Annotated in this window: 61 protein-coding genes and 5 pseudogenes (2 of these 66 running past the window's edge); 48 read left to right on the top strand and 18 right to left on the bottom strand. The window is 71.2% G+C overall.

The genetic code is table 11. The annotated features are described in order from the left end of the window. The 8 genes from JK361_RS02585 to JK361_RS02550 form a co-directional block, all read left to right on the top strand. Window positions 1-66: the 3' portion of a class I SAM-dependent methyltransferase gene (locus JK361_RS02585; protein ID WP_201813942.1), read on the top strand. Its footprint begins 792 nt before the window's first position; only the last 66 of its 858 coding nucleotides appear in the window; its start codon lies beyond the left edge, outside the window; its stop codon occupies window positions 64-66. A 1-nt stretch (window position 67) separates the two neighbouring features. Further along, entirely contained in the window at window positions 68-1,519 is a 1,452-nt protein-coding gene (locus JK361_RS02580) for an NAD(P)/FAD-dependent oxidoreductase (RefSeq protein WP_201813941.1), read from the top strand. Beyond that, window positions 1,516-2,664, top strand: coding sequence for a hypothetical protein (locus JK361_RS02575; protein ID WP_201813940.1), 1,149 nt, complete (start codon window positions 1,516-1,518; stop codon window positions 2,662-2,664). The genes JK361_RS02580 and JK361_RS02575 overlap by 4 nt, the downstream gene beginning before the upstream one ends. Then, window positions 2,661-3,401: a DUF6182 family protein gene (locus JK361_RS02570; protein WP_201813939.1), complete on the top strand. Its 741-nt coding sequence runs from the start codon at window positions 2,661-2,663 to the stop codon at window positions 3,399-3,401. Before JK361_RS02575 ends, JK361_RS02570 begins: the two co-directional genes overlap by 4 nt. A 243-nt stretch (window positions 3,402-3,644) precedes the next feature. Beyond that, on the top strand, window positions 3,645-4,283 hold the full coding sequence (locus tag JK361_RS02565; protein WP_201813938.1) for a LysR substrate-binding domain-containing protein: 639 nt from the start codon (window positions 3,645-3,647) through the stop codon (window positions 4,281-4,283). Continuing rightward, window positions 4,280-5,044, top strand: a complete 765-nt coding sequence (locus tag JK361_RS02560) for an alpha/beta fold hydrolase (RefSeq protein WP_307787131.1) — start codon at window positions 4,280-4,282, stop codon at window positions 5,042-5,044. Before JK361_RS02565 ends, JK361_RS02560 begins: the two co-directional genes overlap by 4 nt. Continuing rightward, window positions 5,038-5,877, top strand: coding sequence for a class I SAM-dependent methyltransferase (locus JK361_RS02555; RefSeq protein ID WP_201813937.1), 840 nt, complete (start codon window positions 5,038-5,040; stop codon window positions 5,875-5,877). The genes JK361_RS02560 and JK361_RS02555 overlap by 7 nt, the downstream gene beginning before the upstream one ends. 187 nt (window positions 5,878-6,064) lie before the next feature. Further along, window positions 6,065-7,102 (top strand): adenosine kinase, encoded by a 1,038-nt coding sequence (locus JK361_RS02550; RefSeq protein WP_201813936.1) that lies wholly within the window; start codon window positions 6,065-6,067, stop codon window positions 7,100-7,102. Between the two features lie 4 nt (window positions 7,103-7,106). On the opposite strand, the pseudogene JK361_RS02545 reads toward JK361_RS02550, so the two are convergent. Then, a pseudogene (locus JK361_RS02545) lies at window positions 7,107-7,856 on the bottom strand (YhjD/YihY/BrkB family envelope integrity protein); the annotation flags it as partial. A 501-nt stretch (window positions 7,857-8,357) separates the two neighbouring features. On the opposite strand from JK361_RS02545, the gene JK361_RS02540 reads away from it, so the two are divergent. Next, window positions 8,358-9,671, top strand: a complete 1,314-nt coding sequence (locus tag JK361_RS02540) for a hypothetical protein (RefSeq protein ID WP_201813935.1) — start codon at window positions 8,358-8,360, stop codon at window positions 9,669-9,671. A gap of 194 nt (window positions 9,672-9,865) precedes the next feature. Here JK361_RS02540 and JK361_RS02535 read toward each other — a convergent pair whose 3' ends face one another. After that, the gene (locus JK361_RS02535; RefSeq protein WP_201813934.1) at window positions 9,866-10,360 is read right to left on the bottom strand and encodes a hypothetical protein; all 495 of its coding nucleotides are present in this window, start codon (window positions 10,358-10,360) and stop codon (window positions 9,866-9,868) included. A 264-nt stretch (window positions 10,361-10,624) separates the two neighbouring features. On the opposite strand from JK361_RS02535, the gene JK361_RS02530 reads away from it, so the two are divergent. The 3 genes from JK361_RS02530 (at window position 10,625) to JK361_RS02520 (ending at window position 13,873) form a co-directional block, all read left to right on the top strand. Beyond that, window positions 10,625-11,065, top strand: a complete 441-nt coding sequence (locus JK361_RS02530) for a DUF7144 family membrane protein (RefSeq protein ID WP_201813933.1) — start codon at window positions 10,625-10,627, stop codon at window positions 11,063-11,065. 270 nt (window positions 11,066-11,335) lie between these two features. After that, on the top strand, window positions 11,336-13,255 hold the full coding sequence (locus tag JK361_RS02525; protein ID WP_201813932.1) for an ABC transporter ATP-binding protein: 1,920 nt from the start codon (window positions 11,336-11,338) through the stop codon (window positions 13,253-13,255). Window positions 13,256-13,384: 129 nt separating this feature from the next. Then, window positions 13,385-13,873: a GNAT family N-acetyltransferase gene (locus JK361_RS02520; RefSeq protein WP_201813931.1), complete on the top strand. Its 489-nt coding sequence runs from the start codon at window positions 13,385-13,387 to the stop codon at window positions 13,871-13,873. A gap of 58 nt (window positions 13,874-13,931) precedes the next feature. Here JK361_RS02520 and JK361_RS02515 read toward each other — a convergent pair whose 3' ends face one another. After that, a complete protein-coding gene (locus JK361_RS02515) occupies window positions 13,932-14,180 on the bottom strand; it encodes an XRE family transcriptional regulator (protein ID WP_201813930.1) in 249 nt (82 codons plus the stop codon). Window positions 14,181-14,414: 234 nt separating this feature from the next. On the opposite strand from JK361_RS02515, the gene JK361_RS02510 reads away from it, so the two are divergent. Beyond that, the gene (locus JK361_RS02510; protein WP_201813929.1) at window positions 14,415-14,606 is read left to right on the top strand and encodes a hypothetical protein; all 192 of its coding nucleotides are present in this window, start codon (window positions 14,415-14,417) and stop codon (window positions 14,604-14,606) included. Window positions 14,607-14,811: 205 nt separating this feature from the next. Further along, window positions 14,812-15,141: an ANTAR domain-containing protein gene (locus JK361_RS02505; RefSeq protein ID WP_201813928.1), complete on the top strand. Its 330-nt coding sequence runs from the start codon at window positions 14,812-14,814 to the stop codon at window positions 15,139-15,141. Between the two features lie 187 nt (window positions 15,142-15,328). Here JK361_RS02505 and JK361_RS02500 read toward each other — a convergent pair whose 3' ends face one another. Then, window positions 15,329-15,724: a winged helix-turn-helix transcriptional regulator gene (locus tag JK361_RS02500; RefSeq protein ID WP_201813927.1), complete on the bottom strand. Its 396-nt coding sequence runs from the start codon at window positions 15,722-15,724 to the stop codon at window positions 15,329-15,331. Window positions 15,725-15,778: 54 nt separating this feature from the next. Here JK361_RS02500 and JK361_RS02495 point away from each other — a divergent pair, with 54 nt between their 5' ends. The 3 genes and pseudogenes from JK361_RS02495 to JK361_RS40960 all read left to right on the top strand — a co-directional run. Beyond that, entirely contained in the window at window positions 15,779-16,411 is a 633-nt protein-coding gene (locus JK361_RS02495) for an NAD(P)-dependent oxidoreductase (RefSeq protein WP_201813926.1), read from the top strand. Beyond that, a pseudogene (locus JK361_RS42320) lies at window positions 16,408-16,518 on the top strand (IS481 family transposase); the annotation flags it as partial. The gene JK361_RS02495 and the pseudogene JK361_RS42320, both read left to right, overlap by 4 nt. Before the next feature lie 19 nt (window positions 16,519-16,537). Continuing rightward, window positions 16,538-16,684, top strand: a pseudogene (locus tag JK361_RS40960) (IS481 family transposase); the annotation flags it as partial. Here JK361_RS40960 and JK361_RS02485 read toward each other — a convergent pair. Continuing rightward, on the bottom strand, window positions 16,681-17,238 hold the full coding sequence (locus JK361_RS02485) for an HdeD family acid-resistance protein (RefSeq protein WP_201813925.1): 558 nt from the start codon (window positions 17,236-17,238) through the stop codon (window positions 16,681-16,683). The pseudogene JK361_RS40960 and the gene JK361_RS02485 overlap by 4 nt on opposite strands. A 188-nt stretch (window positions 17,239-17,426) precedes the next feature. Here JK361_RS02485 and JK361_RS02480 point away from each other — a divergent pair, with 188 nt between their 5' ends. From JK361_RS02480 to JK361_RS02445, 8 genes are all read left to right on the top strand, one after another. After that, the gene (locus JK361_RS02480; protein ID WP_201813924.1) at window positions 17,427-18,488 is read left to right on the top strand and encodes a YihY/virulence factor BrkB family protein; all 1,062 of its coding nucleotides are present in this window, start codon (window positions 17,427-17,429) and stop codon (window positions 18,486-18,488) included. A gap of 51 nt (window positions 18,489-18,539) precedes the next feature. Continuing rightward, a complete protein-coding gene (locus JK361_RS02475) occupies window positions 18,540-19,079 on the top strand; it encodes a phosphatase PAP2 family protein (protein WP_201813923.1) in 540 nt (179 codons plus the stop codon). 236 nt (window positions 19,080-19,315) lie between these two features. Beyond that, window positions 19,316-19,687, top strand: a complete 372-nt coding sequence (locus JK361_RS02470; protein ID WP_307787127.1) for a phage holin family protein — start codon at window positions 19,316-19,318, stop codon at window positions 19,685-19,687. Continuing rightward, the gene (locus JK361_RS02465; protein WP_201813921.1) at window positions 19,684-20,163 is read left to right on the top strand and encodes a DUF3618 domain-containing protein; all 480 of its coding nucleotides are present in this window, start codon (window positions 19,684-19,686) and stop codon (window positions 20,161-20,163) included. Before JK361_RS02470 ends, JK361_RS02465 begins: the two co-directional genes overlap by 4 nt. Before the next feature lie 367 nt (window positions 20,164-20,530). Next, entirely contained in the window at window positions 20,531-20,905 is a 375-nt protein-coding gene (locus tag JK361_RS02460) for a DUF2231 domain-containing protein (protein ID WP_372448673.1), read from the top strand. Continuing rightward, window positions 20,889-21,431: a DUF1360 domain-containing protein gene (locus JK361_RS02455; RefSeq protein WP_201813920.1), complete on the top strand. Its 543-nt coding sequence runs from the start codon at window positions 20,889-20,891 to the stop codon at window positions 21,429-21,431. Before JK361_RS02460 ends, JK361_RS02455 begins: the two co-directional genes overlap by 17 nt. A gap of 61 nt (window positions 21,432-21,492) precedes the next feature. Next, the gene (locus tag JK361_RS02450) at window positions 21,493-22,065 is read left to right on the top strand and encodes a Chromate resistance protein ChrB (protein ID WP_201813919.1); all 573 of its coding nucleotides are present in this window, start codon (window positions 21,493-21,495) and stop codon (window positions 22,063-22,065) included. Window positions 22,066-22,091: 26 nt separating this feature from the next. After that, entirely contained in the window at window positions 22,092-23,252 is a 1,161-nt protein-coding gene (locus JK361_RS02445) for an MFS transporter (RefSeq protein WP_201814238.1), read from the top strand. A gap of 17 nt (window positions 23,253-23,269) precedes the next feature. Here JK361_RS02445 and JK361_RS41965 read toward each other — a convergent pair whose 3' ends face one another. Continuing rightward, complete coding sequence (locus tag JK361_RS41965; RefSeq protein ID WP_262418101.1) at window positions 23,270-23,401, bottom strand: hypothetical protein; 132 nt, start codon at window positions 23,399-23,401, stop codon at window positions 23,270-23,272. A gap of 65 nt (window positions 23,402-23,466) precedes the next feature. Here JK361_RS41965 and JK361_RS02440 point away from each other — a divergent pair, with 65 nt between their 5' ends. The 4 genes from JK361_RS02440 (at window position 23,467) to JK361_RS41960 (ending at window position 25,380) form a co-directional block, all read left to right on the top strand. Then, on the top strand, window positions 23,467-23,685 hold the full coding sequence (locus JK361_RS02440) for a phosphatase PAP2 family protein (protein WP_201813918.1): 219 nt from the start codon (window positions 23,467-23,469) through the stop codon (window positions 23,683-23,685). Between the two features lie 224 nt (window positions 23,686-23,909). Further along, window positions 23,910-24,350, top strand: a complete 441-nt coding sequence (locus JK361_RS02435) for a hypothetical protein (RefSeq protein WP_201813917.1) — start codon at window positions 23,910-23,912, stop codon at window positions 24,348-24,350. Further along, window positions 24,347-25,249, top strand: coding sequence for a DUF8832 domain-containing protein (locus JK361_RS02430; RefSeq protein ID WP_236052322.1), 903 nt, complete (start codon window positions 24,347-24,349; stop codon window positions 25,247-25,249). The genes JK361_RS02435 and JK361_RS02430 overlap by 4 nt, the downstream gene beginning before the upstream one ends. After that, window positions 25,246-25,380 (top strand): DUF8832 domain-containing protein, encoded by a 135-nt coding sequence (locus JK361_RS41960; protein WP_268983109.1) that lies wholly within the window; start codon window positions 25,246-25,248, stop codon window positions 25,378-25,380. The genes JK361_RS02430 and JK361_RS41960 overlap by 4 nt, the downstream gene beginning before the upstream one ends. A 57-nt stretch (window positions 25,381-25,437) precedes the next feature. Here the strand turns inward: JK361_RS41960 and JK361_RS02425 are convergent, their stop codons facing one another. Continuing rightward, window positions 25,438-25,824: an ArsR/SmtB family transcription factor gene (locus JK361_RS02425; protein ID WP_201813916.1), complete on the bottom strand. Its 387-nt coding sequence runs from the start codon at window positions 25,822-25,824 to the stop codon at window positions 25,438-25,440. 131 nt (window positions 25,825-25,955) lie between these two features. Between JK361_RS02425 and JK361_RS02420 the strand changes: the two genes are divergently transcribed. Continuing rightward, the gene (locus JK361_RS02420; RefSeq protein WP_201813915.1) at window positions 25,956-27,935 is read left to right on the top strand and encodes a heavy metal translocating P-type ATPase; all 1,980 of its coding nucleotides are present in this window, start codon (window positions 25,956-25,958) and stop codon (window positions 27,933-27,935) included. Next, entirely contained in the window at window positions 27,932-28,330 is a 399-nt protein-coding gene (locus JK361_RS02415; protein ID WP_201813914.1) for a (2Fe-2S) ferredoxin domain-containing protein, read from the top strand. The genes JK361_RS02420 and JK361_RS02415 overlap by 4 nt, the downstream gene beginning before the upstream one ends. Window positions 28,331-28,705: 375 nt before the next feature. Here the strand turns inward: JK361_RS02415 and JK361_RS02410 are convergent, their stop codons facing one another. The 3 genes from JK361_RS02410 to JK361_RS42315 are packed head-to-tail and all read right to left on the bottom strand — an operon-like array spanning window position 28,706 to window position 31,606. Further along, window positions 28,706-30,205: a sensor histidine kinase gene (locus JK361_RS02410; RefSeq protein WP_201813913.1), complete on the bottom strand. Its 1,500-nt coding sequence runs from the start codon at window positions 30,203-30,205 to the stop codon at window positions 28,706-28,708. After that, entirely contained in the window at window positions 30,202-30,918 is a 717-nt protein-coding gene (locus tag JK361_RS02405) for a response regulator transcription factor (protein WP_201813912.1), read from the bottom strand. The genes JK361_RS02410 and JK361_RS02405 overlap by 4 nt, the downstream gene beginning before the upstream one ends. 49 nt (window positions 30,919-30,967) lie before the next feature. Further along, window positions 30,968-31,606: a helix-turn-helix domain-containing protein gene (locus JK361_RS42315; protein ID WP_201813911.1), complete on the bottom strand. Its 639-nt coding sequence runs from the start codon at window positions 31,604-31,606 to the stop codon at window positions 30,968-30,970. 420 nt (window positions 31,607-32,026) lie between these two features. On the opposite strand from JK361_RS42315, the gene JK361_RS02395 reads away from it, so the two are divergent. The 6 genes from JK361_RS02395 to JK361_RS02370 all read left to right on the top strand — a co-directional run bounded on the left by JK361_RS02395 (window position 32,027) and on the right by JK361_RS02370 (window position 38,018). Further along, window positions 32,027-33,538 carry a sulfatase family protein gene (locus JK361_RS02395; protein ID WP_201813910.1) on the top strand — a complete coding sequence of 504 codons (1,512 nt, stop codon included), beginning with the start codon at window positions 32,027-32,029 and terminating at the stop codon, window positions 33,536-33,538. A 122-nt stretch (window positions 33,539-33,660) separates the two neighbouring features. After that, window positions 33,661-34,863 carry a beta-1,3-glucanase family protein gene (locus tag JK361_RS02390; RefSeq protein WP_201813909.1) on the top strand — a complete coding sequence of 401 codons (1,203 nt, stop codon included), beginning with the start codon at window positions 33,661-33,663 and terminating at the stop codon, window positions 34,861-34,863. A 10-nt stretch (window positions 34,864-34,873) separates the two neighbouring features. Next, a complete protein-coding gene (locus JK361_RS02385; RefSeq protein ID WP_201813908.1) occupies window positions 34,874-35,530 on the top strand; it encodes a thaumatin family protein in 657 nt (218 codons plus the stop codon). Between the two features lie 423 nt (window positions 35,531-35,953). Continuing rightward, window positions 35,954-36,673 (top strand): chitinase, encoded by a 720-nt coding sequence (locus JK361_RS02380; RefSeq protein WP_201813907.1) that lies wholly within the window; start codon window positions 35,954-35,956, stop codon window positions 36,671-36,673. A gap of 10 nt (window positions 36,674-36,683) precedes the next feature. Beyond that, on the top strand, window positions 36,684-37,538 hold the full coding sequence (locus JK361_RS02375; RefSeq protein ID WP_201813906.1) for a glycoside hydrolase family protein: 855 nt from the start codon (window positions 36,684-36,686) through the stop codon (window positions 37,536-37,538). 45 nt (window positions 37,539-37,583) lie between these two features. Continuing rightward, window positions 37,584-38,018, top strand: a complete 435-nt coding sequence (locus JK361_RS02370) for a septal ring lytic transglycosylase RlpA family protein (protein WP_201813905.1) — start codon at window positions 37,584-37,586, stop codon at window positions 38,016-38,018. 52 nt (window positions 38,019-38,070) lie between these two features. Here JK361_RS02370 and JK361_RS02365 read toward each other — a convergent pair whose 3' ends face one another. Then, complete coding sequence (locus tag JK361_RS02365) at window positions 38,071-39,255, bottom strand: ROK family transcriptional regulator (RefSeq protein WP_201813904.1); 1,185 nt, start codon at window positions 39,253-39,255, stop codon at window positions 38,071-38,073. 548 nt (window positions 39,256-39,803) lie between these two features. Here JK361_RS02365 and JK361_RS02360 point away from each other — a divergent pair. Further along, a complete protein-coding gene (locus tag JK361_RS02360; RefSeq protein WP_201813903.1) occupies window positions 39,804-40,046 on the top strand; it encodes a hypothetical protein in 243 nt (80 codons plus the stop codon). An 18-nt stretch (window positions 40,047-40,064) separates the two neighbouring features. Here JK361_RS02360 and JK361_RS42570 read toward each other — a convergent pair. Both JK361_RS42570 and JK361_RS02355 read right to left on the bottom strand, forming a co-directional pair. Further along, a pseudogene (locus JK361_RS42570) lies at window positions 40,065-40,148 on the bottom strand (integrase); the annotation flags it as partial. A gap of 162 nt (window positions 40,149-40,310) precedes the next feature. Beyond that, on the bottom strand, window positions 40,311-41,249 hold the full coding sequence (locus tag JK361_RS02355) for an AraC family transcriptional regulator (protein ID WP_201813902.1): 939 nt from the start codon (window positions 41,247-41,249) through the stop codon (window positions 40,311-40,313). A 106-nt stretch (window positions 41,250-41,355) separates the two neighbouring features. On the opposite strand from JK361_RS02355, the gene JK361_RS02350 reads away from it, so the two are divergent. Next, window positions 41,356-42,384, top strand: a complete 1,029-nt coding sequence (locus JK361_RS02350; protein WP_201813901.1) for an aldo/keto reductase — start codon at window positions 41,356-41,358, stop codon at window positions 42,382-42,384. Between the two features lie 175 nt (window positions 42,385-42,559). On the opposite strand, the gene JK361_RS02345 is transcribed toward JK361_RS02350, so the two are convergent. From JK361_RS02345 to JK361_RS02330, 4 genes are all read right to left on the bottom strand, one after another. After that, the gene (locus JK361_RS02345; protein WP_201813900.1) at window positions 42,560-43,237 is read right to left on the bottom strand and encodes a TetR/AcrR family transcriptional regulator; all 678 of its coding nucleotides are present in this window, start codon (window positions 43,235-43,237) and stop codon (window positions 42,560-42,562) included. After that, window positions 43,230-43,634: a PaaI family thioesterase gene (locus JK361_RS02340; protein ID WP_201813899.1), complete on the bottom strand. Its 405-nt coding sequence runs from the start codon at window positions 43,632-43,634 to the stop codon at window positions 43,230-43,232. Before JK361_RS02340 ends, JK361_RS02345 begins: the two co-directional genes overlap by 8 nt. A 655-nt stretch (window positions 43,635-44,289) precedes the next feature. Beyond that, entirely contained in the window at window positions 44,290-44,886 is a 597-nt protein-coding gene (locus JK361_RS02335) for an NADPH-dependent F420 reductase (protein ID WP_201813898.1), read from the bottom strand. A gap of 41 nt (window positions 44,887-44,927) precedes the next feature. Further along, window positions 44,928-45,746, bottom strand: coding sequence for an inositol monophosphatase family protein (locus tag JK361_RS02330; RefSeq protein ID WP_201813897.1), 819 nt, complete (start codon window positions 45,744-45,746; stop codon window positions 44,928-44,930). Between the two features lie 194 nt (window positions 45,747-45,940). Here JK361_RS02330 and JK361_RS40945 point away from each other — a divergent pair. From JK361_RS40945 to JK361_RS02290, 9 genes and pseudogenes are all read left to right on the top strand, one after another. Beyond that, a pseudogene (locus tag JK361_RS40945) lies at window positions 45,941-46,132 on the top strand (LysR family transcriptional regulator); the annotation flags it as partial. 346 nt (window positions 46,133-46,478) lie between these two features. Beyond that, a complete protein-coding gene (gene pcaDC, locus JK361_RS02325; RefSeq protein ID WP_201813896.1) occupies window positions 46,479-47,774 on the top strand; it encodes a bifunctional 3-oxoadipate enol-lactonase/4-carboxymuconolactone decarboxylase PcaDC in 1,296 nt (431 codons plus the stop codon). A gap of 40 nt (window positions 47,775-47,814) precedes the next feature. Next, window positions 47,815-48,450 carry an MBL fold metallo-hydrolase gene (locus JK361_RS02320; RefSeq protein ID WP_201813895.1) on the top strand — a complete coding sequence of 212 codons (636 nt, stop codon included), beginning with the start codon at window positions 47,815-47,817 and terminating at the stop codon, window positions 48,448-48,450. A gap of 45 nt (window positions 48,451-48,495) precedes the next feature. Continuing rightward, a complete protein-coding gene (locus JK361_RS02315) occupies window positions 48,496-49,275 on the top strand; it encodes an exodeoxyribonuclease III (protein ID WP_201813894.1) in 780 nt (259 codons plus the stop codon). A 15-nt stretch (window positions 49,276-49,290) separates the two neighbouring features. After that, a complete protein-coding gene (locus tag JK361_RS02310; RefSeq protein WP_201813893.1) occupies window positions 49,291-49,746 on the top strand; it encodes a DUF6278 family protein in 456 nt (151 codons plus the stop codon). A gap of 135 nt (window positions 49,747-49,881) precedes the next feature. Further along, entirely contained in the window at window positions 49,882-50,625 is a 744-nt protein-coding gene (locus tag JK361_RS02305; RefSeq protein WP_201813892.1) for an amino acid ABC transporter ATP-binding protein, read from the top strand. A 19-nt stretch (window positions 50,626-50,644) separates the two neighbouring features. After that, on the top strand, window positions 50,645-51,556 hold the full coding sequence (locus JK361_RS02300) for a glutamate ABC transporter substrate-binding protein (protein WP_201813891.1): 912 nt from the start codon (window positions 50,645-50,647) through the stop codon (window positions 51,554-51,556). 11 nt (window positions 51,557-51,567) lie between these two features. Next, window positions 51,568-52,212 (top strand): amino acid ABC transporter permease, encoded by a 645-nt coding sequence (locus JK361_RS02295; protein WP_201813890.1) that lies wholly within the window; start codon window positions 51,568-51,570, stop codon window positions 52,210-52,212. Further along, window positions 52,209-53,087, top strand: a complete 879-nt coding sequence (locus JK361_RS02290; RefSeq protein WP_201813889.1) for an amino acid ABC transporter permease — start codon at window positions 52,209-52,211, stop codon at window positions 53,085-53,087. The genes JK361_RS02295 and JK361_RS02290 overlap by 4 nt, the downstream gene beginning before the upstream one ends. A 48-nt stretch (window positions 53,088-53,135) precedes the next feature. On the opposite strand, the gene JK361_RS02285 is transcribed toward JK361_RS02290, so the two are convergent. Beyond that, a protein-coding gene (locus tag JK361_RS02285) for an alpha/beta fold hydrolase (protein ID WP_201813888.1) crosses the window boundary here: on the bottom strand, window positions 53,136-54,247 show its 3' portion. It continues 454 nt past the right edge of the window; 1,112 of the gene's 1,566 nt are visible here — the last part of the coding sequence; its start codon lies off the right edge, out of view; it ends in the stop codon at window positions 53,136-53,138.

Here is a 54,247-nt window from a genome sequence, read left to right as displayed (position 1 = left end):
CCGGTGCCGCCGCGCACCGAACGCGACGTACGCCGGGTGTTCTTCGTGCACGGCAGGCGTCGCTGACATGCCGACCGCAGTCGTCACCGGGGGCAGCGTCGCGGGACTGGCCGCCGCCCTCGCGCTCAACCGCCTCGACCTGACCGTCCTGGTCCTCGACCGCGCCCCCGCCCCGCCGGACGGCCCGCTCGGCGAGGCGGTGGACCGCTGGCAGCACCGCCCCACCGTGCCGCAGACCCATCACTCGCACACGCTCACCTCACTCGGCGTACGCCTCCTGCGCACGCACGCCCCCCGCATCCTGGCCGAGGCACAGGCGGCCGGCGCCCCGCTGCTCCGCCTGACCGAGGCCCTGCCCGCGTCCGGCACCGACAGCACACCCCGGCCCGGGGACGACGACCTGGTGGGCCTCGGCTGCCGCCGCGCCACCCTCGAACTCCTGCTGTACCGCGCGGTCCGCGAACTGCCCGGCGTCACCGTCCGGCACGGCACCACCGTCACCGGCCTGGAACTGGACCGGCGCACACCCCGCGTGCGCGCCGTCGTCACCACCGACGGCGAGCGCATCCCCGCCGACCTCGTACTGGACGCGACGGGCCGCCGCGCCCAGTCCCGCGTCTGGCTGGCCAACGCCGGCATCCCGGTCGCCCGGGACCTGACCAGCCCCTCGGAGATGACCGGCCACACCCGCTTCTACCGACTGCGCACCGCCACCCGGCCGGGGCCCCTGAACCGCGGCAACGCGGCCGGCGACATCTTCGCCCACTACGCCGGCGTACTGCACCTCGGCGACCACGGCACCTTCTCCATCGCCCTCGGCACCCTGCCCGGCGACCGCGCCCTCCAGGCACTGCGCACCCCCGCGGGCTTCACCGCGGCCGCCCGCGCCACACCCGGACTGGCGCCCTGGCTCGACGACGCGGTCAGCACGCCCCTCTCGCCGGTCCGCGCGATGACGTTCCCGGCCAACACACTGCGCGGCGTGGCCGGTCCGCTCCAGGAACCGGTGGCGGGCCTCTTCTCCGTCGGGGACGCGGCCTGCGTCACCGACCCGCTGTTCGGACGCGGCATCTCCCTCGCCCTCGACCACGCCTTCCGCCTCGCCGACCTGCTGGCCGGCATGCCCGACATCACCGTCGAACAGCGGCGGGCCGCCGCCCGGATGACGCATGAGCTGTTCACCCCCTGGTACGAACACAGCGTCACCGCCGACCGGGCGCGCACCGCCCGCTGGCGGGCCGCCGTCGAAGGCGTCGAGCCGCCGCCCGCCCCGCCGCCGGCCCCGGACGGCCGGCCCGGCGCCGAACAGGTCGCCGCCGCGGCCCGCACCGACGGCACCGTGTGGCGCGGACTGACCCGCATGCTGATGACGCTCACCACACCCGCCGAGCTGTTCGGCGACGCCGGGTTCCTGGACCGGGTCCGCCGGGCACCGGCCCCGGACCCGGCACACCCGGCGGGGCCGAGCCGTGCCGACCTGGTGCGTTGCGTGACGGCGGCGGAAGGAGCCCGGGTATGACGGCGCTCGCCACCGAGCCGGCGGCCCCGGGCGCGGCGACGGGCGCCGCCCGCCGAGTCCTGCTCGCCCCGATCACCATCACCCCCTCCAAACCCCTCACTCCCAGCCACCTCAAGGGACTGCTGTGGACGGACGTGATGCACCGGGCCACACAATCCCTCGCGCACGTCACCCACCGCTCCAGCCACACCACCTACCACCCCACGGAACAGACCCTGGGTTTCTGGGAGTTCCTCGACCGCACGGAGGGCGACACCGACTACGGCGACCTCACCGAGGAGGACATCGGCGCCCTGTACGTCGCCTTCCGCGCCGCCGCGCGCCCCTCGGCCCGGGACCTGCGACCGTACGCGGAGGCGGCCGAACACGGCTGGGTGCACCCGGCGAGCACGCGCGTGCTGACCCTGTGGAGCGGGCACTACGCCCGCCTCGGCCTGCACGATCCCGGGCTGCTGCGGTACCAGCCGCCGGGCCTCGGCCTGGACGCCGCGCTGGACCGGCTAGCCGGCCTCGGCATGTGCCTGGACCAGCGGGCCGTCGGCGGCCCCGTCTTCCTCGACCTCACCCGTCACGGACTGCCGCTGCGCCAACTGGTCACCGCCGACGGGCGCCCCAACTACCTGGCCTGCGCGCTGCGCGAACTGCTCCCGCTCGCCCCCGGCTTCGACGAGATCGTGCTCCTGTACGACACCGAACTCGACTCCGACCACCAGCAGTTGGCACGCGTACTGGCCGAACTGGGTCCCAGTGTCCGACGCGTGCCCATCGGCCGGGTGCCGATCGACGGACGGATCCGCTCGGCCCGGCAGGGCGGCTGGCGGGACGTGCACGCCGGAGCGCTCCTGGACGCCGCCGCCGGCCACGACCCGGCCGTCGTACGCCTCGGCATGCGGCTGTACTTCATCGCCGTCCTCGGACCGGGCCAACAGCAGTCGTTCCGGCCGGAACTGCTCGCCCAGAGCCTCAAGCGCGCCGAACGCCTCCTGGAGTCGGCCGGGCAGCCACAGCCCGAGCCGCTGACCGACCGCCTCGCGCGCCACCGCAAGGACCACACGTACGTCGACCCGTACCGGCTCACCTCCGGCCTGCTCGGCAGGCGCCGGGCCGCGCCCGGGCTCGACCTCCTGACCTCGGTGTACCTATGACCCGGACCCAGCAGCTCCTGCGGGAGCGCACCGCCGTCCGCATCCGGGCGGCCCGCCCCGACCTCGCCGACCGGCACGACCTCGCCACCCCCGACGGCCTCCTCGACGCCCACCGCCACATCGCGCAGGAGGCGGGCGCGGCCGACGACGGACAGATCCTGGCCGCCGTCGTGGTCCGGGACGTCGACCTCGCCCGCTGGGTGCGCGACACCTGCGTGTTCGCCCTCGGTGTGCCGCCCGAGGACGCGGCCGCCTGGCGTGCCTCCTTCACCCGCACCGTGTTCCTCGCGGGCAATCCGGACCACCTGCGCGACCGCTTCGTCTTCGCGCACCTCGCCGACGACGGCTCCGCGGCGTGGACCGCACCCGGCCCCGCCGCCGGTACCACGACCCTGCGCAGGCTGCTGAAGCTGTTCGACGCACCGGCCGAGGTCCCGCCCGCCCCCGCCCGGCACCTCACCGTCCCCGGTGAGCCGCCGCCCGGTCGCGTCCCCGTCACGCGCGGCCTGCATCTCGCCACGGCCGGATGCACGGTCGCCGAGGCCCTCGTCCATCTCAACCACGTCATCGCCGAAGCCGTCCTCGACGGCCTCATCGCCCCAGGCGACCGGCTCACACTGCACCGGGTGCCGCGCATCAACCCGCTGCCCGGGCACGCCGTCCGCGTACGTGCCGTCCCCGACCCCCGTCTGCCCGGCCGGCTGAGGGCCGCCGCCGCACTGACCGACGGGGACTGACCGATCACCGACCAACGATCACCGACCAACGATCACCGACCAACGATCACCGACCAACGATCACCGACCAACGATCACCGACCAACGATCGCCGCCCCTCGATCGCAGACCACCGATCGCAGACCACTGATCGCCGACCACCGATCGAGAACGGCCGGCCGCAGACCACCGATCGAGAACGGCCGGCCGGAGACAACCGGCCGCAGACAACCGGCTCAAGCAGACCGACCGAGGAAGCCTGCCATGCCCGAAGCATCCCAGACCGTCACCGACAGCCGGCTCGTCCGGCTCGGCTACCACGGCTCCACGACGGTGGTGTCCGACATCATCCGGCTCGCCGGCCGGGACGAGGCCGCCGTGCGCCTGTCCGAGTACGACATCGGCGACCCGTTCGCCGAGGTGCGTGCCGGCCGGCAGGACGTGATGATCGCCAAGTTCGCCGTCCGGGAACCCGACCTGTTCACCACCCGCACCCTGACCGAGGACGCCCGTGCCGTCGTCGTCGCGGCCGACCACCCGCTCGCCGCCCGCGACCACGTCTCCGTGGAGGACGTCGCCGCCTACGACTGCTTCGACCGGCCCGGCGACTTCCCGGCCTACGTCTGGGACGAGGTGGTCCCGCCGCACACCCCCGCGGGCCGCCCCCTCCACCGCCGCCACCGGGTCTCGACCGTCCCCGAGATGATGCGCCTCGTGGCCACGGGCGCGGGCGTGCACCTGTCGGTCATCTCCCTCGCCGACCTCGCCCCGGCCGGCGTACGGGTCGTCCCCGTCCACGACCTGCCGCCCGCCCCGGTCACCCTCGCCTGGCCGCGCGAGCGGGAACTGCCCTCGCACATACGGGACTTCATCGCGGCGGCGGAGCAGGAGGCCGCCCGGTGACCGGCGTCCCCGTCGTCCTCCTGCACGCGCTGTCCCTGCACGCCGGCATGTGGCGGGAGCCCGCCGACGCCCTGCGCGCCCGGGGCCACTCGGTGCTCGCCGTCGACCAGCGGGGCTTCGGCACCACCGCCCTCGGCACCGCCGACCCCTCGCTCGACGTCGTGGCCGACGACCTGGCCCGCACCCTCGACGACAACGGCGTCGACCGGGCCGTCCTGGTGGGATCCTCCATGGGCGGCTACACGGCCATGGCGTTCCTGCGCCGCCACCCCGACCGGGTCGCCGGCCTGGCCCTGCTCGCCGCCCGCGCCACCGCCGACAGCCCCGAAGCAGCCGCCCGGCGCCACCGCTTCGCCGACCTCGTACAGCAGGAGGAACCCCGGCGGCAGCTCCTGGCGCAGACCACCCCGATGCTGGTGGGCGCGACCACCCGGGCCACGCGCCCCGAAGTGCTGGCCCGCGTCCTCGCCGACGTCGAGGCGGCCGACCCCGCCGCACTGGCCTGGGCCCAGCGGGCGATCGCGGCCCGCCCCGACTCCACCGACGTGCTGCGCACCGCCCGGGTGCCCGCCCTCGTCATCGCCGGGACCGAGGACGAACTGGTGGCCGCACCCGAATCCAGGCACGTCGCCGACACCCTGCCGTACGGGCGCCTCGTGACCGTGCCCGACGCCGGTCATCTGCCACCCCTGGAGACGCCCGGCGCCGTCACCGACGCCCTGCACGCCTTCCTCACCGAGATCGGAGCCCCGGCATGGTGACCCGCGACCACGCCGAGTGGGGCTACACGACCTCCACCGGGCTCGGCTTCACCCACCACACCGTCGTCGACGCCCACTTCCGCGCCTGCGAGGACACCTACCTGGCCCTGCTCCACGAGGCCGGTCTGCCGCCCGGCGGGCACATCCTCGACGCGGGCTGCGGCTCCGGCGACTATCTGCCGCACCTCGCCGCCCTCGCCGGGCCGGGCGGCCGGATCACCGCCGTCGACCTCGCCGAGGAGAACGCCCGGCTCGCCGCCGCCCGCACCGCCGAATGGCGGCCGCCCTGCCCGGTGGACGTCCGCCAGGCCGACCTGCGCGCGCTGCCGTACCCGGACGACACCTTCGACGCCGCCTGGTGCGCCAACACCACCCAGTACCTCGACGACGACGAACTCGGCACCGTACTCGCCGAGTTGCGGCGCGTGGTGCGCCCCGGCGGCATCGTCGCCGTCAAGGACCTGGACGCCCACCTGATCACCGCCCGGCCCGGCGACCCCTACCTGTTCACCGACTTCTTCCGCACCGCCGGCGCCACGCCCGGCTACGCCCGCCAACTCCTGCGCTCCCGCGAGCTGTACCGCCACCTGAAGAGCGCCGGACTCACCGGTGTGCGCCAGCGGACCGTCCTCATCGAGCACCACGCGCCGCTGACGGACGCGGCCCGCACGTTCTACTCGATGGCCTGCGCGCAACTCGCCGGCCAGGCCCTCGATCTGGGCCTGAGCGCCGACTGGCGGCACTTCGCCGACCCCGCCGGCTCCGGCCACCCGCTCGACGACGCCGACGCCTATATCAGCGAGGGCAACGTCCTCGCAGTCGGCGCGGTGTGACGCGGGGCGCGGAGCCGGCACGGCCCCGCCGGGACGCACCGGCGGGGCCGAGGCGTTCGGCTCCGCCGCGAGCGTCACGACCGTCGCGCCCGGGCCGGATCAACTTGCCGTAATTTTCAGCAAGTTCTTGCTGCGGCGGGGAGCTGCTGGTTGACTCGGCTGATCGCGACGGCCCGAGAGGAAAACGATGACCACCGACACCGACGTCCTGGTCCTGGGCGGCGCGGGCGTGGACACGATCGTCCATGTCCCCGAACTGCCGCTCCCCTTCGCCGACAGCTACATGATCCGCCCCGGTATCACGGCCCGCGCGGGACAGAGCGGCGACTTCGTCGCCCTCGGCCTCACCGCGCTGGGGCTGCGCACCCACCACCTCGACATGATCGGCGACGACGTCGAGGGCGGCCTGGTCCGCGCCCTGCACCGGGACAACGGCATCCCGCTCACCGCGATCCCGCAGCCCGCGGGCACCAAGCGCGCGGTCAACCTCGTCGGCCCCGACGGGCGACGGCTGTCCCTCTACGACGACACCCGTTCGGGCGCCGCGGACCGGTTCCCGGAGGCGACGGTGCGCGAACTGGCCGCCACCAGCCGCCACGCCCACGTCGTCATCACCCCTCCCTGCGCGCAGGCGCTGCCCCTGCTCCGCGAGGCCGGCCTCACCGTCTCGACCGACCTGCACGACTGGGACGGCGCGAACCCGTACCACGAGCCGTTCGCCCTGGAGGCGGACGTCGTCTTCCTGTCCACCACCGCCCTGGCCGACCCGGAGCGCACCATGCGCGACATCGCCGCCCGCGGCCGGGCCAGGATCGTCGTGGCCACCGCCGGTGCGCAGGGCGCCCGTCTGCTGGCCGACGGCGAGCTGACCCACGTACCGGCGGTGGCACCTCCCGCCCCGGTGGTGGACTCCAACGGGGCGGGCGACGCCTTCGCCGCCGGCTTCCTGCTCGGCTGGCTGAACGGTGAGGACCCGCGACGCTGCGCCGGGTACGGGGCGATCGCCGGCGCCCACGCCTGCACCGTCCCGGCCACCCGCACCGAGGCCATCACACGGGCCGAACTCCTCGCCCGGGCCGGGGGGCGCCCCGGCGCTACGGTTTCCTCGCCCTCGCCCTCGCCCTCGCCCTCGCCCTCGCTCTCAACCTCGCTCTCGCCCTCGCCAGATGCCGGCGCAACGGCGGCTCCTCCGCCAGCACCGCCCCGATGGTCACCCCGAAGGTGATCGCGGCGGCCACCACGATCAGCCAGGACAGCAGGACGAGGACCAGACCGAGGGAGCCGTACTCCGCGAGGGACCGGTTGAGCGCGCCCGGCATGTACAGCCGTGCGGTCAGGCTGAGCGCGGTCATGGCGGCCGAGACCAGCAGCGCGCCCGGCAGGAGCGGCAGCCAGTGGACGCGGCCCGCGAGCAGCAGGTGCTGCGTCCACAGCCAGACCCCGATGCCCATCAGGAAGACGAGCGGGGTACCGAGCCAGAGGCCGGCACCGAAGCCGTCGCGTACCGGGCCCGACACCAGGACGACCACCACCAGTGCGAGCAGCCACACCACCCAGCGCCAGGCGGCGATCCGTGTGCCGGCCTTCGGCAGCCGCCAGGCGCGGGTACAGACTCGGGCCATGGCACGGCTGAAACTGGTCGCGGAGAGCAGGATGATCACCAGGCTGACGGCTCCGCTCGTCTGCTTGAGGCTGCCGTCGGTGGCCGGCGTGAGGACCTGCTGCACCTGCTGCTCGGCGGGACCCGTCAGGCCGAACAGGCTGCGCAGTGAGTCGGAGAGCTGGTCGCGGACGGCGCGCGGCGCGAACGCGGCGACGGCGAACAGCAGGGGGATACAGGCCAGGAACGCCTGAGCCGCCAGTCTGGTGGCCGCGTCCAGGACGTTCACGGACAGCAGGCGGCCGGTCAGCGCGGTGAGCACGGGAAGCCGCCGTTCGGCGTCGGCGCGCAGCCGTTTGAGCCGCGCCGTCCACGCCATACCGCCTCCCGACCGGCGCGCTGCCCCGCCGCAGGACAGTCCTCGTCGTACGCCAGTCAAAGCGGCCCGCCCGGCGGAGGGCCAGCGGGGCTGGACCGATCGGGCGCCCGGACGCCACCGCGTCCGGGGCGCGCCCGGCGACGGGCTGCCGGACCGGTCCCGTCCGGCGCCTCCCCCTGTGCGCGGCAAAGGATCCAGGGGCGCACGCCCGGTACCTGCCGCAGGTTCGTGCCGACGGCGATCCGAACGGCCCCCTCCCGCCCGCGCATCCGAACGGCCTCCTCCCGCCCGCGCATCCCAACGGCTCCCTCTCTCGCCTGCGCATCCCGAACGGCCCCCTCCCGCTCGCGCATCCGAATGGGCCTCTTCCCGTCCGCGCATCCGAACGGCTCCCTCTCTCGCCCGCGCATCCGAACGGCCCCCTCCCGCTCGCGCATCCGCCCCGCTGCGGTTCGGCTTGCAGAAGAAGGGACGGATCGATCTGGAGGCCTGGAGGTACGGGTGGCGGACGGCGGAGCACGCGCGGACGAGCCTGCGGAACGGGCCACGATCCAGGAACTGCGGGCACGGATCGCGGCCCTGGAGAGCCAACGCGCCCGGCCGCCCCGGCATCACGTCAGGTCCTTCGTCGCCGCGGTGCTCATCGTCGTCGGCTGCCTCCTCGCCCCGCTCTCCGTGGTCGCCGCCTGGGCCGCCGACGAGCTGGGCGACACCGACCGCTACGTGGCCACGGTCGCCCCGCTCGCCTCGAACCCCGACGTGCAGAACGCCGTCGCGAACCGGGCCACCGACGCGCTCATGAGCCACATCGACCTGCCCGCCCTGCTCGCGGACGTGGCCCCGCAGGACCGGCCCCGGCTCCAGCAGGCTCTCGGCGGCCGGCTCGGCGACGCGCTCGAGAACGCGGTACGCAGCTTCGTCCACGACCAGGCGCGCAAGATCGCCGCGTCGGACGCCTTCAAGACCGTCTGGACCGACGCCAACCGCGACATCCACAGCGCCCTCGACAAAGCCATCACCGGAAGCGGCGGCGGCGCGGTGCAACTCCACAACGACTCCGTCACGCTCGACCTGGCTCCCGTGCTGGACCGGCTAAAGCAGCGACTCGTCGACGCGGGGATCGGCGCCGCCGCACACATCCCCGAGGTGCACACCGACCTGACCCTGGTCAGATCCGACCAGATCGGCAAGATCAAGACATACGTCCGGATCCTCCAAATCGCCGGGAACTGGCTGCCGGTGCTCGCCGTCGTCCTGGTGGCCGCCGGTGTGCTGCTCTCGGTACGGCGCCGCCGGGCCCTGGTCGCCGGCTGCCTCGGTGTCGCCGTAACCACCGGGATCCTCGGCATCGGACTGCGGATCTTCCGCGTGCTCTACCTCGACCGCTTGCCGGCCGGCGTCTCCCCGGGGGCGGCCGGCGCCGTGTACGACGCGCTGACCCACTTCCTCCAGACCACCGTGCGCATGGTCGTGGCCCTCGGTGTGATCATCGCCCTGGCCGCCTGGCTCTCCGGTCCCGGCAGGCACGCCGGGCTCGTGCGCCGGCTGTGGACCTCGGGCATCGGCGCGGTGCGCGCCACCGCCGACCGTGGCGGGCTGCGCACCGGCCCGGTGGGTCCCTTCGTGCGCCGGTACCGCACGTGGATCACCTGGATCCTGGTCGTGGCGGCACTGCTGGTCTACCTGCTGTGGTCGTACCCCACCGGCTGGGTGGTGGTCGGTATCGCCCTGTGCCTGCTGTTCCTGCTGGCCGTCGTCGAGTTCCTGGCGGCGGCGCCGTCCGACGCGGAGAAGGGCGCGAAGGCGCCCGCCTGACGCCCCCGGGCCGCGGTGCCCCGCGGCCCGGCCCGTTCAGAGCGGTCTCGTTCAGAACCGGCCGGTCCCCGTGCAGAGCGGTCTCGTTCAGAACCGGCCCGGGTCCGTCCAGAACAGTCTCGTTCAGAACCGGCCGGGCCCGTGCAGAGCGGTCCCGTTCAGAGCCGGCCCGGGCCCGTGCAGAGCGAGCCCGTTCAGAACCGTACGGCCCTGGCGACCTCGGTCTTCACGGTTCCGGAGAGCTTGCGGTTGCTCTGTGCCTTCGCTTCGCCGGACGATCCGGCCGCGACGTCACGGACCGTCACCACGACCACGTCCAGCAGATTCCCTCCGGTGTCCCGGAAATCGACCTGCACGGCGAACGACTTCTCCTTGTCCGCGGTGTTGTCGGCCGTCACGGTGACGGTGCTGTGCCCGCCGTCCGTCCCGGTGGCACCGAGCCGCACGTCGTCCTTGGCGTCGATGCCGCCCTTGACCTCGTCGAGTCTGCGCCCGGCCTCGGCGGTGGCCGAGGCCAGGGCCTCGGCGGCCTTGTTGCCCGCGGACGCGGCGGCGGAGGCCGCCTTGCTCGCCGCCTTGCTCGCGGCGTCCGACCCGGAGCCGCCGCCGTCCGAGCAGCCGCCCGCGCCGGCCGCGAGCAGCGTCGTCAGCAGGGCGGCCGTCGCGCCCCGCACCCTGTGTCCGGTCATGCCGCAGTCTCCCTGCTCGCCCTCGGTCGGGCGTCTCCTCAGAGTGAAAGGCAGCCGGACGGCACACGCACGTCCAGGCCCGCCCGCACGGGGTGGCGAAGCACGCCACCGCCCCCGCGACGGCCGCGGTGCGGGCGGGGCGCCCGTCGTCACCCGTCACCCGTTCGGCCTAGTGCCGGTGGCCGGTCACCCGTCCGGCCCTGAGGGTCGAAGCAGTCAGGCGGACGTCCCGTACGCCGTCTGCGGTGAGAAGGGAGCGCCACCATGGCCGCACAGCCCCGTGCCGGAGCACCCTCCGGCGGCAGTCGTCCCCCCGCCCCGAGCACTTCCCTGGCCACCGGCGGTGTCGCCTTCGCCGGTGTGCTGTTGCTGCTGAACGGCATCATGGCGATCTTCCAGGGCATCTCCGCGATCGCCGTGGACGACGTCTACGCCCGCTTCGGCAGCTACATCTACAAGATCAACCTGACCGGCTGGGGCTGGATCCTGCTGGTCCTCGGCGTCATAGCCGCCGCAGCCGGCTGGGGCGTCCTCGTCGGCGCCGCATGGGCCCGCGTGGCCGGCATCGTGATGGCGTCCCTGAGCCTGCTGGCGCAGTTCCTCTTCCTGCCGTACTCGCCGGTGTGGTCCGTGATCATGGTGGCCCTCGACGTGTTCGTCATCTGGGCGCTCACGACCTACGAGCCGGGGACCCCCGCAACCTGACAAGCGGTATCGGTTCCCGACTCCGAAGCCGACTCCGACTCCGATGCCGACGGCGACTCCGATGCCGACGGCGGCTCCGATGCCGACGGCGAGACCCTCCCCGGCGACTCGACGGCGACGGCGAGACCCCTCCCCGGCGACTCGACGGCGACGGCGAGACCCCTCCCCGGCGACTCGGCGGTGTCCGGTTCTCGCCGGTCCGCGGTAAATGCCTGGACTGAGTGCCTCCCCTGACGGGAAACTTCCGACTTCCGAACCTCCGGGAGTGTGATGGGGACGACAGAGTCGCGAGGGCCGACGCCGGGCAGGAGCGCGGTCGTTCTGGCACTGCGCCGCTACGGCCGAGAACTACTGCGACTACGACGGCTGGCCCTGCCCGCGCTGCTGCTGCCGGCCGTGGGCAACATCGGCATCCGCTACGTCGCCCCCCTGCTGATCGCCAAACTGGCGGGACAGGCCGCCGACGAAGGCGGTCTCACCCTCGGCTCGGCGCTGCCGTACGTGCTCGGTTTCGGAGTGACGCTGCTGCTCGCCGAGGCCGTGTGGCGGGTCGGGCAGCACTGCCTGAACCGCGTGGACGCCCTCGGCATGGAGCGCCTGTACGTGAGCGGCATGGACGAACTCCTCGCCAAGGACGCGGCGTTCTTCCACGACAACTTCGCCGGTTCCCTGACCAAACGGGTGCTGAGCTTCGGCAAGCGCTTCGAGGATTTCGTCGACACGGTGACGTACCGGATCGTGGGCAGTCTCGTCCCCCTGGTGTTCGGTGCCGTGGTGCTGTGGAGCTACGAACCGATGCTCGTCGCCGGCCTCCTGGTGATGATCACGCTGACCGTGGTGGCCGCGACCCCTCTGATTCGCCGCCGGCAGAGACTCGTCAACGAGCGTGAGGCGGCGATCGCCCGGGTCTCCGGTCATGTCGCCGACAGCCTCGTGAACATGGAGACCATCCGGGCGTTCGCGGCCGAGGGGAGGGAGGCCGACGAACACCGCGGCCGCGTCGCCGATTCCCGGCGCCTGACGCTCAGGTCGTGGGACTACGGCAATCTGCGCGTCGACACGCTGATCGCCCCCATGTCCGTGCTGACCAACGTGCTGGGTCTGTTGGTCGCCGTCGCCTTCGGTGGCCCGGGCCGGGGAGTGGAGGAGGTTGTCGTCGCCTTCACCTACTACTCCAACGCGACCGAGATCATGTTCGAGTTCAACCAGATCTACCGGCGTCTGGAAAGCTCGATGACCGAGGCCGCGCAGTTCACCGAGCTGCTGCTGGATCCGCCCACCGTGCTCGACCCGACGGAACCCGAACCGCTCGCACCGCGCGACACCGGCATCCGCTTCGAGGCGGTGACCTTCGCTTACACGGGGGCGAAGCCGATCTTCCTGGGGCTTGACCTGGACGTGCCCGCGGGCGCACGTGTCGGTCTGGTCGGCAGGTCCGGCGGCGGCAAGACCACACTCACCCGGCTCCTGCTGCGGATGTCGGACATCGACGACGGACGCATCCTGATCGGTGGGCAGGACATCAGCCGGCTGCGCCAGAGCGACCTGCGCTCGCTGATCGCCTACGTCCCGCAGGAACCCGCCATGTTCCACCGCAGCCTGCGGGACAACATCGCCTTCGCCCGGTCCGGCGCCACCGACGAGGAGATCCACGCCGCGGCCGCCGCCGCGCACGTCACGGAGTTCGCCGACCAGCTCCCCGACGGCTTCGGCACCCTGGTGGGGGAGCGCGGGGTGAAACTCTCGGGCGGCCAGCGCCAGCGCGTCGCTCTCGCCAGGGCCATCCTGCGTGACGCCCCGATCCTGCTGCTCGACGAGGCGACCAGCGCACTGGACTCGGAGAGCGAACTCCTCGTCCAGGACGCCCTGTGGCGGTTGATGGACGGGCGTACCGCCCTCGTGGTCGCCCACCGCCTGAGCACCGTCGCCGGCATGGACCGTCTCGTCGTCCTCGACCGCGGAAGCGTCGTCGAGCAGGGCACCCACGAAGAACTGCTCGCGGCGGACGGCGCCTACGCCAAGCTGTGGCAGCACCAGTCGGGCGGCTTCCTCGGCGAGAGCTCCGTGCCGGCCCTCGGACGCCGGGCCTCGGAAGCCGGTCCCCGCGGGCTGCCCGGCCCGGCCGGCCCGGCGCCGGACGGGGACCGCGGGACGCCGTCGCACGCTCCCGCGAACACCGGGCCCACGTGATCCACGACGCGGTGGAGACGTGATCGGTCGGGGCCTGGGCGAGTGTTTCCCGGGAGCGGTGCGGGAGCGCGCGCCCGGGCGGCCGGCCCGCCGCACGAAGGCGCTTCCCGGTGCGGCATACTCGGCCCGATGAGTTCACGTACCACCCCGATCAGCCGGCCGGTCACGATACGGAGGGCCGTCGGGCGGGATGCCAAACGGCTCACGCGGCTCGTGCGCACCTCGGGCGCCTACGAGGGCAAGTACGCGGCGGCGGTCGCGGGCTACCGGGTCGGTCCCGATTACATCGAGGCCCACCGCGCCTTCGTCGCCGTCGGCGCCGACGACCATGGAGGCCGGGTGCTCGGGTTCTACTCGCTCGTCCTCGCCCCACCGGAGCTCGACCTGCTGTTCGTCGCCGACGAAGCGCAGGGACGGGGTATCGGACGACTCCTCGTCGAGCACATGCAGTCCGAGGCCCGTGCCGCCGGGCTCGACCGCGTCAAGGTCGTGTCGCATCTGCCCGCCCAGGGCTTCTACCACCGCACCGGCGCAGTGCGGACCGGGACCGCGCGCGCGAACCCGCCCGCCGTGCCGTGGGACCGTCCCGAATTCGAGTTTCGCATTCCTCCTGAATGACGCGGGTGTGCCGCCACCTGGCACGATATCCGTGTGGCCCTTGCGCCTGGCTGCTGCGTCACACTTGCTGCCCGGCGTGGGCCACGGCCCGACGGTCCCTGTTCACCCCGAGCACCGCGGGCAACGGCAGCGACAGCGCCCGTGCCAGTTCGGTGAGTTCTTCCCGCGTCGGACGGATCGGCCCTTCGGCTCCGTCCTCGGCGAACGCTTTGATGCGAGGGGCGCGGATACCGGTCGCATAGGCGAGCGCCTCGGCACTCAGGTGCTGCCGACGCATCGCATCCGCAAGCAGTTCAGCCAGGTCCATAGCAATCTCCTCTGGCACCGTGGCCGCGGCGCACCGGGACGTGCCCCGCGCGTCGGCCGACCGATTGGACACATGGGTCCCGTATGCCCGGAGTGCCGTGGCATGAACTGCCAAGGCCCCCTGCCGTGAACCATCCCCGCTCCGGTGGTCACCAGACCTTCACACGGGCCGGCTGCTGGCTGGGGAGCGGGTGGACACCCGTTGAGGTGTTGCCGGCCGGAGGGATGTTCCACCGTGATCGCCGTCGCTGTGTTGCTGCTGCCTGTACTGGGCCTGCTGCTCTACGGAATGGACCGCATCGAGGACTGGCTGCCGGGCCGGCCGAGGGCGGCCCGGCACGCCCGTGGGCGTCATCTGCGTCTGGTCCACAGCACCCGCCGCCCGCGGGACGCTGATCGGACACCGCGCTACCGCGACGTGGCCTGATCACGCCCGTTGCTGCAGCCGCCCGAGCGGCTGCTCGTCGGCGAGCGGGTTCGGCAGCCGGCCCCGTCGACTCTCCGGGCCCGGGTTCGGAGAGGTCACCTTCCCGGCCATAGTGCTGTGACGTCCTGCCGCAGAAGGGATGCCGTGGAAGGGTGAGGGCAGGCGACTATGCGTCCCAGCTCCGCCGACACCCACGGTGATACCTATGGCCTCACCCACGCCTCCTGGCCGAGAACCCGCTGCTGGTCCCCGCGTCGACGACCTCGTGCACGAGGTTGAGCGGTTGCGGGTGGAGGTCGAGCAGTTGCAGCGGGCGGTCGCCTCTCACGCCGTGGTGGATCAAGCGATCGGGGTGCTCGTGACGATGGCGAAGATCAGTCCCCAGGACGGGTTCACGGTGCTGCGCGAGGTATCGCAGCACACCAACACCAAGCTCTCCTCGATCGCCGAGCAGATCATCGAGCACGCGCGGGGCGCCGCCCTGCCCGAGACGGTCCTGGCCGAACTCCACAGAGCCCTCGCCCGCCGGAGGTGACCGACGCGGCCATGAAGAGGGTTCATTTCGCCGAGGGCGGATCCACGGGCTGCCGCCGAGGAAGACGCCACGCGCGGCCCGCCGACAACGACTTCACGCTGCTGTCGGGGCAGCAGATGCAGCCCGGCCGTCCACCGCGTCGACGCGGACCGGGCTGCCTCCGTGCGAGCAAGGTGGCGCACGCCGGCTAGGTGTTGCGGGTCAGGACGTTATTGACAGGTGGATCGTCCTCTGGATGGTCTGCGCGCTCGCGGGCATCGACGAGTTCGTCCCAGTGCTCGGCGGTCCAGGCGTAGACGTCCAGGAGGATGGAGAGGAGGCTTTGCCCGAGTGGGGTGAGGCTGTAGCCAGGGGATTCCGCGTCGGCGTCGCGGGTGATGAATCCGTCGCGGTCGAGTGACCGCAGTGCTCGGGTGAGCTCTTTCGGGCTTGTCCTCGGCAGCGCCCTGCGCAGCTCGCTGAAGGGCTGCGCTCCCTCGCCGAGCAGACGCATGATCAAGGGTGCCCACTTGTTCTGCATCCGAATGGGCAGCATTGAAGAGGGGCATAGTTCGTCAAACGTCTCGGGCGAGAGCCGGCTCATAGTCCAAGGGTAGGTACCCGATCGGTAACCGGTGGCTCGCCTAGCGTCGAGCCCATGATGACGATCGTGATCTTCGGGGCAGGCGGAATGACCGGCAGCAGCGCAGTGGCCGAGGCGGCCTCACGCGGGCACCACGTGAGGCCGTTGAGGAGTGCGGACGCGGACATCACCGACCCGCAAGCCGTGGCACGTGCCGCAGCTGGGCACGATGCCGCGATCGCAGGCGTGGCACCCGCTGAGGCTGACCCGGGAGACTTCTTCCCAGCGGTGGCAGACGGCCTGGTGACCGGGCTGCAGAAAGCGGGGGTCTCTCGGCTGGTCTGGGTGAGCATCGCCTCGCTGCTGCCCGATGCCGCCGGGGTCCCGCCCGTCGACACCGGCAGCTTTCCCACGGAGTACCGACCCTTCTCGCTGGGCCACCGCACTGCGCTGGAGACGTTCAAGGCGTCTGGTCTGCAGTGGACAGCGGTGAGCCCCGCAGGAGACTTCGCCACGGACACGCCGGCCATCGGCGGATACACCCTCACCGAGGTAGGCGACCTGACCACTCGAATCACCCATGCTGACCATGCCCGCGCGCTGGTCGACTTGGCTGAGCGGTCTGGCTTGCGCGGAGCGCATCTCGGGGTGGCCCCGCAATCTCCCGGCGCGGCAGGATCCGTTGCCGGCAGGGCGGAACATCGGTGACCCACCGCAACGCGCCCCTGTCGCCCGAGGGCCGACGTCGTCTGATCGAACGCTGCGCGAGTCGGCCGATCGCCCACGTGGCAGCCGAGATGGGGATCTCACGGGCGTGCGTCGACGTGACACTCCTGGACCTCCGAAGACCAGCGTCGCGGAGCCCTCGCCATCTGGAACATCCACTACGACTACCACCGGCCCCACAGCGGAGCAGCCAGCCAACCGTCGGCCACTCGACTACCCCGGAGCGTCACCAACGTCCTGGCCTCGTACAGCTAGGCGTGCCGGGCGTGGTGGGCCGAATGCGCTGCGATGGTGCCGTTCAGTCGCCAGGCGGTGCCCAGAACCAGCGCGCCCGAGATCAGCGCGTAGAGGCCGATGACCTGGGCGACGGTGATCGCCCCCACGTCGGGCCGGGTCCAGATCAGCACTCCGGCGATCACGGATGCGGCGCCGGCCAGGAACAGCAACCACTCATGGTGCAGCTCCCGGCGGAAGCGCACAGCCGCCCAGACCTCCACGATGCCGGTGATCACGGCCCACGCGCCGACCAGGGTGACCAGCGCCAGCGCGGTCACGCCGGGCCAGGCGATGGTGATCACCCCGGCCGCGATGCCCAGGAAGCCGCCCACCGCGTGGGCCAGCCGGTGTCCGTTGTCGCCTTCTTTGCGGAAGGCGCTCGTCAGCAGCGCCAGGCCGTCGACGAGCGCGTACGCGCCGAACAACAGCGCCAGTGCCAGTACCGTCACCCCCGGCCACACCAGTGCCGCGATCCCGAACAACAACGCCGCGCTACCTCGCAGTACCAGTGTCCACATCAGCTGCCGACGCACTCGTTCATCCCTTCGCTCGACCGACTGGTCTGTCACGCGTACCCCAAGTTCCCTGCCGTACGGCCGGGGTGGCGAGGCCGCGGGAAGTGCGGGTACCCACGCAGTGCGCATCGTTCGCACGCGTGAGGTTGCACGCATGGGGCGCCTGTGGTGGCGTGAGCGGGGCCGCTGGGGGTTACCCGACGCGTATGGCGAAGTTGCATCTTCCAGGGCGGAAAGCGCACGACAGCGGCGACGAGGCGCAGGCTCGCCGGGCGGTGACCGAGGAGGCTGGGCCCGGGCCCGAGGTGGAGCGCCGGGCACCCGATACGCCGGCGAAGCTGCCGAAGGGGGCCTGGCGCGGTGTACTCAAGGGGGCGCTGAGGGAGTTCAAGGACGACGAGCTGACCGACCGCGCCGCCGCCTTGACGTACTACGGGGTGCTGTCGTTGTTCCCGGCACTGCTGGTGCTGGTCTCGCTGCTGGGCATCACCGGCAAGTCGGCGACCGACGCGGTGCTGGCCAACATCAGGAAACTGGCTCCCGGTTCGGCCAGGGACATCATCACCCGGGCCGTGGAGCAGCTGCAGAGCAACGCAGGGACCGGCTCCGTCATGGCGGTTGTCGGCATCCTGCTGGCGGTGTGGTCGGCTTCCGGCTATGTGGCCGCGTTCATCCGGGCGGCGAACGCCGTCTACGACATGCCGGAAGGCCGGCCCGTGTGGAAGATCCTTCCCGTACGCCTGGCTGTGACCGTCGTACTGATGGTGCTGGCCGTGGCCAGTGCGCTGATCGTGGTGTTCACCGGCGGTCTGGCCCGCCACGCAGGGGCCGCGCTGGGTATGGGTGACATAGCGCTGACGGTGTGGTCGATCGCCAAGTGGCCCGTCCTGATCGTCCTGGTCACCGTCATGATTGCCATCCTGTTCTGGGCGAGCCCGAACGCGAAGGTGAAGGGCTTCGAATGGATCACGCCGGGCAGCTTCCTCGCCCTGCTCATCTGGATGATCGCCTCGGCCGGGTTCGCGTTCTACGTCGCGAACTTCGCCTCCTACAACAAGACGTACGGCACCATGGCCGGCGTCATCGTCTTCCTCGTCTGGCTGTGGATCACCAACCTCGCCATCCTGCTGGGCCTGGAGTTCGACGCGGAGACCGTACGCCAGCGGGCCATCGCGGGTGGCCTGCCGCCTGACACCGAGCCCTACACCCAGCCCCGCGACACCCGGAAGTGGGACGAGGACGACCGACGGCGCCTGGACGGCGGGTGACCCTTGACGATCTCGGGAATAGGTCCTTGACCTGCGGGATATCCGCCCTTCATGAGGCTTATGGCGCAGTTGCGCGACATCGACCGGGCACTGACCAAGCAGGCGGCCCGCATGCCACCGGGCGTCGGCCGGGTGCTGTCGGCGGTTGAGGAAATGGCCGAGAGCACAAAACTGTGGTGCGGCGCCGCGGCCGCGATGGCGTGGCTGGGCGGGTGGCGCGGCCGCAAGGCGGCGGCCACCGGTCTGGCCGCCTTGGTCGTCGCGCAACTGGTCTCGAACGGCCTGTGCAAGCAGCTGGCCGACCGGCCCAGGCCGCCCAAGGAGTGGTTCCCGCACGACGAGGCCGATGACCGCCCCGACTCCTCCTCCTTCCCCTCCGGGCACACCGCCGCGGCGGTGGCTTTCACCGCGGCCGTCGCCCCCACGTGGCCGGCCGCAGGTGCCGTGTGCGCGGTGCCCGCCGCGATGGTGGCCCTCGAGCGGGTGCAGAGCGGCGCCCACTACCCGAGCGACGTCGCTACCGGCGCCGCCATCGGCCTGAGCAGCACCTGGCTCATCCGACGTGCGCCCCGCCTGATCCTGCGTCACTGACCGGAGCGGCCGGCGGCCGGCTGCGGCTCGCGGAGCCGGGCAGGGTCCGCCGCCGCACCGTCTACCTGAACTCGCCTGTTCGGGGTACTCGATCGGTCGTCGGACATGGCCGGGCGCAGCCTGCGCCCGGCGTGCAGCAACCACAGAGGGACAAAGGGGAGGTGACCGCCGTGTCGAGCACGGAGGCCCACCGTGCGGGACCCGGGCCGAGCGCGGACGGCTCCGGTGAGGAGCCGGTGAGCGAGCTGGTGCAGCGGGCCTCGCAGCAGCTGACCGAGCTGGTGCGCGGTGAAATGAGGCTGGCGCAGGCGGAGATGAAGGAGAAGGGCAAGCACTACGGCAAGGGAGGCGGACTGTTCGGTGGTGCCGGCGTCGTCGGTTTCCTGATGCTGCAAGCGCTGGTCGCCACGGCGATTGCCGCGGTAGCGGTGGCGGTGCCGGTGTGGGCCGCCGGGCTCATCGTCACCGCGGTGCTGGGTGTGATCGCCGCAGTGCTGGCCATGAGGGGAAAGAAGCAGGTCGACCAGGCCGCGCCGCCCACGCCCGAGCAGATGGTCGAGAACGTGAAGGCCGATGTGGCCGAGATCAAGGAGAGTGCACACCGATGACCCAGCCGCCTCACGACAAGCCCACCGCCACCAGCCCCGACGAACTGCGCGAGCAGGTCGAGCAGACGCGTGCCGAACTCGGGCAGACGGTCCAGGCGCTCGCCGCTAAGACCGATGTGAAAGCGCGCGCCCAGGACAAGGCCGCCGAAGTCAAGGAACAGGTTGCCGCGAAGGCCGGCGAGCTGAAGGAGAACGCCGTCCTCAAGGCCGGGGAACTGAAGGAGAAGGCCACACACCTGGCCCACCAGGCACAGGACCGGGTGCCCGAGCCGGTCAAGGACAAGGCCACCCAGGTTGCCGAGCAGACCCGGGCGAAGGCGGCCCAGGCCGGTCAGCAGTGGCAGGACAGGGCGCCCGAGCCGCTACGGCAGCGGACCGCCCGTGGTGCGCGGCTGGCACGGGACAACCGGAAGGCGCTGCTGACAGCATCGGGCCTGGCCGTCCTCGCGTGGATGGCCTGCCGCCGGAGGCGGTGACCCTGGGTGAAGGCACGGAGATCGCCTGAGTTCGGGCGCCCGCAACGCCGAGTCGGTGGCACGGCTCGGCGCCTTCCCACCGTTTGCCCCGCTGCGCAGGTGTACTGACCTGACCTGCGCGATGGTGATGGCGGCCGGGCGCGTCCAGAGCAGCACCCCGGCGATGATCGGCCGGAGAGTTCAGCACCTCCCGACCTGGCGACCCGCACCGTGCCCCTCGACGAGGCGGCGCGGGCCTGCGAGATGTTCAAGAGGAGAACGAACGGCTGCGCACGCGTGGTGAACCGGCCGGGCGACTGACGGGATGGTCCGTCGCGGGTGCCCCGGCTCCTGTTTGCCGTCCGCCCAGGTGGGGACCCAGCCGACCATGAGGATGATGCCAGGCCGGCGACAGCTGCGGCAGAGCCGCGTCCTGCGGCTGCTGGACCGCCTGGAGCGGGAGCCGAGGGCCGATGCGGTGATCGACGCGGTCCGCAAGGGGGTGCGGGCCCTGCCGCTCGGCGACGGGCGGGACCTCCTGCACGGCAGGTGGCTGGGGCACCCGGTGCATCCGCTGATGGTGCAGGTGCCGATCGGCAGCTGGCTGTCGGCGGCGGTATCGGACCTGTACCGTGGCCGCTCCCGCGAGGCGGGTCTGCTGGTCGGCGTCGGCCTGGCCTCCGCCGCTCCCGCCGCCCTGGCGAACGGGGCTGAAGCGGAGCAGCGACGCATGGAGACGGGAGCCCATGGACACGGCAGCTGACGGCCGCCTCGCGCGACGTCTGCAGGGGCTGGTGCAGCGGACCGGGAAGCGGTACGCGGCGGAGCACGACCGGCCGCTGGGCGGCTACGTCGCGGCCATGGCGGGCTTTGCCGCGTACACGACCGCGTGGGCCACCGCCGTACGGGTGCGCGGTCGGCCGCTGCCCGACCGGCCTGAGCCGTGGGACGTGGTCCTGACCTCGGTCGCCACGTTCCGGCTCAGCCGGCTGCTGACCAAGGCATCGGTCACCAGCCCCTTGCGTGCGCCCTTCACCAGGTACGTCGCCGCGCAGGGCCCGGCCGAGCTGCACGAGGAGGCACAGTCCGAGGATGCCAGGCACAGCGTCGGAGAGCTGGCGACCTGCCCCTTCTGCATGAGCGTCTGGGTGGCGTCCACCCTGACCGCCGGCCAACTCCTGTGGCCGCGCGCGACACGCACCGCGATGGGCGCGCTGGCCGCTCTGGCCGGGGCGGACACGCTGCAACTGGCATACAGCGCGCTGATCGAGAAGACAGCCGGCGAGTGACCCGGCAGCGGAAGGCGGTGCCACGAGTCAGGGAGGCGGACGGACGCGCCACGGGCAGGGCATGGTGAGCCCGAGCGCAGAACCGGGCAGTCGCTGGCCCATTCTCGTGATCAAGCCGGCCGCCGAGCCGTCCCGGCACCGGGTGGCGGTCTGGCGGGAGCTGCGCAGGATCGGTGCGCTCTCGCTCGGCCAGGGCGTGTGGGCCGTTCCGGACGTACCCGTCTTCGCCGACGGCATCGCCCGGGCGATCGCGCTCACAGAGCAGGCCGGCGGACAGGCGGTGACCCTGAACGCGTCCGGACGCGGGCCCGAGGACGCTGCCCGCTTCCAGGCGCTGTTCACGGCCGCCAGGTCCGCCGACTGGGCGGAGTTCCTGGCAGACTGCGGCAAGTTCGGGGCGGAGCTGGCCAAGGAGATCCGCATCGCCGAGTTCACCCTCGCCGAGCTGGAGGAACAGGAGCAGTCGCTGGAGCGGCTGCGGCGCCGGCACCGCGACCTGACCGCCCGCGCTGTGTACGGCGCCCCGGAGGCGGCCGAGGCGGGCAAGCGGCTCAAGGAGTGCACCGCAGCCTGCGAGGACCACGCCGAGCGCGTCTTCCGCGCACTGCACCAGGCCCCCGAGGGGGAGCAGTGACGGCGCGGCCGGCGTCGGCCCGGCAGATGTGGCCGCTGTACGCGGCCGGGTTCACCACGGCCTTCGGCGCGCACGGCATCGCCGCCAACCTCGGCGGTCACGCGGCGGGCGCGGTCACCTCGTTGCTGGTGCTGGGCGGGCTGCTCGCCCTCTACGACGGCGCCGAGGTGCTCCTCAAGCCGCTCTTCGGCACCCTCGCGGACCGGGTCGGTGCCCGCCCCGTGCTGCTCGGAGGGCTCACCGCCTTCGCGGCGGCGTCCGCGTTGTACGCCGTGGCGGACAGCCCGGGCTGGCTGTGGGCGGCCCGGCTGGGGCAGGGCGCGGCGGCCTCCGCGTTCTCGCCGTCCGCCTCCGCCCTGGTCGCCCGGCTCAACCCGGCCGCCAAGCACGGACGTGCCTTCGGCAGCTACGGCTTCTACAAGTCCATCGGTTACACGCTCGGCCCGCTGCTCGGCGGTGTCCTGGTCTGGGCCGGTGGTCTGCGGCTGCTGTTTGTGGTGCTGGCGGTGCTGGGCGGGGCGGTGGCGGTGTGGGCGGCGGTCGCCGTCCCCGTCGTACCGCCCCTGCCCAAGGCCCGGCAGACGGTGCTGGACCTGGCCCGTCGCCTGGCCGATCCGGCCTTCCTCGCTCCGACGTCCGCGCTGGCCGCGGCGACCGCGGCCCTGTCGGTGGGTGTGGGCTTCCTGCCCGTCTCGGGCAGAGCCGCCGGGCTGGGCACGATCGCCACCGGGGCCGCAGTGTCGGTGCTGGCCGCCTGCGCGGCCGTCGTCCAGCCGAGGGCCGGACGGGCACTGGACGACGGACGGCTCACGACGCGTGGCGGGCTGGCCATGGGGCTGCTGGTCACCGCCGGCGGCCTGGCCTGCGCGATGCTGCCGGGCCTCGCCGGGATCCTCGTCGGCGCCGCTCTGATCGGTGTCGGTACGGGACTGATCACCCCGCTGGGCTTCGCCGCGCTGGCCGCGAGCACCCCCGCGGAGCGTCTCGGGCAGACCATGGGCGCCGCCGAACTCGGCCGCGAACTCGGTGATGCGGGCGGGCCCCTGCTGGTAGCCGTCGTCGCCTCGTTCGCCACGCTCACGTACGGATTCGGGGTGCTCGCGGCTCTGATCGGGATCGGCGCGGTGGTCGCGTTTGTGCGCCGTCGCGCGATGTCGGCCGTACCCGAGCCCGGCACGGAGAAGTGAGGGTTTCTCCACGCTGGTCAGTCCGGGTGTCTGCAGCGCAGCAGATGCCGGAGCGCGAGTGCGGCGCCGAGGGCGCCGAGGGCGATGACTGCGCAGAGCTGGTAGTGGGTGATCTCGTCGTGGACGGCGGTGATGTGGGTGCCCGCCATGTGGGCGAGGGTTGCCCACAGGCCGACCCACAGCGCGGCCCCGAGGGCGTTGAAGGGGCGGGGCCATGCCCTCCTACCCCTCCCGGCACGCCGCCCGTTCCGCCGCAGCTGTCACCTTCCTCAGCGTCCTCTCCCCGCACCGCGCCGAGGACTACCAGTGGATGCAGGACGAGGTCCTCTACTCCCGCCTCTACATGGCCGGCCACGTCACCAGCGACCTCACCGCCGGCACTCTCCTCGGCGACCTGATCGGCGACTACGAACTCGCCGTCAGCGGACACTGACCCCCCTGAAGCCCTGGCGATCTGCCCGCCCCGCGACTCACGTGGGGCGGGCAGGGCCTGTGCGGACGGCACCTGCCCGACGCCTGCGTACGCGGCACCGCCTGGGTGCGCGGGGGGACGTCCGGGGATGTCATGGGGCACACCTCGGACCCGACTCGCGCAGTCGATACCCGGCCGGGGTATGGTCGTACGGCGACATGAACGAAACGGGAAGAGGCATGGCCATGGACAGCGCACAGGCAGGCGGGCGGGGCGTCCGCCGGCTGCTGGCGGTGTGCGCGGTGCTGTTCGGGCTCTTCTTCATGCACGGAGCCCCGGCCACGGCCGCCGAGGGCTGCCACGGCGCCATGACTGCGGCCTCCCCGATGACCAGTGGCCACGACACCGCCGCACTGCTCAGGGCCCACCCACCGAGCGGGCGCGGTCCCGGCTCCGCCGTCCGGGCCGCCGACCACTCCGGGATGCCCGGAGTGCTGTGCGTGTCGACCCCCGCCCACGAGCGCATCCCCCTGCCCGCGCCCGGCCTGCTCGCCGTGGCATGTGCCGCCGTGCTCGCCCTGCTGACGCTGACCCGACTGCGGGCAGTGGCCGGCGCCCAGGGGCGGCGCGGACCACCGGGTGGCGGACGAGATCTCCTGCTCCAGGTGTGCATCGCGCGGACGTGACAGGCGCACGCCGGGCCCGGCCCCAGGCCGGAACCGGCACCGTGTCCTGCTCGTATCCGCGCACCACCGGTGTGGTGCGCCCACCCGGAAAGATCCCCGCTTCGATGGTCACCTCGTACCGTTTCACCGCGCGCCACCGCGGCCTCGCAGCGGTCGGCGCCGCAGCCGCTCTCGCGCTGACGCTGGCCGCCTGCGGTTCCTCCAGCAACTCCTCGTCCATGCCGGGCATGGCCCACGGCGGCACGTCCTCCGCGTCCTCCTCGCCCAGCACGTCGCCCTCGATGGATGACATGCCCGGCATGGATCACATGGCTTCCGGCAACGGCCTGTCCGACACCCAGGACGGCTACCGCCTCACCTCCAAGGACACGACTCCGCCGCCCGGCAAGCAGAACGCCTACCGGTTCACGGTCACGGGCCCGGACGGCAGGCCGGTCACCGGCTTCGCCCTCGACCAGACCAAGCGGATGCACTTCTACGCGATCCGCTCCGATCTGACCGGATTCCAGCACGTCCACCCGGCCATGGCCGCCGACGGCACATGGACGGCTGCTCTGTCCTCCCTCACACCGGGCTCCTGGCGCCTGTTCGCCTCCTTCACTCCCGACGCCGGGCCTGGTAAGGGCAAGGACTTCGTGCTCTCACGCACCGTCACCGTGCCCGGAAACGCCACCAGGACCCCGCTGCCCGCACCGGCCGCCGGCACGCAAGCCGACGGGTACACCGTGACCGTCAAGGGCGAGCCCATGGCCGGCATGGCGCACCCGCTGACCGTCTCCATCGCCAAGGACGGCAAGCCGGTCACCGACCTGCAGCCCTACCTGGACACCTACGCCCACCTGACCGCCTTCCACGAAGGCGACGCCGCGTTCGCCCACCTCCCCCGACCACCAAGGTGAGCGGCGACCACGGCGGCCCCCATCTGGCCTTCCACGCCGAACTGCCCACCTCCGGCAACTGGCGGCTGTTCCTGCAGTTCCGGACCGGCGGCACGCTCCACACCGCCGCCCTGACCCTGCGCGTCGGCTGAGCCCCCCGGGGGCGCCGCCCGCCCGGCGGCGCCCCCGCGCCCCGTCCCGGGTGAGGCTCAGCGAACCCCGGCTGCCACCTCGGTGGTGGCCGGGGTGTCGCGCAGGCCCAGCCGCAGGTGCTCGACATGGTGGAGGGCCTGCTCCAGCAGGTCGGCCACGTGGTTGTCGTAGAGCGCGTAGATGACCGAGCGGCCCCGGCGTTCGGTCGTGACCAGGCCGAGATTGCGCAGCAGGCGCAGCTGGTGGGAGCAAGCGGACTGTTCCATGTCGACGGCGTCGGCGAGTTCCGTCGCCGCGCACGGGCCCTCCTGTAGGTGGGCCAGGATCCGCAGGCGGGACGGTGTGGCGAGCGCCTGAAGAGTGGCGGCCACGTCGGCGGCGCCCACGGCCTCCAGGCGCTCGCGCGCGGTGGCGGTGGTCTTTCCGTCAGCTCCATGCCCCATGGCCTTCATCCTACGGAGAAGCATCCATGAACACATGAATGAGTCTTCATATCTTCCTGTACGGTGGGAGGAGCGGCGCCGGGTTTCCGGCTGTCCGCGAGAACGCCATGCCCTCGTGAAGGACTTCCCCGATGACCTCCACTCTCGCCCCGGCCTCCGCCGACCGGGCCGCCCGCGCGCGTGACACCGCCGGGCCCAGGCGCCGTACCCGTGTCCTGGCGCTGCCCGAGGCCCGCTGGGCGGCCGCCGCCCTTGTCCTGTTCCTGATCGCGCTGCCCTTGCAGCTGACCGGCGCCCCGGCGTGGACGTGGGGTCCGCTGTACGCCCTGACCTATGCGGCGGGCGGCTGGGAGCCGGGTTGGGCGGGGCTCCAGGCGCTGCGCGAGAGGATGCTCGATGTTGACCTGCTGATGGTCGTGGCTGCGCTCGGGGCGGCGGCGATCGGGCAGGTGATGGACGGTGCGCTGCTGATCGTCATCTTCGCCACCTCCGGTGGGCTGGAAGCCCTCGCTACGGCGCGCACGGCTGACTCCGTGCGGGGGCTGCTTGGTCTCGCGCCGGCCACGGCGACCCGTGTCGAAGCCGACGGCCGTGAGGAGAGCGTCGCCGTCGAGGAGTTGACCGTCGGCGACACGATTCTCGTCCGGCCCGGCGAGCGCGTCGGTGCCGACGGCCGGGTCCTCGACGGGGCGAGCGACGTCGACCAGGCCACCATCACCGGCGAGCCTCTGCCCGTCGCGAAGGAGAAGGGTGACGAGGTGTTCGCCGGCACCCTCAACGGCACCGGTGCGTTGCGGGTGCGCGTCGAGCGGGACGCCTCCGACACGGTGATCGCCCGGATCGTGCGCATGGTGGAGGAGGCGTCCGAGACCAAGGCACCGACCCAGCTGTTCATCGAGAAGGTCGAACAGCGCTACTCGCTGGGTATGGTGGCGGCGACGCTGGCCGTCTTCCTCGTCCCGCTCGCCTTCGGTGCCGCTCTGACCGGTTCGCTGCTGCGGGCGATGACCTTCATGATCGTGGCCTCGCCGTGCGCGGTCGTGCTGGCGACCATGCCGCCGCTGCTGTCGGCGATCGCCAATTCCGGCCGCCATGGCGTGCTGGTGAAGTCCGCGGTGGTCATGGAGCGGCTCGGTGAGGTCGACGCGGTGGCGCTCGACAAGACCGGCACGCTGACCGAGGGCACCCCGCGCGTCACCGACGTGAGGCTGCTCGCCGGAGCCGGGCTGGAGGAGGACGAACTGCTGACGCTCGCCGCGGCGGCGGAACACCCGAGCGAGCACCCGCTGGCGCGGGCGGTGGTCGACGCGGCGCGCGAGCGATGCCTGGACCTGCCGGTGGCCGAGGACTTCGGCTCCACGCCCGGCGTCGGAGTCACCGCGACCGTCGACGGACGCAAGATCGCCGTCGGAGCGCCGGCGCGGCTGCTCGACGGGGTCGCCGACCCGGGATCCGCGCGGGCGTCGGTGGTCGCCGGTGAGCTGGCGGACGGCGGCCGGACCGCCGTCCTGGTCACCGTCGACGGCACCCCTGCCGGTCTGCTGGGCATCGCCGACCGGCTGCGCGGCGACGCGGCCGCGACCGTGTCCTCCCTGGCCACGCTGACCGCAACCGCGCCCGTGCTGCTGACCGGTGACAATCTGCGCGCCGCCGCCCGCCTGGCCGCCGAGGTCGGCATCGAGGACGTGCGGGCGGGCCTGCTGCCGCAGGACAAGGTGGGCGCGGTCAAGGCACTGGAGGGCGCCGGCCGCAAGGTGATGGTCGTCGGCGACGGTGTCAACGACGCCCCGGCGCTCGCCGCCGCCCACACTGGTGTGGCGATGGGACGGGCAGGCTCCGACCTGGCCCTGGAGACCGCCGACGCGGTGATCGTCCGCGACGAGCTCGCCACCGTGCCCGCCGTGATCTCCCTGTCCCGGCGCGCCCGGAAGCTCGTCGTGCAGAACCTGGTCATCGCCGGTGTCTGCATCGCCGGCCTGGTGGTCTGGGACCTGGCCGGCACGCTGCCGCTCCCGCTCGGAGTCGCCGGCCACGAGGGCTCCACCGTCATCGTCGGCCTCAACGGCCTTCGGCTGCTGCGCGAGGCGGCCTGGCGGCGGGCGGCCCAGTGAGCCGGCGGAAGGCGCCCGCCGCGCAGGCGGCGTCCCGGTGCACGGTGACGGTGTGCCGGGGCTGCTGCTGCGGCACCGCCAAGGTCCCCGGCGTCGACCATGCCGGCCAAGTGACCACTCTGAGAGCCGAACTGGGGGCGGCCGCCCAAGTCCGCGTGGTGAACTGCCTCGACGCCTGCGAGCGGGCCAACGTCATCGTCGTACAGCCGTCCTCGACCGGCCGGGCGGCAGGCGGTCGGCCGGTCTGGCTCGGGCTGGTGAACGACCCCGACGCGACCGCTGATATCGCCACCTGGGTCCGAGACGGCGGCCCCGGTCTCGCCGAACCCCCCGACATCCTCGACCTGTACGAGTTCAGCCCGTCGCGCCGCGTGCGCCGGGCCGTCGAAGACTGAGCGAGGCCGTCCGCCTGCGGTGAGCTTGCGGTGTGTCCGCCAGCGGCTTGGGGAGAGGAAGGCGACGACGTTGAGTTGCCCTCTCGCCCGCACTCCCAAGGGATCATGACGATGTCCTTCGGAGGACCGCAATGATCCAAAGCCACCTACATAGGTTCTCGCAATTCAGTACTCATGCCAGATCCTTTGCATTCGCTTCGCTGAGAGTTGATTGCATGCGAGGTCGCTGCAGAGTTCGGAAGGAGACGGGGACGCCAGTCAGAATGCCGGCGTACCGGCGACAGCCGCAAGGCGACCGCCGTCGGATTAATTGGCACTGGCGGGGAATAATTCGACAGGGAGGAAAGCGGATATCGACCCTAGCGGAACGTAAACCTAGGTGCGCTTGGTGAACGGGCCCGGCGGGGCCTGTTCGGGGGTTCGGGTCAGCCAGTCGCGGTGCAGCAGCGGCAGGGTGTACTCCATGTCCTGGACGCCCGTGGCCGGCAGGTGGAGCTCGAAGCGTGTGCCGGGCCGGCCGTCAGGGCGGTCCGACACGGTGATGTGGCCGCCGTGGAGGGCGGCTTGCTGGGCGACCAGGGTAAGGCCCAGGCCGGAGCCGGGGCTGTCGGGGCCGCGGTGGAAACGCTGGAAGATCTCCTCGCGGCTTTCGGGAGGGATGCCGCGGCCGTGGTCGTCCACCACGAGCACCGCGGTCGCCTCACGCCCACCGAGCGGCGGGCGCAGGGTCACCTCGATGCGGGCGACGCCGTCTTCGGCGCGGCCATGGGTCCAGGCGTTGGTCAGCAGGTTGTCCACCGCCGAGCGCAGCCCCTGCTCCCAGCCGTCGACACGCACCCCCGCGGTGGTGCGTACGGACACTTCGGCGTCGGGGCGGGTGCGCCGCAGGTCGGAGACCGACGCCTCCACGAGCTCCCCGAGGTCCAGTGGCGAGAACGCGTCCGCCTCGATCAGGTCGCCCTGCGCGAGCGCCTTCAGCATCACAAGCAGCCCGAGCAGCCGGGCGTGTTCGCGCCCGAGGTCCCCGAGCACCTCCGCCCGGTCCTCGGGGTCGAGGCCGGGGTGGTCGGTGAGGATGTCGAGGTTGGTGCGCATGCTCATCAGCGGGGTGCGCAGCTCGTGGGAGGCGGTCGCGGCGAACGCGCGGGCGGTGGCCAGCGCCTCCCCGGTGCGCGCGACCTGCTCGTCGTAGCGGGCGAGCACGGTCTGCACCGTGTACGCCAGGTCGTCCACCTCGGTGACCCGGGTCGGCGTGTGCTCCAGGCGTACGGTGCTGGTCCTGGGGTCCAGTCCACTGGTACGCCGCTGAAGCCGCCGTAGCGGAAGAACCGCCCGGGCGGCGACGGCCCAGGCGGTGGCACCGGCCAGTGCGGCGGCCACCAGCGCACCGGTCAGTACCCGTTGGCGCACCAGCGCGAGTTCGTCCTCGGCCGTGTCCGGTGACAGCAGCCACAGATTCGGGGTGTTGCTCTCTTTCGCCGCGGCACCGACGGGCAGTGACAGGACGAGCCAGTCCTTGCCGCCGGAGGTCACGGTGACGGGCGTCGGGGCGTTGCGGGGCAGCGTGGGGTCCGGGTCGGGCTGCGGGCCGGCCGAGATCGTTTCCTGCGGCCCCTTCAGCCGGACGCCCACATCCCGGGCGGAGTTGATCAGCCGGCGTCGGCGGACCTGCTTCAGGAGCGGGTGGTCGGTCCCGGCCACGTCCAGATACGCCTTGGCGTTCTGGGCGACGACCGTCGCGCGGGCGCGCAGTTGGTCGTTCTGGTGCGTGCGCAGGTCGCTGCTGACCAGGTGCAGCAGCAGCCAGCCGGAAGCGAGGACCAGCACGGGCACGCTCACGCCGACCGCGAGCGCGATACGGGTGGACAGTTTCACGGCGTGCCCTCGATGTGCGGGGTCCGGCGGTCCGCGCGCAGGACGAAACCGACCCCGCGCACGGTGTGCACCATCCGGGGCCGGCCGCCTGCCTCCAGCTTGCGCCGCAGATAGCTGACGAAGGTGTCGACGGCGTCACTGCGGACCTGGAAGTCGTATCCCCAGACCCAGTCCAGCAGTTGCTCGCGGGTGAGCACGATGCCCGCGTTGCGGGCCAGGATCTCCAGCAGCGCGAACTCGCGCCGGGTCAGTCGCAGTGGCCGGTCGTCCAGAACGGCCTGGTGGGCGGCCGGGTCGAGGACGAGGCCGCCGACGCGGAGGGGGGCGGTGGCGGCCGGCGGGCGGCGGCGCAGCAGGGCGTGCAGCCGCAGGACCAACTCCTGGAGTGCGAACGGCTTGACCAGGTAGTCGTCCCCGCCCGCCTGTAGGCCCGCCACCCGGTCGGCCGTCTCGTCCAGCGCGGAGAGCATCAGCACGGGTACGTCGTCGCCGTCGTCACGCAGGGCCCGGCACACGTCGATGCCGCTGAGATCGGGCATGCCGACGTCCAGGACGACGATGTCGGGGCGGCCGACGCGGGCCTCCGCCAGACCGGTGTGACCGCCGTCCGCGACCGTCACCGTGAATCCGCTCAGCCTCAGCCCCCGTGCCAGTGACCGCCGTATCGCCGCGTCGTCGTCGACCACCAGGACCCGCCCGGCCTTGCCTGCCATGCACACCTCGGTTTCACCGCGTCGAACGAACTTGCCCGGAGGAGACCGATCAAAGCACGGGCAGGCTCTGCCCGAGAGCGCAGGAGCGCCTCGTCCGGTACTGCGACGGCGTGCATCCCATGACGCGGCGGAAGCTCCGCGAGAAGTGCTCGGAACCGGAGAATCCGCAGCGCCGTCCTATGCGGGCGATGGTGTCGTCGCCGGTCTCGAGATACTTGCGGGCCAGGTCGATCCGGAGTTCGGTGAGATAGCGGTACGGGGTGAATCCGGTGGTGGCCTTGAAACAGCGTACGAAGTGGAAACGGCTGAGGGAGACCAGGGACGCCAGGTCGCCGACCGAGACCGGTTGATCGAGGTTGGCCCGCATATAGGACAGAATCGTCTCGAGCTGCCCTGAGTTCAGCAGACCGGCTGTCCTGCCCGAACCGGACGAGTGCGGCGCGAGCAGGTGGGCGGCGATGAACTGCGCCGCCGACTGCGCGTACAGGTCGTCGGCGCCGACCTCGCTCGCGGCCGCCACCGCCTTCACCATGGCCGCGAGGAGCGGGTCGAACCGCGTCACCGGGTGCGGATCCCACAGATATGGGACGCGTGACCGCAGGTCCTCCTCGGTGATGAACCGGCGCAGCGTGTCGACCGGGAGGGTGAGGGTGGCGATCGTCACGGGCTCGTCACCGGTCGGTGCCACGACCAGCGTCCGGCTCAGCCCCGGGGGAATGATGCACACGTCGTCGGGAAGTGGGAACGCCTCCTTCGCTGTCCGTGTGCCGTGACCTTCGCGAATTTCCATAAGCCCGCTCAGATGGGCATTCAGTTTGATTCCCGAAGACGACGGCAGATGGAACGTGTGGACGCCCTTCTTGAACGTTTGCTTCCATACGTGCAGGGAGTTCCATGCTTTGCTCCCCACCCCGCTGGTTACCTCCAACGCCCGGTTTCCTCTCGTCCGGCTCCACGGCTCTCGATGCAGGTGCCGTGTACAGAGTGCAGGGGAATCAGAGGCTGCCGCAAGGCGACCGGTCCGGATTAATTGGCCTGAGCACGGAATAATTCGGTGGGAGGCGATCTGATATTGACCGGGGCGGATTCCCGCTGCCACGCTCCCAGCATGATTCGCACTCGTCAATTGCTGACACTTACAGCCGGCTTGGCGGCGATGGTGTTCGCCGCTCAGAGCGGAATGAGCGCGGCGACAGCCCACACCACCGCCCCCACCGTGAAGCCGGCCGTGGCCACGGCAGCGGCCAAACCGAACATCGTCTTCGTACTCACCGACGACATGTCCACAAACCTGCTCCCGTACATGCCCGAGGTGCACAAGCTCCAGTCACAGGGCACGTCGTTCAGCGACTTCGTGGTCAGCAACTCGCTCTGCTGCCCGTCCCGTTCGTCCATCTACACCGGTGAGTACCCGCACAACACCGGCGTCCTCAGCAACACGGCAGGGCCCAACGGCGGCTTCAAGGCCTTCCACGACAACGGCCTGGAGAAGGACACCTTCGCCGCCGCCCTGAAGGCCAAGGGCTACCGCACCGCGATGATGGGCAAGTACCTCAACGGTTACGACCCCAAGTCCACGGTCGACGGCCAGCAGCCGTACGTGCCGCAGGGCTGGAGCCAGTGGGACGTCGTCGGCAACGGCTACCCGGAGTACGACTACAAGCTCGCCCACAACCACAAGATGGAACCCCACGGCGACAAGAACAAGGACTATCTGACCGACGTCCTGAGCGAGAAGGGCCAGTCGTTCATCAAGAAGTCCGCGGCGGCGAACAAGCCGTTCATGCTGGAGGTCGCCCTCTTCACACCGCACGGTCCGTCCACGCCGGCCCGCCGGGACAAGAAGGACTTCCCCGGCCTGAAGGCGCCGCAGGGCCCCGCCTTCGACAAGCTCCCGACCAACGCGCCGCCGTGGCTGGCCCGGCAGATCCCGTTGACCCAGAGCGAGAAGACCGCGATCGACAAGAAGTTCCGCAAGCGCGCACAGTCGCTCCAGGCGGTCGACAAGATGCTCGGCAAGCTGCGCCAGAGCCTGACCAGCGCCCACGTCGCCGACAACACCTACGTCGTCTTCAGCTCCGACAACGGCTTCCACCTCGGTGAGTACCGGCTCAAGGCGGGCAAGCAGACGGCCTTCGACACCGACGTCCGCGTGCCGCTGGTGATCGCAGGACCCGGTGTCGCGGCCGGACGGACGAGCCACGCCCAGGTGTCGAACATCGACCTCGCGCCCACCTTCGAGAAGATCGGCGGCGCCGCGGTGTCGTCCAAGGTGGACGGGCACAGCATGCTCCCCCTCCTGGACGGCGGCTCGGACGCGGGCTGGCGCACGGCCAACCTGATCGAGCACCGCCACGCCAAGCCGGCTCATGACGACCCGGACAACCACGGCACCGAGAGCGTCAGCCCGCCGAACTACCACGCCATGCGCACCAACTCCTACACCTACGTCGAGTACGACAGCGGCGCGAAGGAGTACTACGACCTGAGCACCGACCCCGACGAGCTGCACAACATCGCCGGACAGCTGACCCGGGCCCGCCTGGCGAAGCTGCACGACGCGCTGACCGGGCTGAAGAACTGCCACGGCGACGGCTGCTGGAGCGCCGGACACCCGTAGCAGGGCTCCCATGGGTGCCCTGGCCGCCCGCCGCGGCCAGGGCACCGCGTGGGCGGGCGTCCGCGCGCCCGTTTCCCCACCCGTGTTCCGTCACGCACAGCACTGGAGAGAGGAATTTCCGCATGTTCCCGTCCGACGCCCACCCGCCCACCCGCCGCAGAGCGCTCGCCTCGATGGCGGGTGCCCTGGCCGGATCCGCGATCGTCTCCGCCGCCCCGCGCGCCTTCGCCGACTCCGGCGGCGCCGGCCCGGCCGCCGAGGCCGCGCGAGGGGGGCTGCCGCTCACGGTCGTCAACAGCAGCGGCAGGTTCGCCAACGGCAAGGTCCACCTGTACGTCGTGGGCAGCAGGGGAGACCGGCAGGTACGGCTCACCCGGCGGGGCACCCTGGCCCCCGTCAAGCTCTCCGACAACCACGCGGGCGGCTTCGCCGACTACTCCATCCCGCTGACCGCCCACGGCGCGACCAAGCTGCGACTGCCGCAGATGTCCGGACGCATCTACGTGGCCCTCGGCGACAAGCTGAAGTTCAAGGCCGTCAGGGGCGCCGACGGCAAGATCGGTCTTCAGCAGCCGGCCGGCTGGGTGGAGTCCGACCCCAACTTCTCCGTGCTGCACGACTTCGTGGAGTTCACCCACGACGCGTCCGGCATGCACTGCAACACCACCATGGTGGACATGTTCAGCGTTCCGCTGATGATCGGGCTGAATGGAGCGGAGAGCCACAGCACCGGCCGGCTGCCCGCCGGCGGCCGCGTGAAGGTCTTCAACGCCCTGAGGAACCACCCGGACTTCAAGCACCTCGTCATAGCCGACCGGCGCGTCATCGCCCCGAGCCACGGCCTCGACGCCGGCCGGTTCCCCCAGCACTACTTCGACGACTACATCGACAAGGTCTGGCACACCTACCAGAACAAGAACCTCGTCGTCAGGACGAACGCGGGCACATTCACCGGCCGGGTCAGGAACCAGCAGATCACCTTCAGCGGCCCCGCGCAGGTCTCCTTCGCCAAGCCCTCCACCCGTGACGTGCTCTTCTGCGACGGGGCGCTCGCCGCCCCCAACGACGGGATCACCGGCCCCGTCGCCGCCGCCCTGGGCGCCGCGTTCAACCGCTCGACGCTGCTGAGCCACAGCAAGCAGCCCACCACCCGCGCGGCCACCTTCTACGACACCGCCGTCACCAACCACTACGCCAAGGCCATCCACGCCGCGACCAGCAACGGCAAGGCCTACGGCTTCGCCTTCGACGACGTCGCCGACTGGGCCTCCTACATCGAGGACCCCCGCCCCCAGCACATGCACCTGACGCTGACCCCGTTCTGAGACACCCGCCGTGACGTTCGTCAACCGGTCCGGGAAGAAGCTGTGGATCGGCGGCACCGTCAACAAGGACGAGCTCGACGGAGATTCGAAGAACCTGAAGTCGCTGCCCGTGCTCAAGCCCGGGCAGTCGGCGACCGTGACCATCCCGGAGGTCAAGGCCCCCCATCACTGGCGCGGCAAGTTCTTCGCCCGCCAGGGATGTTCGGGCAAGCCGGGAAGCACGTTCCACTGCGCCATCGGCGACTGCGGAGTATTCGCCCAGCGCTGCAAGACGGGCGAACAACCGGTCAGCCTGGCCGAGTTCAACTTCGACAAGAAGGAAACGAAGGCGCCCTGGTACGACGTCAGCTACGTCAACGCCTTCTCGCTCCCCATCACCATCGCGCCCAAGGGAGCCGAGAAGGTCACCAAGAACGGCTCGTGCTCGCAGCAGGGCTGCCGGAAGAACCTGCTGCGTTGCTGCCCGAAGGGCGACCGGCAGCACAACTCCGCCGGGAAGACCGTGCTGTGCGTGAACCCGAACCGGGATGCCACCTCCGCCTACAGCGATGCCGTCAAGAAGCACTGCCCGAAGGCCTACGCCTGGTCCAAGCAGGACCAGGAGACCGGCAACAGGACGATGCGGCAGTGCGCCAAGTGCAAGGGCTTCGTCGTGACGTTCTGGTGATCCCATGACCCCATGACCCCCTGCTCCACGAGCCGGCCGCCCCGCGAATACTCCCGCGGGGCGGCCGGCTCGTATTCGGTTCGGACGCGTCGGCTCAGGCACGTCGGTTCAGAGGCATGGGTTCAGAACTTCGCGCCGAAGTCCTGCGTCCAGTACGGGCCCCCGCCGACGGTTGATGACCGGTCGCATGAATCCCCTCCAGAAGAACGCCGGCGCCCGATCGCGAGGATGGCGACAGCTACTCCGGATCATATGCTCGCCCGTTCCGCACGCGGTTGTCGCGCGCGAACTCCCCGAGCAACAACTGCGAGCAACAACTGCCGTTCCCAAAGCAATTTATGAGCCCTTTCTCCGGGCGGCGGCAGGTAGCTTCGTATCCGGGTTCCGATGGGCAACCCGCCTTTACTCCAAGGAGTTTCCCGTATGCGAAGGCTACGTGCCGTCCACGCCGTGCTCACCGCCGCATTGATAGCGATCTCCGCGGTCAATCTGAGCACCAACACGGCGTCCGCCGCAGGGCAAAGCGGTGGTTTCGTCGTCAGCAAGGCTCAGTACAACAAGATGTTCCCGCACCACAAGAAGCTCTACACCTACGAGGGCCTGGTCAAGGCGATGAAGGCATTCCCGGCCTTCGCGCACACCGGCGACGCCAAGACCAAGAGGCGTGAGGTCGCGGCCTTCCTCGCGAACGTCAGCCACGAGACCAGCGGGCTGATCTACATCAACGAGCAGAACAAGGCCAACTGGCCGACCTACTGCCAGCAAGAGCCCTACGGCTGCCCGGCCGGCCAGTCCGCGTACCACGGCCGCGGCCCGCTCCAGATCAGCTGGAACTACAACTACAAGGCGGCCGGCGACGCGGTCCACATCGACCTGCTGAACCACCCGAACCTCGCGGCGACGAACCCCGTCGTGACCTGGAAGCTCGCGCTCTGGTACTGGATGACCCAGTCCGGCCCCGGCACCATGACGCCCCACCACGCGATGGTCAGGAGCGGCGGCTTCGGCGAGACCATCCGCAGCATCAACGGCGCCATCGAGTGCAACGGCGGCAACCCGGCCGAGATGAAGGACCGGGTCGCCAAGTACAAGAAGTTCACCAAGATGCTCCACGTCGGTGCCGGCGCGCACCTCAGCTGCTGAGGGAGGCGCCATGCGGAAGGTACGCGTCCTCGCCCTGCCGTTCCTGCTCTCGGCCTTGCTCGTGGCCGGCAGCCAGAGCGCCGCGCCCACTGCGTTCGCGGCCGGCGGCCATTCCGTTGCCGCCACCTCCGCGGCGAAGAAGAAGGGCATCAGCGCCTGGAAGTTCGACGGCGTCACCAAGGCGCTCGCCGACTCGAACTCCGGCTGGTTCTACACCTGGTCGTCGGGCAAGGGAGGAATCAAGCCGCCGCGCGGTGTCGAGTTCGTGCCCATGATCCATGACGCGGGCTCGGTGACGAACAAGGAGCTCGGCCTGGCCGAGAAGCAGGGCAAGAGCCTGCTCGGCTTCAACGAGCCCGACAGGTCGGATCAGGCCCACATGAGCGTGAAGCAGGCACTCGACCTGTGGCCCCGGCTCCAGTCGACCGGTCTGCGGCTCGGCGCCCCCGCCGTGGCCACCGGCGGCGATGTCGCCGGCGGTTGGCTGGACCGGTTCATGAAGGGCGCCGCCGCCCGCCACTACCAGGTCGACTTCATCCCCCTGCACTGGTACGGCGCGGACTTCGACGCCCAGCGCGCGACGGGGCAGTTGCGCAGCTATCTCGAGGCCGTGCACAAGCGCTACAAGAAGCCGATCTGGCTCACCGAATACGCCCTGATCGACTTCTCGTCCGGCACCCCGCGCTATCCGTCCAAGGCGCAACAGGCCGCTTTCGTGAAGAAGTCGACGGCCATGCTCCAGCACCTGGACTACGTCCGGCGCTACGCGTGGTTCACCCTCTCCACCGACCACGGCGACGGCACCGGCCTTTACCACGGTGCGACGGCCAACCGGGTGGGCGTCGCCTATCGCTCCGCGGGCTGAACACAAGATCAATCAGTCGAAATCACGAGAAACGAGGGAAAGAACATGAGCAAGCGGACCCTGCACGCCTCCATCGCGGCCGGTGCGGCCGTACTGACCGCGATGGTCGCCCTGGCTCCGGCGAGTTCCGCCGCGACCGCCTCCGCGCAGGCTCATAGGCCGAAGTGCTGGGCGACGCACTACGGCCCGATACCCGCCGGCAGCACCACCGCCAACGGCGACATCTTCGACAACAGCAAGAACACCGCGGCGACTTCGCTCACCCGCAATCCCCAGCTGCCCTTCGGCACGAGGGTGCGGGTCACCAACGTGGCGAACGGCAAGTCCCTGGTCGTGCGCATCAACGACCGCGGCACGTTCAAGCACACGAAGGCGGAACCCAAGTGCCTGGACCTGACCGACGGCGCCTTCAGGCGGCTCGGCGGGAGCCTCAGCCCCGACGCCGGTCACATCGTCGTCCGGCAGAAGGTGCTGAAGTGACCCTCTGAGAAAGACGGGGTGACCGGCGGCCGGAGCGGCTGACGTCTCCGTGTCACGGTGTGAGCGCCCGGGTTGCCTCCCGCAGCCCGGGCGCTTCGTGATCCGGGTGCCGCCGGAGCAGGGCGAGGGCGCCGAGGGCGGTGCCGGTATCGCCGAGTCCGGCCGGAATCACTCGGGGCGCCCCGTACGAACAGCGCGCGACATGCGTGTCGAGCATGTGCTCGATCGGTGCCATCAGGGCTCGACCGGCGTCGACCAGCTCGCCGCCGATGACGATCACGTCGGGTCCGACGGCATGGCTCACATCGGCCAGCACCCTGCCGACATGCGTGCCCACCCGTGCCAGGACCGCGTGCGCGGCCGCGTCGCCGGACTCCAGCGCGCTCACCAGTTCCGGCAGGTCCGCTGCCGCGGTTCCCGCGGTGCGGCAGGCGTCGAGTACGGCCCCGATCGACGCCACTGTCTCCAGGCATCCGATCGCACCGCACTCGCAGGGCGCGCCGCCCGGGTCCACGGTGATGTGGCCGAACATCCCGGAGCGGCCGTGGGCGCCGCGGTGCAGTGTGCCGGCCATCACGAGTCCGCCGCCGACGCCGTGCGACAACCGCAGGCACAGCACGTTCTGTTCACCCGCGGCGGCACCCCAGACCGTCTCGGCCAGGGTGGCCAGCCGGGTGTCGTTGTCGATCAGTGCCGGTGCGCCGAAGCGTTCGCGCACGCGTGCCGCCACGATGTCGTGCCGAGGCGCCCACAGCGGGCCCTGCTCCGGCGTGCCGACCGGTCCGACCACCCCGACGCCGATGCCGTTCAGGGCGCCCGGTCGCAGCGTCCCGTGCGTCAGCTTGTCCGCCAGTCGCCACGCGAGGTCGATGCGGGTCTGCCACGGGGTGTCGGGGTCGTGCGGTTCGCCGGTGGTGCCGACGATCTCGTGCGCCGCGTTCATCGCGGCCACCCGCACCGCCCGTCGCGCGAACTCGATGCCGAGCAGCCGGCCGGCCCCGGGGTTCACGGTCAGTACCTCCGCCGGGCGGCCCCGCTTGCGCCGGGCCGCCTCCGGAACCGAGGCGAGGACGCTGCCGTTGTCCATCAGCGCCCCGACGGCGTCGTAGAGCGTGGTGCGGGACAGGCCGCTCAGGATCAGTAAGTCTCCCCGGGTGAGCGGACCGTGCTCGCGCAGCAGGCTCAGTACCAGGGCCTCGTGCGCGCTGGAGGCCCGTGTCGTCGTCTCAGTCAGCATGGCGGAAGGCGTCCCCCTCTTTGAGCACAACTGTTGCGTGGGGGGACGGAGATCAGTCGTCCGTCCCCCGCGGCGCAAGAAGCTAGAGGGCGTCTTTGTGGGAATTCTGTGGAGCCACTCAGAGGGAGGACACCTGGGCGTAGGCGGTGTTGCCGCGCGCCGGAGGGGGCTGACGCCGCCCGGGTCAGGGGTGAGGCGTGACGTGCACCTGCACGGTCAGCGTGCCGCTGTTGTCCTGGGATCAGGCACCGGAGGCGTCGCTCATGCCCAGTTGCAGGCGGGCGTCGCCGGTCGCCCGGAAAGTCAGCTTCCGCCCGACGATGTGCATCGGATATCACGCGCTCTCACGTTTCCTTTGGGAGCGGTGTCCGCCGGAGCGCTCCAGCCGCCCGCGGAGCGATCCGCGCGCTTGTCCGCCGAGGTTGATGCTGGGATCTCCCGGTTGCGACGCCGGTCTGCCCGGTGGGGCGCCCGCTGTATCTCCCCGAACATGCGGGTCTCGGCGAGTGGTCGGACGGGCCGCCACGGGCGAGAGTCGGCGCGGGACCGTGTGGCCACATCGTCGTAGGTCCGCGGGGCTGCCGGTCGATCGTGACGAGGTCGAGGAGGCTCTGGAGGCGGCGTTCGAGCTCGACGGCGAGGTCACCGGCGCGGTCAGCGGCATGGGTCGCTGCCATCTGGACCTCGAAATCGCGGATGGCTCAGACCCTGCTGCGGCCCTGGAGCGGCTTTGGCCAGTGCTGTCCGAGCTGGGCGTCGCGGACTGTGCGACCTTGAACGTCAGTGAGTGATCGGGCCGCGATTCGCGCTCGCCCGCCCCAGCGGATGCCCTTCTCGCTGCGGACCCGGGCGCGTTCACGGCGCTCTGCCGCCAGGACGTCACGGTGACCGGCCCAGCCTGGTCGGGCGGGTGGTGACCGTCTGGGCGACGAACTCCTCGTCGTCAGGACTGAGCAGGCGGGGCCGGCCTCCGGCCCACTGTGCGACATCCGCGAGTTCTCCTGAGCCCGGATAGGTACCCGAGGCGCGCCGGCTCCGCTCAGGGCTGATCTCCGTCACCGGCCCGCGATCGGAACGGCCTCCTGGCGCACGCGCGTCCGGTAGCGCTGCGGCGACTCCCCGACAACGCGCTTGAACGCCGTGCTGAACGCGCTCTCCGAGCCGTAGCCCAGCTCGGCGGCGAGCGCCGCGACGCGGGCGTCGCCGTTCCGCAGCGCGCGCTGGGCCAGCAGCATGCGCCACCGGCCCAGATAGGTGAGCGGCGGTACACCCGCGGCCTCGCGGAACCGCTCCGCGAATGTGGTCCGGGACATCGCGGCGGCGCGCGCCAACTCCTGCAGCCCCCATGCGTGTTCGGGGCGGCCGTGGAGCAGGTCGACGGCGGGGCGCAGGCGCTCGTCGACGAGCAGGCGCAACCAGCCGGAGGGCAGGAGGGTCTGGTCGACGTAACAGCGCAGCACCTCCAGCAGGAGCAGTTGGCCGTACTGCCGGATCGCGAAGGCCGAGCCGAGCCGGTCGCCGGTCGCCTCGTCGAAGAGCCGCAGCACGGCGGCGAGCAGCCGGTCCCCGTCTCCGGCGGCGGAGGACCGGATGTGGGCCACCGGTGGAAGTGACTCCAGCAGGAGCGTCCGCCCGGCCTCGTTCACGCTGACGCATCCGCCGATCACGACGTCGTCGACGGCAGGGTCCGAGCCCGCGAAGCGGGCGGTGGAGAAGTCCGACTCCGGCTGGATCTCGTGGCGCGGCGCCGCGCCGGCCTCGAAGGCCACCCACGAGCGCCCGGTGAGGATTACCACGTCACCCGCCACGAGGTCGACCGGTTCGACGGCGCCGTCGGTGGTGAGCCGGGCGCGCCCGCTCACCATCGCGAAGAACTTGACCGGATCGGCGAGCGGGCCGCGGGCCCACCACCCGCCGCGGGCCGCGACGCCGCCGGTCAGCACGCTGCGCACCTCGACCAGGTCGAGTGCCTCGGAGAGTCGGTCGGGATCCATGTCCGTACTCTCGCGCAAGAAATCGGGATGAACAAGTATTCATAGTCCGGCGAACGACAGACAGGCTGGTGTCGGCGACACAGCAGGACGACCTGAAGGAGACACCATGCGCTACCGCAGCCTCGGCCGGACCGGGATCAAGGTCAGCCCCTACGCCCTCGGCGCGATGATGTTCGGCGCCCTCGGCAACCCCGACCACGACGACTGCGTCCGCATCATCCACCGGGCGCTCGACGCCGGCGTCAATCTCGTCGACACCGCCGATATGTACGCGCACGGCGAGTCGGAGGAGATTGTCGGCCGGGCGCTGAAGGGACGACGGGCCGACGTCGTGCTCGCGACCAAGGCCCGGAACCCGATGAGCGACGAGCCGAACCACCAGGGCGCGTCCCGGCGCTGGCTGGTGCGCGCGCTGGAGGACTCGCTGCGCCGCCTCGACACCGACTACGTGGACATCTACCAGATCCACCGCCCGGACCCCGACACGGACATCGAGGAGACCCTCGCGGCCCTCACCGATCTGCAGCGGGCCGGAAAGATCCGCGCCTTCGGCACGTCGGCCCTGCCGGCCTCCGACATCGTCCGGGCGCACTGGGTCGCCGAGCGGCGCGGGCTGGCCAGGCCGCGCACCGAGCAGCCGGTCTACTCGATCCTGAACCGGGGCATCGAGCGCGAGGTGCTCCCGGTGGCGCAGGAGTTCGGCATGGGCACCCTGGTCTGGTCGCCCCTCGGCGGCGGCCTGCTGACGGGGCGGTACCGCAAGGGCCAGGAGGCCGCGACGCACCGGTCGAGGTACGGCTTCCGGCACCTCACGGACGACCGTCGGCTCGACGTGGTCGAACAGCTCATCCCGCTGGCCGAGGAGGCCGGCCTGCCGCTCACGCATCTCGCGATGGGCTTCGTGCTCGCCCACCCGGGCGTGACGTCCGCCCTCCTCGGACCGCGGACCATGGAACACCTGGACGACCTGCTCGCGGGCGTCGATGTCACCCTCACCGACGACGTGCTGGACCGGATCGACGCGATCGTGCCGCCCGGCACCGACACCGGCACGCTCGACATGGCCTACCAGCCGCAGGCCCTCCAGCGCCCCGAACTGCGCCGCCGACCGGCCGGCGAGCGCGCGGCGGCATGACGTCGGCTCCGGCCGGAGCCCTGCCTGCGCTTGTGCCGCCCCCGGCCGGTGTGAGGCACAGCGAAAGCGTCACTGGTAACCGCCCCGCGCAGGCTGGCCGCCGACCGCTGCGCCAACCGTCGGCCGATGAGAACGCCGGCGAGGCGAAGCGGAGCGTTGCCCAGGGCAGGACAGTTCACGTTTCGTAGCGGCCATGGTGCGCGCGTGAGAGGGCGGCGGCGCCCTGGCAGGCGAGGGTGGCGGCATCGTCCGCGTACTGGGGGATGTCGTCGGGCCATTTCGAGGTCGGCTGGAGGATCAGCAGCGAGACGGCACCGTGCAGGGACGCGCAGATGGCCCGGGTCAGCGCCGTCACATCGCCGTGGAGCACGCCGGCGTCGGCGCATCGCTGCACCGTTTCCCGCAGGAATCGGAAGCAGGCGTCGGCGACCTGCTCAGTGGCGGCTGTCGCGGGTCCGGTCGCGACCAGGCGGTAGCGCAGGGGATGGTCGAGCCCGAACCTGATGTAGGCGACACTGCGCTGGTGGAGTTCGGTGAACGGGTCGGTGGTCTGGGCGCTGATGCTCAGCATCCGTCGGCCGAGCTCGTCCCAGACCCCGAGGCACACGGTGTGCAGCAGTTCCAGTCGGTTGTCGAAGTGCAGATATACCGAGGGGGTGCTGACCCCGACAGCCTGTGCCACCGCACGGATGGTCACGCCGTCCTCGCCGGCGTCGTCGAGCAGCGTGCCGGCTGCTTCGATGAGTTCGTCCCTCAGTCGGCCGCCGTGGCCTCGCTTGGCGCGACTGCGCCGACGGCCTTCGGTTGTGCCGGCGCGACCGTCGGCCGTGGTCCGGCCGGGTCCCTTAGTCATGGCGCCTCCGGAGGGCGACGAGTTGAGTGACGCGGACGCAGAGCCGGTCTCTGTCATCCCTGATGTCGATTTCGACGGCGACCGTCGACTTGCCGACGTGCAGCGGGCGGGAGGTCGCGAAGGCCCCGGTGCCGTGTACGGGCCGCAGGAAGTGGGTGGTGGATTCCATGGTCGCGGGGACGGTGTCGGTGGTCCCGTTCAGCGCGGCGCACACGGCGCCGGCTACATCGGCCAGCCCCATCAGTGCCCCGCCGTGCATCGCGGCGCCGACGGTGGACTGCTCGGGCGTGTAGGCGAGTTGCGCGGTGACAGCGTCGGCCTTGAGGGATCCGAAGCGTATCCCGAGCGTCCTGGCGAACGGCGCCAAGGTGTAGACGTCTTGCGCGGTGACGGTCATCGCGGCCCCTCAGGTTGTCGCCGTTAAGTTAACGGTGACATGTTATGTGGACGTCACGGTTCGCGTCCACGCCTGTGGAGCGAAGGCTGCAGGGCCGTGCAGTCTTCCGGTGCCGATCGGAGGCGTACTGAGAGACGCCGAGCTGTCACTCGGACAAGACGACTTCAAGTGTCCGGAGAACCATCGAACTTCATCTCGTACCGCCGGCTCGCCCCGGCCGGCAGGGTCGGGACGAGCTTGGCGAGCGCGACGTCGACGGGAAGCCCACAGCATCGGACTCCGGCCGCCACGGCACCGATGCATGTGGACGGCGCTACCTGAGCAGGGGCATCACCGCCACACCGCCGCGGCCATCGACTACGGCCCTGACTTCGCGGGGTGAAACCCGCCGCGCGCAGCACACGCCTCCAGTCGGTGAGTCGGTGCTGTGCCGGGAGGCGCTCGTCGCCGGGAATGTGCGGGTGCCAGCCGGTGAGCACCGGGCGGCCGCCGGGCTTGAGGATGCGCAGTGCCTGGCGGGCGGCGGCGAGGCGGTCGGGCGCGTACTGCGGAGCGTCCAACGACCCAGCCCTGTCCTGGTCCACGAGCATGGACAGGGTGAGTGGGTGGCCGTGGCTGATGTCGATCCCGCAGGGAGCGGTGCACTGTGTGCGGATCAGCGGGCGATCGAGATCGCGAAGGGTGTGAATCCGCTGGACCGAATCACGTGCGGGACGAAGAGGATCGCGGCCTCGGTGGCGCGGGCGGTCTGGATTCCGCCGAGGTCGGTGATCCACTCCTTGTGCCAGCCGAGGTCGGTGAGCAGTTCACCGACAGTCTGCTTGGCCTGCGGGTCGTCGCCGGAGAGGAACGCGGTCGGTGTCTGGGTGAGCGTGGCCGGTGCGGTCATCACCGGGAAGAGCATGGTGTTGAGGGTCTTGACGACGCGGGTTTCGGGGAGGGCGTCCTGGAGTTGCTCGGCGAGGCTTGAGCCGGGGTAGATCAGGTCGGCGGGTAGTCCGTCCGGTCCGTCGGTCGTGGCGTTGGAGACGTCGACGAGGATCTTGCCGCGCAGTTCCTCCCGTAGGGCGGCGAGCCGGTCCAGCGAGCCGGCTCCCGGGGTGGCGTTGATGACGATCCGGGCTGTCCGGGCAGCGTCAGCGGCGGCGCCCGGTGTGCGGTCCGCCACGGTCACCTCATGCCCTGCCCGGGTGAGGGCTGTGGCCAGGTTGCCGCCGACGCGGCCGTTTCCGAGTACTGCGATCGTGGTCATGGTGATGTGGTCCTTTTCGTGGGTGCGGGTTGTGGGCATGGTCAGCGTGAGAGCGTGGCGACGGCCTGGGCGTGGATGCCGGGGGCGGCGGCCAGGAGGCTTTCGCTCTGTGGGGTCCAGGGGCGGCCCTGGGCGTCGGAGATCTGTCCGCCGGCCTCGGTGACGAGCAGTGCGCCGGGGAGCAGGTCCGCGCGGGCGCCGGCGAACTGCCAGAAGGCGTCGATGCGGCCGGCGGCCACGTTCAGCAGGTGCAGGGTGGCGGGCACGGCGGTGCGGACGACGAGCGCGTCGAAGAGCATCGCGGTGATCGAGGAGCCGACGCGGCGCACGACCTGCTCGTCCTCGTCCGGCCTGGCCTGGCTGGTGGCCACGATGCTCAGGCCGAGGTCCGTGGTCTGGGAGACGTGCAGCGGGCGGCCGTCGAGGTGGGCGCCGCCGCCGGTGAGCGCGGTGTAGGTCTCGCCGGTCAGCGGCAGGTGAACTGCGGTGAGCACCGGTTGGTTGTCGCGCACGAGGGTGGCGGTGACCGCCCATTCCGGCAGGGCGTGCAGGTGGTTGATGTTGCCTTCGGCCGGATCCACGACCCACCATTCGCCGGGCGGCAGCGCCCCGCCGTCCAGCTCGTCCTCCACCCAGCCGGTGTCCGGGCGCAGGCGCGTGAGGCGGGGGCGCAGGATGTCGAGGGCCGTGTCGTCGTTGGCGGCGAGCGCGCGCATCAGCTCTTCGCGGGTCCGGTAGCCGACGACCTCGCCGAAGCGCTCGCGCAGCGCCGAACCGGCCGCGCGCACGGCGGTCGCGGTGTGGCCGAGCAGGTCGGCGTCGGAGGCGGCGACGTCAGTGGTCTGAGGCATTTCGGACATGGTGGTACTCCCGTGTGAGGAGGGGTGATGAGGCGGGACGGGCGAGGCTGTGCGCTCCGTCTTGCGCTCTCGTCTCGACGGTATAGAGCCCTTTGATTGACTTCAAATGCATGTCAAGTACGCCTGGGATTACTCGCATGCAATTGGATTTGAACCCGCTCGCCGCGCTCGACGCGCTGCTTGCTTCTGCATAGGTCCACGGGGTGCTGGCACCGAGCCGTGAACTCGATCTGGCAGCACTGGAGCGGACTTTCACACTCCGCCGGCACGATTCCCTGGTCGCCTTGAGCGGCCCCACACTGCTCTCGGCCGTGCGGGGACAGGCTCCGGGCGTGCGACTGCGCTTCGTCGCGGAATCGAGCATCGAGATCCTCGAACTCCGCAGAGTGCGCCTCTACGACGCTCGCTCTTCCTGCCTCACGTACCTCGCCGACAACGGCGTGCCGGATCACATCCTTGCCCGGTGGGCCGGACACACGAACGTCAAGACCACCAAGAAGACAGCTTGTCCACCGTGTGGTGCCGAAGAGGGAAGCTCTGCGGCGCAGGGACTGGGAGGGCGCGCGAGCCAGGAGGACGCACTGTCCCAACGGCCACGCGTACACGCCGGAGCACCCATATCTGGATCCCCGAGGGTTCCGGCAGTGTCGGCGGTGTCGCGCCGCGAGGGTCAAGAGCCGCCGGGTTCCCCCGGCCGTGTGAGATTTCGTGAGACATGAGAGGGTCTGGGGCGTGAGTGAGACACCCCCGAACACCCTGCAATACCGCTTTGACGGGCCTGAAGACGCTCCGGTCCTGATCCTGGGTCCCTCACTGGGTACCACATGGCACATGTGGGACCGCCAGGTACCGGAACTGACGAAGCAGTGGCGGGTCTTCCGGTTCGACCTGCCCGGCCACGGCGGTGCCCCCGCGTACCCGGCCGGCTCCGTCGCCGAGCTGACGGGCCGGCTGCTGGCCACGCTGGACGCGCTCGGCGTCCAGCGCTTCGGCTACGCCGGCTGTGCGCTGGGCGGCGCCGTCGGCATCGAGCTGGCATTGCGCCACCCCGAGCGGCTCGCCTCGCTCGTGCTCGTCGCGGCCTCGCCCCGGTTCGGGACCGCCGACGAGTTCCGGCAGCGCGGGGTGGTCGTCCGCACGAACGGGCTCGACCCGATCGCCCGGACCGCGCCGGACCGCTGGTTCACCGGCGGGTTCGCCGCCGCGCAGCCCGCGATCACCGAGTGGGCCGTGCAGATGGTCCGCACCACCGACCCGGGCTGCTACATCGCCGCCTGCGAGGCCCTCGCCGCCTTCGACGTACGGGCCGAGCTGGGCCGGGTCGGGGTGCCGACCATGGTGCTGGTCGGCTCCGACGACCAGGTCACCGGCCCCGCCGAGGCCCGCACCCTGGTCGCCGGCATCCCGGATGCCCGGCTCGCGGTCGTTCCCGGCGCCTCCCACCTGGTGCCGGTCGAGCAGCCCGCCGCCGTCACCGACCTGCTCGTCCACCACTTCTCCACGGCCTGGCAGCAGCCCTTCGACACCGGGCAGACCGCCCTGCCCGCCGCCCTGGCCGCCCCGGCCCCGGTGCCTGCCGCGCCGCCGCAGCCCGCGCCGGTCGCCGAGATCGCCCCGGCGGCGGTGGCCGTGCAGCCCGCCGGCCGGCCCGACCGGTACGACACCGGGCTGAAGATCCGCCGCGAGGTGCTCGGCGACGCGCACGTGGACCGGGTCCTGGCGCAGGCCGACGAGTTCTCCGCGGACTTCCAGGAACTCGTCACCCGCTATGCCTGGGGCGAGATCTGGGACCGGCCCGGCCTGGACCGCCGTACCCGCAGCTGCATCACGCTCACCGCGCTGACCGCGGGCGGGCACCTGGAGGAACTGGCCTCGCACACCCGGGCCGCCCTGCGCAACGGGCTGACCCCGGGCGAGATCAGGGAGGTGCTGCTCCAGGCGGCGGTCTACTGCGGGGTGCCGGCCGCGAACAGCGCGTTCCGGGTGGCCCAGCAGGTCATCCGGGAGGAGACCACGCCCGCCGAGTAGCACCCTCGCGGGGCGGCCGTACGCGGCAGGATGGGGAGACATGAAGCTCACCAAGAAGTCCCACGCCTGTGTCCGCCTCGCCAAGGAGGGGCGGACGCTCGTCATCGACCCCGGCGGGTTCTCCGAGGAGGACGCGGCGGTCGGCGCGGACGCGATCCTGGTCACGCACGAGCACCCGGACCACTTCGACGAGGGGCGGCTGCGGGCCGCCCTGGAGGCGAACCCGGCCGCCGCGATCTGGACGCTGAAGGCCGTCGCCGACAAGATCACGGCGGCCTTCCCGGGCCGCGTGCACACCGTCGGCCACGGCGACACCTTCACCGCCGCCGGCTTCGACGTGCAGGTCCACGGCGAGCTGCACGCGGTCATCCACCCGGACATCCCGCGCATCACCAACGTCGGCTATCTGATCGACGGCGGGAAGGTCTTCCACCCCGGTGACGCCCTCACCGTCCCGGACCACCCGGTGGAGACCCTGATGCTCCCGGTGATGGCCCCCTGGAACAAGATCTCCGAGGTCATCGACTACGTCCGCGAGGTCGGCCCGCGGCGCGCCTACGACGTCCACGACGCCCTGCTCACCGACCTGGCCCGGCCGATCTACGACCGGCAGATCGGCGCCCTGGGCGGCACCGATCACCAGCGGCTCGCGCCCGGGGCGTCCGCGGAGGTCTGAGTGCGCGGGCAGGCGTTGTCACACCTGCCGGGTAGGTTGTGGGACATGCGCATCGCCACCTGGAACGTGAACTCGATCACCGCCCGCCTTCCGCGGCTGCTGGCCTGGCTGGAGAGCAGCGGCACCGACGTGCTCTGCCTCCAGGAGGCCAAGCTGGCCGAGGAGCAGTTCCCGTTCGACCAGCTGCGCGAACGGGGATACGAGGCCGCGGTCCACGCGACCGGCCGGTGGAACGGCGTGGCGGTGCTCTCCCGCGTCGGCCTCGAGGACGTGGTCAAGGGCCTGCCCGGCGACCCCGGGTACGACGGCGTGACCGAGCCGCGCGCCATCTCGGCGACCTGCGGCCCGGTCCGCGTCTGGTCGGTGTACGTGCCGAACGGCCGCGAGGTCGGCCACCCGCACTACGCGTACAAGCTCCAGTGGTTCGAGGCCCTGAAGGCGGCCGTGTCCGGCGACGCCCAGGGCAGCCGCCCGTTCGCCGTGCTGGGCGACTACAACGTGGCGCCGACGGACGACGACGTCTTCGACCCGGCCGCCTTCGAGGGCTCCACCCACGTCACCCCCGCCGAGCGCGCCGCCCTCGCCTCCCTGCGCGAGGCGGGCCTGAGCGACGTCGTGCCGCGCCCGCTGAAGTACGACCGCCCGTTCACGTACTGGGACTACCGCCAGCTCTGCTTCCCGAAGAACCGCGGCATGCGCATCGACCTGGTGTACGGCAACGCGCCGTTCGCCAAGGCCGTCGGGGACGCCTACGTCGACCGCGAGGAGCGCAAGGGCAAGGGTGCCTCCGACCACGCGCCGGTGGTGGTCGACCTGGACGTGTGATGCCACGCTGGGTCCATGCACCTTCCGTTCCTGGGCCCCCGGCACGAGAAGAAGAGCGGCGATGGAGGTGCCCCCGCGCGAGCGCGTTCGCGTGTGGGGGAGTTCCCCGCCGACGCAGAGGCCGTCGCCGAGCTGCTGTCCGAGTGCGAGCTGCTGCGCTCGCACGCGGCTCGGGCGGGTGTCCGCCTGGACGACACACCGGCCTCCCTGGAGGCCCTGGACCAGATGGTGCCGCGCTGGCGGGACGACCCCGAGATCCTGCCCTGGCTGGGCCATGACGCCGGGCTGTACCTGGGCACGGTCGTGGTGCGCACCGTGCCCGGCGCCGCCTGGCAGATCCGGTCCGACGGCGAACCCGTCGTACGGCTCGCCTCCGGCCGTGCGGTCGAGGTGGTGCCGGCCGGGCAGGAGTGGGCCGTGAACGGCGTCCCCGAGCTGTCCCAGTGGTACGCCGAGATCGCCGAGGCCTGACCCGTCGGGCCCCCGGCTCACCCAACTGACGTAAATACGGCTAATGCCCGAAAAGTGCGTGTCGTCTCTCGACCCCGCAGGCGCCTGGATAGGTTGCGGCAACCACGACACAGCAGGAAGTGAGTAGGGCTGCGGATGGCCGTCGATCCGTTGATCGAACTGCGCAACGTCAACAAGTACTACGGGGAGCTGCATGTCCTGCGGGACATCGATCTCACCGTCGGCAAGGGGGAGGTGGTCGTGGTCATCGGCCCCTCGGGTTCGGGCAAGTCGACGTTGTGCAGGACGATCAACCGGCTGGAGACCATCCAGTCCGGCACCATCACGCTGGACGGGCAGCCGCTGCCCGCGGAGGGCAGGGCCCTCGCCCGGCTCCGCGCCGAGGTCGGCATGGTCTTCCAGTCCTTCAACCTCTTCGCCCACAGGACGGTCCTCGAGAACGTCTCCCTCGCCCAGGTCAAGGTCCGCAGGCGCAGGAAGGACGAGGCGGACCGCCGCTCCCGCGAACTCCTCGACCGCGTCGGCCTGCTGAACCAGGCCGCCAAGTACCCGGCCCAGCTCTCCGGCGGACAGCAGCAGCGCGTCGCCATCGCCCGCGCGCTCGCCATGGAACCCAAGGTGATGCTCTTCGACGAGCCCACCTCCGCCCTCGACCCCGAGATGATCAACGAGGTGCTGGAGGTCATGCGGCAGCTCGCCCGGGACGGCATGACCATGATCGTCGTCACCCACGAGATGGGCTTCGCCCGCGCCTCCGCCAACCGCGTCGTCTTCATGGCCGACGGCCGGATCGTCGAGGACCGCAGCCCGGACGCGTTCTTCACGAACCCGAGCAGCGTCCGCGCCAAGGACTTCCTCTCCAAGATCCTCAAGCACTGACCCCGGGGGAGTGCGACCCGTGTTCCGTACCGCACGTGTGTTCCGCGTCCTGTGCGTGCTGCTCACCCTGCCGACCGCCGCCTGCGGCAAGGAGGGCAGCCCGCCGGGCAAGGGTCCCGCGGCCGAGAGACTCCCGCACTACCGGGCGGTCCGGGACTTCACCCTGCCCGGATCCCCGGCCTGGACCCGGGCGAAGAAGCGCGGCCACTTCGTCGTCGGCGCCAAGGAGGACCAGCCCTACCTCGGCGAGAAGGACCCGGCCACCGGCACCTACTCCGGCTTCGACATCGAGATCGCCAGGATGATGTCCGCCTCCCTCGGCCTCCCGCCCGAGAAGATCCGCTTCCGCACGATCGCCTCCGCCAACCGCGAAACCGCCCTCCAGAACGGCCAGATCGACTACTACGTCGGCACCTACACCATCAACGACAACCGCAAGAAGCTCGTCGGCTTCGCCGGCCCCTACTACCTGGCCGGCCAGTCGCTCCTCGTACGCAAGGACGAGAACGACATCCACGGCCCGCGGGACCTCGCCGGCAAACGCGTCTGCTCGGCGGCCGGTTCGACGCCCTACCAGCGCATCAAGGCCGACTACCCGAAGGCGGCCCTGGTCGCCTACGACACCTACTCGATCTGCGTCGACAACCTCCTCACCTACCAGGTCGACGCCGTGACCACCGACGACGCCATCCTCATCGGCTACGCGGCCAAGGCCCCCGGCGAACTCAAGGTCGCCGGCAAGCCCTTCTCCGAGGAGCCCTACGGCATCGGCGTCCCGCGCGGCGACAACGCCCTGCGCTTCGCCCTCGACGACGCGCTCCGGGCCCGCGAGAAGAACGGCGACTGGAAGAAGGCCTACGACGCCACGCTCGGCCTCTCGGGCGTGCCCGCCCCGAACCCGCCCGCCATCGACCGCTACCCCGCGAGCTGAGCGAGGACGGCATGAAGGTACTGACAGACAACCTCTCGACCTACGTCGAAGGCTTCCTCGGCACTCTCGAACTCACCGTGTACTCCTCCCTGCTGGCCCTCGCCCTGGGATTCGTGATGGCGTCCTTCCGGGTCGCACCCGTGGGCTCCCTGCGGATCTTCGGCACCGTGTGGGTCACCGTGCTGCGCAACACCCCGCTGACCCTGCTGTTCTTCGCGGTGCTGCTCGGACTGCCCCGGTTCGGACTCGTCCTGCCCTTCGAGGTGTTCGCGGTCCTCGCGCTCGGCTGCTACACCTCGGCCTTCATCTGCGAGGCACTGCGCTCCGGCATCAACACCGTGCCCACGGGGCAGGGCGAGGCGGCCCGCAGCCTCGGGATGACCTTCGGGCAGACCCTGTCGCTGGTCGTGCTGCCGCAGGCGTTCCGGTCCGTGATCCCGCCCGTCGGCTCCACCCTCATCGCCCTCGCCAAGAACTCCGCCATCGCCGGGGCGTTCAGCGTCACCGAACTGCTCGGCACGTACAAGACACTGGGCGAACTCGGCTACAACGTCGTCTGGACCTTCGTCTGGATCGCCGTCGGCTACCTGGCCATCACGCTCGCCATCAGCGCCCTGTTCCACGTGCTGGAGCAGAAGTTCGGAGTGGCCCGATGACCGAGGCCACTGCGCTCTACGACGTCCCGGGCCCGCGCACCCGCCGGCGGCACGCCCTCTACGGGGCGGTGTCGGCCGTCGTCATCCTCGCGCTCGTCGCCTGGATCCTCTATCTCCTCTTCGACACCGCCCAGTTCACCTACACCAAGTGGATGCCGTTCGAGTACCAGGGCATCCAGGAACTGCTGCTGCGCGGGCTCGGCAACACCCTCAAGGCGTTCGCGCTCGCGGCCGTCCTCTCCCTCGCCCTCGGCGGGATGCTGGCCGCCGGCCGGCTGTCGGACCACCGGCCGGTACGCCTGCTCGCCACGCTCGTCGTGGAGTTCTTCCGCGCCATGCCCGTCCTCGTGATGATCTTCTTCATCTTCGTGGCGCTGAAGGTGCAGCCGCTGCCCGCGCTGGTCGCCGGACTCACCCTCTACAACGGCTCGGTGCTCGCCGAGGTCTTCCGCTCGGGCGTGCACGCCGTCGAACGCGGCCAGCGGGAGGCCGCGTTCGCGCTCGGCATGCGCAAGACGCAGGTCATGACGTACGTCCTGGTCCCGCAGGCGGTACGCGCCATGCTGCCGGCCATCATCAGCCAGCTGGTGGTCGCCCTGAAGGACACCTCCCTCGGCTTTCTCATCACCTACGAGGAGTTCCTCCATGCCGGGAAACTCATCGCCTCCAACCTCGACTACGATTTGCCGTTCATCCCTGTGGTGATGGTGATCTCGCCGATCTACATCGGGATGTGCATGCTGCTCTCGTGGTTCGCCGGCTGGGTGTCCCGCCGTGAGCAGCGCAGCCCCAAGACCGAGGCCGTGGCGGTCGCCACGGCCGGCCCTGGGGCGCTGCTGCCGGGCGGGGAGCCTCCCATGGCCCCGAAACCGTAAGGGGGGCGGCAGTCACACGGGCCAGGCTCGTCCGGCGGCAGCCGGAGATCACTGCTCGCCGAGAGGGACGGACACGTACGACGGGTCGTCCGCGGGCGAGGAGAAGGTCAGCTGCGCGCCGGACGGGTTGTGCTCGGCGTAGAGCGGGTCGACGGTGTCGACCACCAGCGCGAGGCGGTGTCCGGCGGGCACGTCGTAGGCCGTGGAGAACAGGTCGAGGTCCACGTCGAACGGTTCGCCGGGCGTCCGCCCGTGCCAGGTGTAGGGCGCGTGGGTGACCAGCTTGCCGATGCCGAGCGGGCCCACGTCGTACAGGTAGGCGACGAGGGTGCCGCTCTCCTCGGTCGGGGTGAGGTTGGTGTGCAGGCGGGCCGTGCCGCGCACCCGCTGGGTGCTGCCGGACCGCTCCGACTGCCACACGGCCGCCCAGCGGCGCGGCAGCAGCGGCATCGAGGCCATCGGCGGCAGCTGGGCGACCTGGTCCAGGATGCTGGAGAGGAAGACGATCCCGCCGTCGGCGCCGGAGTCGACGTTCGCGTGGATGGTGGTCGAGCCGGCGAGCGCCATCTTCTTCCGGGTGGCGGTGACCGACTTCCAGTCCGGGTAGCCCTCGTATCCCCCCGCGCTACGGGACTTAAGCCGGACCGGCTGCTCGCGGTCGACGCCGTTGTCGGCACCCTTGAGGTAGTGGTCGAACCAGCGCCCGGTGTCCGTCCACACGTCGTTGGGCAGCCCGAACAGGCCGGTCAGCTCCGGGGTCGCGTGGTCCCCGGGGCGCAGTTGGAGCCGCTTGGGGACGGTCAGCTTCTCGTAGAAGGAGGCGTACTGGTTGGCCGGGAAGACCGTGTCGCCCCAGGCGTTGGCCAGCATGACAGCGGCGCCGTTCTTGTTCAGCTGGTCGACATAGGTCGCGGCGGAGCGTTTCCTCCCCCAGTCGATCATCTGCTGTTCCGTGTCCAGGTCGGACGCGTACAGGTTGTCGAAGATCTCGCGCAGTTCGGGGCTCTCGCGGCCGGTGAGGGTGGCCGCGCCGTCCAGCACGGCCGCCGCCTGGAGGTGCTGGGTGCGGCCCGAGTAGATCGAGTCGATCAGGTCGGCCCAACCGCTGAGCGCGGCCACCGCCTTGACGCGCTTGTCGTGGGCGGCGGCCAGCAGGCTGA

The sequence above is a fragment of the Streptomyces musisoli genome (assembly GCF_016741855.1).
Taxonomy (GTDB): Bacteria; Actinomycetota; Actinomycetes; order Streptomycetales; family Streptomycetaceae; genus Streptomyces; species Streptomyces musisoli.
Note: the sequence above shows the minus strand (reverse complement) of the source record. Positions and strands in the feature narration are given on the sequence as shown.

Bases quoted from the DNA above. Each gene is read 5' to 3' on its own strand.
- JK361_RS02580 (WP_201813941.1), top strand. From the start codon at position 68: ATGCCGACCGCAGTCGTCACCGGGGGCAGCGTCGCGGGACTGGCCGCC.
- JK361_RS02575 (WP_201813940.1), top strand. From the start codon at position 1,516: ATGACGGCGCTCGCCACCGAGCCGGCGGCCCCGGGCGCGGCGACGGGC.
- JK361_RS02570 (WP_201813939.1), top strand. From the start codon at position 2,661: ATGACCCGGACCCAGCAGCTCCTGCGGGAGCGCACCGCCGTCCGCATC.
- JK361_RS02565 (WP_201813938.1), top strand. From the start codon at position 3,645: ATGCCCGAAGCATCCCAGACCGTCACCGACAGCCGGCTCGTCCGGCTC.
- JK361_RS02555 (WP_201813937.1), top strand. From the start codon at position 5,038: ATGGTGACCCGCGACCACGCCGAGTGGGGCTACACGACCTCCACCGGG.
- JK361_RS02550 (WP_201813936.1), top strand. From the start codon at position 6,065: ATGACCACCGACACCGACGTCCTGGTCCTGGGCGGCGCGGGCGTGGAC.
- JK361_RS02535 (WP_201813934.1), bottom strand. From the start codon at position 10,360: ATGACCGGACACAGGGTGCGGGGCGCGACGGCCGCCCTGCTGACGACG.
- JK361_RS02530 (WP_201813933.1), top strand. From the start codon at position 10,625: ATGGCCGCACAGCCCCGTGCCGGAGCACCCTCCGGCGGCAGTCGTCCC.
- JK361_RS02525 (WP_201813932.1), top strand. From the start codon at position 11,336: ATGGGGACGACAGAGTCGCGAGGGCCGACGCCGGGCAGGAGCGCGGTC.
- JK361_RS02520 (WP_201813931.1), top strand. From the start codon at position 13,385: ATGAGTTCACGTACCACCCCGATCAGCCGGCCGGTCACGATACGGAGG.
- JK361_RS02515 (WP_201813930.1), bottom strand. From the start codon at position 14,180: ATGGACCTGGCTGAACTGCTTGCGGATGCGATGCGTCGGCAGCACCTG.
- JK361_RS02505 (WP_201813928.1), top strand. From the start codon at position 14,812: ATGGCCTCACCCACGCCTCCTGGCCGAGAACCCGCTGCTGGTCCCCGC.
- JK361_RS02500 (WP_201813927.1), bottom strand. From the start codon at position 15,724: ATGAGCCGGCTCTCGCCCGAGACGTTTGACGAACTATGCCCCTCTTCA.
- JK361_RS02495 (WP_201813926.1), top strand. From the start codon at position 15,779: ATGATGACGATCGTGATCTTCGGGGCAGGCGGAATGACCGGCAGCAGC.
- JK361_RS02480 (WP_201813924.1), top strand. From the start codon at position 17,427: ATGGCGAAGTTGCATCTTCCAGGGCGGAAAGCGCACGACAGCGGCGAC.
- JK361_RS02475 (WP_201813923.1), top strand. From the start codon at position 18,540: ATGAGGCTTATGGCGCAGTTGCGCGACATCGACCGGGCACTGACCAAG.
- JK361_RS02465 (WP_201813921.1), top strand. From the start codon at position 19,684: ATGACCCAGCCGCCTCACGACAAGCCCACCGCCACCAGCCCCGACGAA.
- JK361_RS02460 (WP_372448673.1), top strand. From the start codon at position 20,531: ATGAGGATGATGCCAGGCCGGCGACAGCTGCGGCAGAGCCGCGTCCTG.
- JK361_RS02455 (WP_201813920.1), top strand. From the start codon at position 20,889: ATGGACACGGCAGCTGACGGCCGCCTCGCGCGACGTCTGCAGGGGCTG.
- JK361_RS02450 (WP_201813919.1), top strand. From the start codon at position 21,493: ATGGTGAGCCCGAGCGCAGAACCGGGCAGTCGCTGGCCCATTCTCGTG.
- JK361_RS02445 (WP_201814238.1), top strand. From the start codon at position 22,092: ATGTGGCCGCTGTACGCGGCCGGGTTCACCACGGCCTTCGGCGCGCAC.
- JK361_RS41965 (WP_262418101.1), bottom strand. From the start codon at position 23,401: ATGGCGGGCACCCACATCACCGCCGTCCACGACGAGATCACCCACTAC.
- JK361_RS02440 (WP_201813918.1), top strand. From the start codon at position 23,467: ATGCCCTCCTACCCCTCCCGGCACGCCGCCCGTTCCGCCGCAGCTGTC.
- JK361_RS02435 (WP_201813917.1), top strand. From the start codon at position 23,910: ATGGACAGCGCACAGGCAGGCGGGCGGGGCGTCCGCCGGCTGCTGGCG.
- JK361_RS02425 (WP_201813916.1), bottom strand. From the start codon at position 25,824: ATGGGGCATGGAGCTGACGGAAAGACCACCGCCACCGCGCGCGAGCGC.
- JK361_RS02420 (WP_201813915.1), top strand. From the start codon at position 25,956: ATGACCTCCACTCTCGCCCCGGCCTCCGCCGACCGGGCCGCCCGCGCG.
- JK361_RS02405 (WP_201813912.1), bottom strand. From the start codon at position 30,918: ATGGCAGGCAAGGCCGGGCGGGTCCTGGTGGTCGACGACGACGCGGCG.
- JK361_RS02395 (WP_201813910.1), top strand. From the start codon at position 32,027: ATGATTCGCACTCGTCAATTGCTGACACTTACAGCCGGCTTGGCGGCG.
- JK361_RS02390 (WP_201813909.1), top strand. From the start codon at position 33,661: ATGTTCCCGTCCGACGCCCACCCGCCCACCCGCCGCAGAGCGCTCGCC.
- JK361_RS02380 (WP_201813907.1), top strand. From the start codon at position 35,954: ATGCGAAGGCTACGTGCCGTCCACGCCGTGCTCACCGCCGCATTGATA.
- JK361_RS02375 (WP_201813906.1), top strand. From the start codon at position 36,684: ATGCGGAAGGTACGCGTCCTCGCCCTGCCGTTCCTGCTCTCGGCCTTG.
- JK361_RS02370 (WP_201813905.1), top strand. From the start codon at position 37,584: ATGAGCAAGCGGACCCTGCACGCCTCCATCGCGGCCGGTGCGGCCGTA.
- JK361_RS02365 (WP_201813904.1), bottom strand. From the start codon at position 39,255: ATGCTGACTGAGACGACGACACGGGCCTCCAGCGCGCACGAGGCCCTG.
- JK361_RS02355 (WP_201813902.1), bottom strand. From the start codon at position 41,249: ATGGATCCCGACCGACTCTCCGAGGCACTCGACCTGGTCGAGGTGCGC.
- JK361_RS02350 (WP_201813901.1), top strand. From the start codon at position 41,356: ATGCGCTACCGCAGCCTCGGCCGGACCGGGATCAAGGTCAGCCCCTAC.
- JK361_RS02345 (WP_201813900.1), bottom strand. From the start codon at position 43,237: ATGACTAAGGGACCCGGCCGGACCACGGCCGACGGTCGCGCCGGCACA.
- JK361_RS02340 (WP_201813899.1), bottom strand. From the start codon at position 43,634: ATGACCGTCACCGCGCAAGACGTCTACACCTTGGCGCCGTTCGCCAGG.
- JK361_RS02335 (WP_201813898.1), bottom strand. From the start codon at position 44,886: ATGACCACGATCGCAGTACTCGGAAACGGCCGCGTCGGCGGCAACCTG.
- JK361_RS02330 (WP_201813897.1), bottom strand. From the start codon at position 45,746: ATGTCCGAAATGCCTCAGACCACTGACGTCGCCGCCTCCGACGCCGAC.
- JK361_RS02320 (WP_201813895.1), top strand. From the start codon at position 47,815: ATGAAGCTCACCAAGAAGTCCCACGCCTGTGTCCGCCTCGCCAAGGAG.
- JK361_RS02315 (WP_201813894.1), top strand. From the start codon at position 48,496: ATGCGCATCGCCACCTGGAACGTGAACTCGATCACCGCCCGCCTTCCG.
- JK361_RS02310 (WP_201813893.1), top strand. From the start codon at position 49,291: ATGCACCTTCCGTTCCTGGGCCCCCGGCACGAGAAGAAGAGCGGCGAT.
- JK361_RS02305 (WP_201813892.1), top strand. From the start codon at position 49,882: ATGGCCGTCGATCCGTTGATCGAACTGCGCAACGTCAACAAGTACTAC.
- JK361_RS02295 (WP_201813890.1), top strand. From the start codon at position 51,568: ATGAAGGTACTGACAGACAACCTCTCGACCTACGTCGAAGGCTTCCTC.
- JK361_RS02290 (WP_201813889.1), top strand. From the start codon at position 52,209: ATGACCGAGGCCACTGCGCTCTACGACGTCCCGGGCCCGCGCACCCGC.